Origin of the sequence: Blautia sp. 1001283B150304_161114_C9, from assembly GCF_015668165.1 — a bacterium.
Taxonomy (GTDB): domain Bacteria; phylum Bacillota; class Clostridia; order Lachnospirales; family Lachnospiraceae; genus Blautia_A; species Blautia_A wexlerae.
On sequence record NZ_JADPGO010000032.1, the window covers coordinates 1 to 44,662 of the forward strand.

At 44.9% G+C, this 44,662-nt stretch carries 56 protein-coding genes and 3 pseudogenes; 51 read left to right on the top strand and 8 right to left on the bottom strand.

Annotated features, from left to right (window positions below):
• Positions 1 to 209 precede the first annotated feature (209 nt).
• The 3 genes from I4V44_RS14065 to I4V44_RS14075 all read left to right on the top strand — a co-directional run bounded on the left by I4V44_RS14065 (position 210) and on the right by I4V44_RS14075 (position 2,510).
• Complete coding sequence (locus I4V44_RS14065) at positions 210 to 431, top strand: hypothetical protein (RefSeq protein WP_119244991.1); 222 nt, start codon at positions 210 to 212, stop codon at positions 429 to 431.
• A gap of 288 nt (positions 432 to 719) precedes the next feature.
• A complete protein-coding gene (locus tag I4V44_RS14070; protein ID WP_119244990.1) occupies positions 720 to 1,760 on the top strand; it encodes a 5'-3' exonuclease in 1,041 nt (346 codons plus the stop codon).
• A gap of 567 nt (positions 1,761 to 2,327) precedes the next feature.
• Positions 2,328 to 2,510 carry a hypothetical protein gene (locus I4V44_RS14075; RefSeq protein WP_119244989.1) on the top strand — a complete coding sequence of 61 codons (183 nt, stop codon included), beginning with the start codon at positions 2,328 to 2,330 and terminating at the stop codon, positions 2,508 to 2,510.
• Between the two features lie 389 nt (positions 2,511 to 2,899).
• On the opposite strand, the gene I4V44_RS17795 is transcribed toward I4V44_RS14075, so the two are convergent.
• Positions 2,900 to 3,031: a hypothetical protein gene (locus tag I4V44_RS17795; protein ID WP_271724938.1), complete on the bottom strand. Its 132-nt coding sequence runs from the start codon at positions 3,029 to 3,031 to the stop codon at positions 2,900 to 2,902.
• 159 nt (positions 3,032 to 3,190) lie between these two features.
• On the opposite strand from I4V44_RS17795, the pseudogene I4V44_RS14080 reads away from it, so the two are divergent.
• From I4V44_RS14080 to I4V44_RS14155, 16 genes and pseudogenes are all read left to right on the top strand, one after another.
• Positions 3,191 to 3,427, top strand: a pseudogene (locus tag I4V44_RS14080) (EamA family transporter); the annotation flags it as partial.
• A 320-nt stretch (positions 3,428 to 3,747) separates the two neighbouring features.
• Positions 3,748 to 4,929, top strand: a complete 1,182-nt coding sequence (locus I4V44_RS14085; RefSeq protein WP_055200404.1) for an iron-containing alcohol dehydrogenase — start codon at positions 3,748 to 3,750, stop codon at positions 4,927 to 4,929.
• A gap of 177 nt (positions 4,930 to 5,106) precedes the next feature.
• Entirely contained in the window at positions 5,107 to 5,265 is a 159-nt protein-coding gene (locus I4V44_RS14090; protein WP_055200402.1) for a rubredoxin, read from the top strand.
• A gap of 124 nt (positions 5,266 to 5,389) precedes the next feature.
• Complete coding sequence (locus I4V44_RS14095; RefSeq protein WP_119244987.1) at positions 5,390 to 5,635, top strand: ferredoxin-thioredoxin reductase catalytic domain-containing protein; 246 nt, start codon at positions 5,390 to 5,392, stop codon at positions 5,633 to 5,635.
• A gap of 12 nt (positions 5,636 to 5,647) precedes the next feature.
• Positions 5,648 to 5,851 (top strand): 4Fe-4S binding protein, encoded by a 204-nt coding sequence (locus I4V44_RS14100; protein WP_055200398.1) that lies wholly within the window; start codon positions 5,648 to 5,650, stop codon positions 5,849 to 5,851.
• Positions 5,848 to 6,426: a 4Fe-4S binding protein gene (locus I4V44_RS14105; RefSeq protein ID WP_119244986.1), complete on the top strand. Its 579-nt coding sequence runs from the start codon at positions 5,848 to 5,850 to the stop codon at positions 6,424 to 6,426. The genes I4V44_RS14100 and I4V44_RS14105 overlap by 4 nt, the downstream gene beginning before the upstream one ends.
• Before the next feature lie 25 nt (positions 6,427 to 6,451).
• Positions 6,452 to 6,772, top strand: a complete 321-nt coding sequence (gene trxA, locus I4V44_RS14110) for a thioredoxin (RefSeq protein WP_055200394.1) — start codon at positions 6,452 to 6,454, stop codon at positions 6,770 to 6,772.
• A pseudogene (locus I4V44_RS18345) lies at positions 6,769 to 8,450 on the top strand (FAD-dependent oxidoreductase). Before trxA (I4V44_RS14110) ends, I4V44_RS18345 begins: the two are co-directional and overlap by 4 nt.
• Positions 8,447 to 9,112 (top strand): GTP pyrophosphokinase, encoded by a 666-nt coding sequence (locus tag I4V44_RS14120; RefSeq protein ID WP_243280284.1) that lies wholly within the window; start codon positions 8,447 to 8,449, stop codon positions 9,110 to 9,112. The pseudogene I4V44_RS18345 and the gene I4V44_RS14120 overlap by 4 nt, the downstream one beginning before the upstream one ends.
• 361 nt (positions 9,113 to 9,473) lie before the next feature.
• Positions 9,474 to 9,905: an RrF2 family transcriptional regulator gene (locus I4V44_RS14125; RefSeq protein ID WP_119244985.1), complete on the top strand. Its 432-nt coding sequence runs from the start codon at positions 9,474 to 9,476 to the stop codon at positions 9,903 to 9,905.
• Positions 9,906 to 9,927: 22 nt separating this feature from the next.
• A pseudogene (locus I4V44_RS14130) lies at positions 9,928 to 10,432 on the top strand (acyl-CoA dehydrogenase family protein); the annotation flags it as partial.
• A gap of 26 nt (positions 10,433 to 10,458) precedes the next feature.
• Positions 10,459 to 12,975 (top strand): ribonucleoside-diphosphate reductase subunit alpha, encoded by a 2,517-nt coding sequence (locus I4V44_RS14135; protein WP_196002864.1) that lies wholly within the window; start codon positions 10,459 to 10,461, stop codon positions 12,973 to 12,975.
• Between the two features lie 10 nt (positions 12,976 to 12,985).
• Positions 12,986 to 14,029 (top strand): ribonucleotide-diphosphate reductase subunit beta, encoded by a 1,044-nt coding sequence (locus tag I4V44_RS14140; RefSeq protein ID WP_196002865.1) that lies wholly within the window; start codon positions 12,986 to 12,988, stop codon positions 14,027 to 14,029.
• A 27-nt stretch (positions 14,030 to 14,056) separates the two neighbouring features.
• Positions 14,057 to 14,380, top strand: a complete 324-nt coding sequence (trxA, locus tag I4V44_RS14145; RefSeq protein WP_055200381.1) for a thioredoxin — start codon at positions 14,057 to 14,059, stop codon at positions 14,378 to 14,380.
• Positions 14,381 to 14,394: 14 nt separating this feature from the next.
• Complete coding sequence (locus I4V44_RS14150; RefSeq protein WP_196002866.1) at positions 14,395 to 15,012, top strand: hypothetical protein; 618 nt, start codon at positions 14,395 to 14,397, stop codon at positions 15,010 to 15,012.
• Between the two features lie 19 nt (positions 15,013 to 15,031).
• Positions 15,032 to 16,213, top strand: coding sequence for an FprA family A-type flavoprotein (locus tag I4V44_RS14155; protein WP_119244983.1), 1,182 nt, complete (start codon positions 15,032 to 15,034; stop codon positions 16,211 to 16,213).
• Positions 16,214 to 16,661: 448 nt separating this feature from the next.
• Here I4V44_RS14155 and I4V44_RS17665 read toward each other — a convergent pair whose 3' ends face one another.
• From I4V44_RS17665 to I4V44_RS14170, 3 genes are read right to left on the bottom strand one after another with little or no spacing between them, the layout of a single operon-like run.
• Positions 16,662 to 16,796, bottom strand: coding sequence for a thioredoxin family protein (locus I4V44_RS17665; RefSeq protein ID WP_243009406.1), 135 nt, complete (start codon positions 16,794 to 16,796; stop codon positions 16,662 to 16,664).
• A 12-nt stretch (positions 16,797 to 16,808) separates the two neighbouring features.
• Positions 16,809 to 17,225 (bottom strand): Rrf2 family transcriptional regulator, encoded by a 417-nt coding sequence (locus tag I4V44_RS14165; RefSeq protein ID WP_119244994.1) that lies wholly within the window; start codon positions 17,223 to 17,225, stop codon positions 16,809 to 16,811.
• Positions 17,226 to 17,227: 2 nt separating this feature from the next.
• Entirely contained in the window at positions 17,228 to 17,650 is a 423-nt protein-coding gene (locus tag I4V44_RS14170) for a rhodanese-like domain-containing protein (protein WP_196002867.1), read from the bottom strand.
• A 196-nt stretch (positions 17,651 to 17,846) separates the two neighbouring features.
• On the opposite strand from I4V44_RS14170, the gene I4V44_RS14175 reads away from it, so the two are divergent.
• From I4V44_RS14175 to I4V44_RS17670, 21 genes are all read left to right on the top strand, one after another.
• On the top strand, positions 17,847 to 18,032 hold the full coding sequence (locus I4V44_RS14175) for a transcriptional repressor (protein WP_243280285.1): 186 nt from the start codon (positions 17,847 to 17,849) through the stop codon (positions 18,030 to 18,032).
• Positions 18,019 to 18,531: a ferritin gene (locus I4V44_RS14180; protein ID WP_119244993.1), complete on the top strand. Its 513-nt coding sequence runs from the start codon at positions 18,019 to 18,021 to the stop codon at positions 18,529 to 18,531. Before I4V44_RS14175 ends, I4V44_RS14180 begins: the two co-directional genes overlap by 14 nt.
• Positions 18,532 to 19,499: 968 nt before the next feature.
• Positions 19,500 to 19,922, top strand: coding sequence for a type II toxin-antitoxin system PemK/MazF family toxin (locus I4V44_RS14185; RefSeq protein WP_119244981.1), 423 nt, complete (start codon positions 19,500 to 19,502; stop codon positions 19,920 to 19,922).
• Complete coding sequence (locus I4V44_RS14190) at positions 19,915 to 20,145, top strand: DNA-binding protein (RefSeq protein WP_119244980.1); 231 nt, start codon at positions 19,915 to 19,917, stop codon at positions 20,143 to 20,145. The genes I4V44_RS14185 and I4V44_RS14190 overlap by 8 nt, the downstream gene beginning before the upstream one ends.
• Before the next feature lie 71 nt (positions 20,146 to 20,216).
• A complete protein-coding gene (locus tag I4V44_RS14200; RefSeq protein WP_243280286.1) occupies positions 20,217 to 21,671 on the top strand; it encodes an N-terminal phage integrase SAM-like domain-containing protein in 1,455 nt (484 codons plus the stop codon).
• A gap of 80 nt (positions 21,672 to 21,751) precedes the next feature.
• Entirely contained in the window at positions 21,752 to 24,508 is a 2,757-nt protein-coding gene (locus tag I4V44_RS14205) for a YodL domain-containing protein (protein ID WP_196002868.1), read from the top strand.
• 299 nt (positions 24,509 to 24,807) lie between these two features.
• Entirely contained in the window at positions 24,808 to 25,014 is a 207-nt protein-coding gene (locus I4V44_RS14210) for a hypothetical protein (RefSeq protein ID WP_012744284.1), read from the top strand.
• A complete protein-coding gene (locus I4V44_RS14215; RefSeq protein WP_008703824.1) occupies positions 24,992 to 26,182 on the top strand; it encodes a CHAP domain-containing protein in 1,191 nt (396 codons plus the stop codon). The genes I4V44_RS14210 and I4V44_RS14215 overlap by 23 nt, the downstream gene beginning before the upstream one ends.
• 158 nt (positions 26,183 to 26,340) lie before the next feature.
• On the top strand, positions 26,341 to 26,553 hold the full coding sequence (locus tag I4V44_RS14220; RefSeq protein ID WP_008703822.1) for a helix-turn-helix domain-containing protein: 213 nt from the start codon (positions 26,341 to 26,343) through the stop codon (positions 26,551 to 26,553).
• Between the two features lie 5 nt (positions 26,554 to 26,558).
• Entirely contained in the window at positions 26,559 to 27,260 is a 702-nt protein-coding gene (gene vanR, locus I4V44_RS14225; RefSeq protein WP_004853366.1) for a VanR-ABDEGLN family response regulator transcription factor, read from the top strand.
• The gene (locus tag I4V44_RS14230; RefSeq protein WP_008703821.1) at positions 27,247 to 28,332 is read left to right on the top strand and encodes a sensor histidine kinase; all 1,086 of its coding nucleotides are present in this window, start codon (positions 27,247 to 27,249) and stop codon (positions 28,330 to 28,332) included. The genes vanR and I4V44_RS14230 overlap by 14 nt, the downstream gene beginning before the upstream one ends.
• Before the next feature lie 134 nt (positions 28,333 to 28,466).
• Entirely contained in the window at positions 28,467 to 29,324 is an 858-nt protein-coding gene (locus I4V44_RS14235; RefSeq protein WP_117449615.1) for a hypothetical protein, read from the top strand.
• Between the two features lie 4 nt (positions 29,325 to 29,328).
• Positions 29,329 to 30,042 (top strand): ABC transporter ATP-binding protein, encoded by a 714-nt coding sequence (locus I4V44_RS14240; RefSeq protein WP_004853372.1) that lies wholly within the window; start codon positions 29,329 to 29,331, stop codon positions 30,040 to 30,042.
• Positions 30,032 to 31,216, top strand: a complete 1,185-nt coding sequence (locus tag I4V44_RS14245; protein ID WP_012744282.1) for an ABC transporter permease — start codon at positions 30,032 to 30,034, stop codon at positions 31,214 to 31,216. Before I4V44_RS14240 ends, I4V44_RS14245 begins: the two co-directional genes overlap by 11 nt.
• 27 nt (positions 31,217 to 31,243) lie before the next feature.
• The gene (locus I4V44_RS14250; protein WP_015514509.1) at positions 31,244 to 31,747 is read left to right on the top strand and encodes a hypothetical protein; all 504 of its coding nucleotides are present in this window, start codon (positions 31,244 to 31,246) and stop codon (positions 31,745 to 31,747) included.
• Between the two features lie 43 nt (positions 31,748 to 31,790).
• Positions 31,791 to 32,747 (top strand): D-alanyl-D-alanine carboxypeptidase family protein, encoded by a 957-nt coding sequence (locus I4V44_RS14255; protein WP_012744280.1) that lies wholly within the window; start codon positions 31,791 to 31,793, stop codon positions 32,745 to 32,747.
• A gap of 65 nt (positions 32,748 to 32,812) precedes the next feature.
• Positions 32,813 to 33,211 carry a winged helix-turn-helix domain-containing protein gene (locus I4V44_RS14260; protein ID WP_015514508.1) on the top strand — a complete coding sequence of 133 codons (399 nt, stop codon included), beginning with the start codon at positions 32,813 to 32,815 and terminating at the stop codon, positions 33,209 to 33,211.
• A 441-nt stretch (positions 33,212 to 33,652) separates the two neighbouring features.
• Positions 33,653 to 34,255, top strand: a complete 603-nt coding sequence (locus I4V44_RS14265; protein ID WP_012744278.1) for a hypothetical protein — start codon at positions 33,653 to 33,655, stop codon at positions 34,253 to 34,255.
• Positions 34,256 to 34,297: 42 nt separating this feature from the next.
• Complete coding sequence (locus I4V44_RS14270) at positions 34,298 to 34,882, top strand: SOS response-associated peptidase (protein ID WP_012744277.1); 585 nt, start codon at positions 34,298 to 34,300, stop codon at positions 34,880 to 34,882.
• A 23-nt stretch (positions 34,883 to 34,905) separates the two neighbouring features.
• Positions 34,906 to 35,364 (top strand): YaiI/YqxD family protein, encoded by a 459-nt coding sequence (locus I4V44_RS14275; RefSeq protein WP_015514506.1) that lies wholly within the window; start codon positions 34,906 to 34,908, stop codon positions 35,362 to 35,364.
• 10 nt (positions 35,365 to 35,374) lie between these two features.
• Positions 35,375 to 35,893 (top strand): hypothetical protein, encoded by a 519-nt coding sequence (locus I4V44_RS17670; protein ID WP_012744275.1) that lies wholly within the window; start codon positions 35,375 to 35,377, stop codon positions 35,891 to 35,893.
• A gap of 15 nt (positions 35,894 to 35,908) precedes the next feature.
• Here the strand turns inward: I4V44_RS17670 and I4V44_RS14285 are convergent, their stop codons facing one another.
• Positions 35,909 to 37,288: a relaxase/mobilization nuclease domain-containing protein gene (locus tag I4V44_RS14285; RefSeq protein ID WP_012744274.1), complete on the bottom strand. Its 1,380-nt coding sequence runs from the start codon at positions 37,286 to 37,288 to the stop codon at positions 35,909 to 35,911.
• Positions 37,255 to 37,578 (bottom strand): MobC family plasmid mobilization relaxosome protein, encoded by a 324-nt coding sequence (locus tag I4V44_RS14290; protein WP_012744273.1) that lies wholly within the window; start codon positions 37,576 to 37,578, stop codon positions 37,255 to 37,257. The genes I4V44_RS14285 and I4V44_RS14290 overlap by 34 nt, the downstream gene beginning before the upstream one ends.
• Before the next feature lie 249 nt (positions 37,579 to 37,827).
• On the opposite strand from I4V44_RS14290, the gene I4V44_RS14295 reads away from it, so the two are divergent.
• Positions 37,828 to 38,217, top strand: coding sequence for an MmcQ/YjbR family DNA-binding protein (locus tag I4V44_RS14295; protein ID WP_012744272.1), 390 nt, complete (start codon positions 37,828 to 37,830; stop codon positions 38,215 to 38,217).
• A gap of 57 nt (positions 38,218 to 38,274) precedes the next feature.
• On the opposite strand, the gene I4V44_RS14300 is transcribed toward I4V44_RS14295, so the two are convergent.
• The gene (locus I4V44_RS14300; RefSeq protein ID WP_005344265.1) at positions 38,275 to 38,475 is read right to left on the bottom strand and encodes a helix-turn-helix transcriptional regulator; all 201 of its coding nucleotides are present in this window, start codon (positions 38,473 to 38,475) and stop codon (positions 38,275 to 38,277) included.
• A 56-nt stretch (positions 38,476 to 38,531) separates the two neighbouring features.
• Positions 38,532 to 39,263 carry a helix-turn-helix domain-containing protein gene (locus I4V44_RS14305; RefSeq protein WP_008688138.1) on the bottom strand — a complete coding sequence of 244 codons (732 nt, stop codon included), beginning with the start codon at positions 39,261 to 39,263 and terminating at the stop codon, positions 38,532 to 38,534.
• Between the two features lie 194 nt (positions 39,264 to 39,457).
• Between I4V44_RS14305 and dinB the strand changes: the two genes are divergently transcribed.
• The 10 genes from dinB (at position 39,458) to I4V44_RS14355 (ending at position 44,600) form a co-directional block, all read left to right on the top strand.
• Complete coding sequence (dinB, locus tag I4V44_RS14310) at positions 39,458 to 40,705, top strand: DNA polymerase IV (RefSeq protein ID WP_196002869.1); 1,248 nt, start codon at positions 39,458 to 39,460, stop codon at positions 40,703 to 40,705.
• A gap of 14 nt (positions 40,706 to 40,719) precedes the next feature.
• Positions 40,720 to 40,932, top strand: coding sequence for a hypothetical protein (locus tag I4V44_RS14315; protein ID WP_023922630.1), 213 nt, complete (start codon positions 40,720 to 40,722; stop codon positions 40,930 to 40,932).
• 12 nt (positions 40,933 to 40,944) lie between these two features.
• Complete coding sequence (locus I4V44_RS14320; RefSeq protein ID WP_005344271.1) at positions 40,945 to 41,184, top strand: hypothetical protein; 240 nt, start codon at positions 40,945 to 40,947, stop codon at positions 41,182 to 41,184.
• 250 nt (positions 41,185 to 41,434) lie between these two features.
• Entirely contained in the window at positions 41,435 to 42,007 is a 573-nt protein-coding gene (locus I4V44_RS14325) for a hypothetical protein (RefSeq protein ID WP_012744267.1), read from the top strand.
• Between the two features lie 9 nt (positions 42,008 to 42,016).
• Positions 42,017 to 42,388, top strand: a complete 372-nt coding sequence (locus I4V44_RS14330) for a hypothetical protein (RefSeq protein WP_196002870.1) — start codon at positions 42,017 to 42,019, stop codon at positions 42,386 to 42,388.
• 274 nt (positions 42,389 to 42,662) lie between these two features.
• Positions 42,663 to 42,827: a rubredoxin gene (gene rd, locus I4V44_RS14335; protein ID WP_020993356.1), complete on the top strand. Its 165-nt coding sequence runs from the start codon at positions 42,663 to 42,665 to the stop codon at positions 42,825 to 42,827.
• A gap of 76 nt (positions 42,828 to 42,903) precedes the next feature.
• Complete coding sequence (locus tag I4V44_RS14340) at positions 42,904 to 43,338, top strand: bacteriohemerythrin (RefSeq protein ID WP_019161195.1); 435 nt, start codon at positions 42,904 to 42,906, stop codon at positions 43,336 to 43,338.
• A gap of 261 nt (positions 43,339 to 43,599) precedes the next feature.
• Positions 43,600 to 43,749, top strand: coding sequence for a hypothetical protein (locus I4V44_RS14345; protein ID WP_182437916.1), 150 nt, complete (start codon positions 43,600 to 43,602; stop codon positions 43,747 to 43,749).
• A gap of 179 nt (positions 43,750 to 43,928) precedes the next feature.
• Positions 43,929 to 44,141 carry a DUF6219 family protein gene (locus tag I4V44_RS14350; protein WP_005421604.1) on the top strand — a complete coding sequence of 71 codons (213 nt, stop codon included), beginning with the start codon at positions 43,929 to 43,931 and terminating at the stop codon, positions 44,139 to 44,141.
• 3 nt (positions 44,142 to 44,144) lie between these two features.
• Positions 44,145 to 44,600: a peroxiredoxin gene (locus I4V44_RS14355; protein ID WP_118585714.1), complete on the top strand. Its 456-nt coding sequence runs from the start codon at positions 44,145 to 44,147 to the stop codon at positions 44,598 to 44,600.
• Positions 44,601 to 44,662: the final 62 nt, after the last annotated feature.

The following is a 44,662-nucleotide window of genomic DNA, read 5'->3' on the forward strand; positions in this document are numbered from 1 at the left end:
TGACTTTCTGTATATGGTGAGTTTGATGGAAAACAGATCAATGATACTGGAGCAGGGCTTCCGCGGATATTGAGAAACCTGTTCGGATGTGGTATCTTTTGGATGTAAGGAGGATGTGTCATGGTTATTTACTTTTTCAGGAACAGGAAACAGCAAGTATATAGCAGAGAGGATTGCCGGCAGCCTGCAGGAAAAACTGATTTGTATGAATGAAAGGGATCAAATCGGGCGATACCGGGTCTGTTAAGACAGGAGAGAATCTGGTAGTGGTGGTACCGACTTATGCATGGAGAATCCCGCATGTGGTTTCTGACTGGATCGGACAGACAGAATTTGTCGGGGCGAAGAATGTCTGTTATGTGATGAGCTGCGGAAGCGGTATTGGTGGCGCAGATATATACGATCGAAAACTGAGTGAGAAAAAGGATTAAAGCATATGGGGAGATCATTATGCCGGAGAATTACATTGCCATTAATGATGTGAGAAAATATCCCACTTGCAGCAACATGGCTTTGTGTGATATAAAATAGAAGATTGTTTAGTGCTTTTTCTGAAAAGTGCAGGAGCAGTCAGATTCCGGAAGCACATTAGGTCATGATTCTCGAAGTGTTTTGGAATAAAAAGTCAAAGAATAATATCGAAGATTATTGCAGAAAGCATATATGTTCTGAAACAAGAAATCTATATGCATTCCGCGGAAAGAAAAGAGGACAAACAAATGCCCAAATTACTGATCATAGACGGCTCATCAATGCTGTCTACGTCTTATTACGGGAATCTTCCCAAAAGTATACTTTTTGCAAAAACTGAAGAAGAGAAGGAGAAACATTACGGACAGATCCTGCATACTTCTGATGGGAAATACACAAATGCCATGTTTACCATGCTGCGGACATTACTTGGGATATATAAGAAGGTAAAACCGGAATATGTAGCTTTTGTGTTTGATAAGACCAGGGATACGTTCAGAAGGACGGAGCTTGGAGCGGACTTCTATAAGGCAAACCGAAAAGAGACCGCGAAACCATTAAAAGAGCAGTTTATCCAGATGGAGGAATTTCTTCAGGAGATCGGTTGTGCCGTGTTCATGAGTGACGACTATGAGGCAGATGACTATGCAGCCTCACTGGTGGAGAAGTTTGAGGGACCGGATCTTCAGACCTATGTACTTACCAAGGATCATGACTATTTCCAGGTTGTAAGTGAATACACCCGTATGTGGCGTGTGGTAAATAAGGATAAGCTGGAACAGCTCAAGGAAACTTATGGGCTTTTTGGAAACGATGTATATGAATCCCTTCCGGCAAATGTGTTTGAGTATACTCCGGAAATCGTATATGCAGAAGAAGGTGTGTATCCGCAGCAGATCCCGGTACTTTTGGCAATCACCGGAGATCCTGGAGACGGGATACCGGGATGCAAAGGTGTTTCTTCCGCGGCGGCCTCTTTGGTGGATGAGTATAAATCCCTGGATGAGATCTATGCAGCCATCGATGACTGTGAGGGAGTTGCAAAAAAGGAAAAAGAGCTGAATGGTTTCTGGAAAGAATACCTGGGGATTGGCAGAAGTCCTTTAAAAGCATTAAAGACAAACCGGGAGATGGTATACTTAAGTGAGAAGCTGGCAACCATGAAGCGGGATATTGACATCAGCTGCGGAATTGAGGATTTAAAACTTTGTGTGGACATTGACAAGCTAAAAGAAGAACTGGGACGGTATGAGATGTCCAGCCTGATCAAGGAAGTCGAGAATCTGTAATCAGGGAAGGAGAGTGGTAAAGCTTTCTTAGCATTTTTTTCGTACCAGTTTGTTCGGCTTGCAGTATCTGCTACAATACAAATATGGACAGCAAGAAAAGCCGTCCATCATTATTCCTTTCGTTTTGGGACACTCACAGGGTTCGGAATTAACTGTGGGTGTCTTTTTTTGTTGTTGCTTGGCGATAGCGAACTTCTTTCATGACCAAAATGAACTAATTACTTGATACATGGATCTTCTATTATAATACAACAGAAATCTGTTTGCATGTGTTGTTGCAAGTCTTAACAGCTTATTGTGGTCTTTCATATTTGAACTTAAAAAACCTCTTTCAAAAGAATAGAAAGAGGTTTTTTTATTATAATAAATTTCGATATTCCCGCCTGCCATCTGAATAATCCGGTGCCCGCACAAGAATATTCAGCCATCCACAACAGCGTAAATGGTTTACGCTCTGCTGAGATTCGTTGACCTTGTAGAATACAAGATGCCGTTCCACAATCAGAACTCTGTAACCCTGTCGGCGTAAGGCATGTAAAAGATGCTCCTGAATGGTTTCAGAATGATATGAAAGAACAAATTATAATGACAGCTACCTCAGATGGATTTTTCTCTGTTTGGATGACAGTTTTTTCAGATGAGCCACAGATTTTATTGGCTTTGATTGACAAGTTTCCAGGAACTAGGAAAGGGTGTTATGATAAACAGGGAGAAATTAAAAAGGATTTGTTTTCCGAAAAGTTAGGATAATTGTCAGAGGTCTGCCTTTTGCACAGACAGAATGTTGCAAATGGCAGACCTCAATATGATTACCCACTTACAATGTATCAGAAACCAGTAAGCCTGAATACCATTAATTCACTTGCGGATTCATCTTCTCGCTTCTGTGTCATAAGAAGCATTACAGAACCATCGTCTGCGACTTTCATATCTTCAAGCCAGGGGTATCTGATTCCGAAAATATCACTGCATTGTATTTTACCGAGAAGAGTTCCGTCTTTTGACCAGAAGTAGAGTATTCTGGCATTTCCATCTGTTGCAATATATCCGTTTGCTGTCTCTGCTACTACGGTGATGTAGCCAAAAGAAGCAGAATCATCGGATGGATCACGACCAAGAAGCAGCTGCTGGTTTTCATCCTAATCATATACTGCTATTTTATAGGGGGCATCATCTCCGACAAGAAATCCATATACCATAATATGTTCATTTCCAATCTTAATCAGACTGACTTGTTTAAAAATACCGGTTCGTGTTTTGTCATCATCCATTGAGGTTAAGATCCAGGGTTCTTTGAGTATGTTGCCATCCTGGAATGTTATTTTCTCCGTATCATTGCTATAGGAATAGGCCAGTCCCCACTCTCCGGACGGATGCATGGTCAGGTTGCCGCTTATGTCAGGTAATACTCGGGGTCAGACTCCATGAAACTGCTGGCTTTTATTTTTCTCAGGGAAGAAATAACGTGGCTGAAATTTGTTTCAATGATTCTTATCGGTATCGGTACTTATTTGATGATACAGAAAAAGGAAACAAAGGAGAAGGCAGAAGATAAGAAGTGGCAGCTTTATGCAGTCGGTTCCGCTGTTTTTGCCAGTCTTACCTCTATTTTGGGAAAGATTGGAATTCAGGATGTCAATTCAAATCTTGGAACTGCAATCAGGACTGCTGCTTATAGTTGCAGGAACATTAGCTTTGCTGATATAAAGGGGTATCTGCCTCAATTGCGAATATTTACATGATACAAAAGTTAAAAATATAACAATTTATATAAGGAGAATAGTACTAAGGTAATAGCATATAATAAAAAAACAGTAAATATATGATGATAATATAGGAAAAACGATAAAAAATATCAAAAATGAAAATGATTCAAAAAATTATTGCGTTATAAAATTAACAATGATATAATGCAAGCGAACAGAAGAAGTGAATGCCTTCTGCAGTAACATGTAAACAGACATAATTTTTTAAGGAGATAACAGCAATGGCAAGATTTACATTACCAAGAGACATTTACCATGGAAAAGGATGTCTCGAAGAATTAAAGAATTTAAAAGGAAAGAAAGCAGTTCTTGTTGTAGGCGGCGGCTCAATGAAACGTCAGGGATTCCTGGACAAAGCAGTTAATTATTTAAAAGAAGGCGGAATGGAAGTTCAGCTGATCGAAGGTGTTGAACCGGATCCGTCAGTAGAAACTGTTATGAAAGGTGCAAAGATAATGCAGGAATTCCAGCCGGACTGGATCGTAGCGATGGGCGGCGGATCCCCAATCGATGCAGCGAAGGCAATGTGGACATTCTATGAATATCCGGATACAAAATTTGAAAATCTTATCACACCATTTGGTTTCCCTGAATTAAGGCAGAAAGCAAAATTTGCAGCAATTCCATCTACATCAGGAACTGCTACAGAAGTTACTGCTTTTTCCGTAATCACAGACTATCATACAGGGATTAAATATCCTCTGGCAGATTTCAACATCACACCGGATGTAGCAATTGTTGATCCGGAACTGGTTGAGGGACTTCCTGTAAAACAGGTAGCATATACAGGTATGGATGCATTAACACATGCAATTGAAGCATATGTTTCTACGCTTCACTGTCCGTATACAGACCCGCTTGCACTGCAGGCAATCGAGATGGTTCTGGCATATCTGCCGGCATCTTATAATAAGAATATGGAAGCACGTGAGCAGATGCATTATGCACAGTGTCTGGCAGGAATGGCATTCTCCAATGCACTGCTTGGTATTGTACATTCCATGGCTCATAAGACAGGTGCAGCATTCTCTACAGGACATATTCCGCACGGATGCGCAAACGCAATTTATCTTCCATATGTAATCAAATACAATGCAAAAGATCCTGTAGCAGCAGAACGTTATGCTGAGATTGCAAGAAGAATGGGACTGGAAGGAACATGCCAGCAGGCACTGATCAACAGCCTCTGCGAGAAGATTGACGAGTTTAATGTAAGATTGAACATTCCAAAGACATTAAAAGACTTCGGAATCCAGGAAGAAGAATTTAAAGAAAAAGTTGCCAAAATCGCAGAGCTTGCAGTTGGTGATGCATGTACAGGCTCCAACCCGAGAGCAATCGATCCTGCAAATATGGAGAAACTTCTTACATGCACATATTATGGTACAGAGGTTGACTTTTAATTAGTCAAGCGGATAAAATCAACCGCTTCACTAATTGCTTGATTTGATTAAATAAAGAGGGCACATTGGCAGATGAGACATATCGCCGATGTGTCCCTTTTGGCATCTGAAGTAATTTCTTGACGAAATGTGATTTGTTCAATATACTTGAAACAAGTTAGATATAACAAACTCATTATGAAATATGTATGTGATGTGTGTGGTTGGGAATACGATGAAGAAAAGGGCTATCCGGAAGGCGGCATTGCACCGGGTACAAAATGGGAAGATATTCCGGATGATTTTGAATGCCCCTTATGTTCAGTTGGCAAAGACCAGTTTTCTGTGGCTGAGTAAGGAAGCACAACAAAACCTATAAACAAAGAGCCGTGAAGCAGTATGTAAGATACCGCTTCACGGCTCTTTTGGGTTTGTACAAAAATTTCCGTAATGTGACCTCGTCACAGAAAAATGCTTTGCCATGCGGTATGATAAAGCCACGATAAAGAAAGAGGTGGCGAACATGAAAATCAAACTCAATCCAGATCAAGAGGTCGTTCAGACCATCAGGGAGGGACTCAAGCGCACCGGCGGATACTGTCCCTGCCGCATAGAGCGCACAGAGGCAACCAAATGTATATGTCAGGAGTTCAAGGAGCAGATCGCAGACCCAGACTTCGAGGGGTTTTGCCACTGTATGCTTTACTATAAGTCCTTGCAGGAGTAAAGGAGGAGCATCATGCTGTCAAAGAAACTGGCTGTCATAGATAAGCTGCGATGCGTTGCCTGCGGTGTGTGCGAAAATACCTGCCCGCTGGAAGCTGTTCAGGTGCATTGCGGCTGTTATGCGGTAGTACAGAAAGAACGCTGCGTAGGTTGCGGGAAGTGCGCAAAGCTCTGTCCCGTCGGCTGCATTGAGGTGAAAGTGAGGGCTGACGCATGAAAGCAAAGCATTGGTACGATTACCTGTGGGTATATGCCATCATCTATTTTGCACTGGGCTTTTTCAATATCCTGTTCGCGTGGCTGGGCATGATCGATTTTCTCTTGCCGCTGTTCTTAGCCATCTTCGGCGGGAACAAATTCTTTTGCAACCACCTCTGCGGACGGGGTCAACTGTTCAGCAAGCTGGGGACAGACCTTAAATGCTCCCGCTGCAAGCCAACGCCCCGCTGGATGTCCTCTAAGTGGTTCCGTTATGGCTTTTTGCTCTTTTTCCTGACGATGTTCGGCAACATGGTGTTCCAGACATATCTGGTCGCTGCGGGTGCTGCGTCCCTGCGGGAGGCCGTTAAGCTGTTCTGGACATTCCGTGTGCCGTGGAGCTGGACTTATACAGCCGGTACAGTCTCTGATTGGGTGGCGCAGTTCAGCTTTGGCTTATATGGCCTCATGCTGACCTCTCTGCTGCTGGGTCTGATCGTTATGGTTCTCTACAAGCCCCGGACATGGTGTGCGTTTTGCCCGATGGGAACCATGACGCAGGGTATTTGCAAGCTGAAAAACAAAGAATCATAAAAGATCAACGAAAGGAGTCATTCTCATGACTGAACTGAAAATTACTGCTGCGAATTTTGAAAACGAGGTACTGCATTCCGACAAACCCGTTTTGCTGGATTTCTACGCGGACTGGTGCGGACCGTGCAAAATGCTCTCTCCTATACTGCATGAGCTTGCCGAAGAAAAAAGCGGTGCCCTCAAGGTGGGCAAGATCAATGTAGACGAGCAGATGGAGCTGGCAATGCGTTTTCAGGTATCCAGCATTCCGATGCTGGTCGTTTTCAAGGACGGAAAAGCCGTCGCCAAGTCGGTGGGCTATCGGCCTAAGTCGGAGATCGCCGCAATGGTGGAGAGCGCAAGATGAAAGTTGTGATCGTAGGCGGTGTGGCGGGTGGTGCTTCGGCCGCTGCCCGCATCCGCCGTTTGGATGAACACGCGCAGATCATCATGATCGAGCGCAGCGGCTATGTGTCCTATGCCAACTGCGACCTGCCGTATTATGTGGGCGGTGTGATCAAAGAGCAAGCAGAACTGACGCTGCAAACTCCGGAGAGCTTTTGGGATCGCTTTCGCATTGATGTACGAGTACGGCAGGAAGTAACTGAGATCATTCCCGCAGAGAAAACCGTCACCGTCCGTGCACTGGACAGTGGGAAGGTCTACACGGAAACCTATGACAAGCTGCTTCTTGCCCCCGGCGCAAAGCCAACGGTTCCCGCGCTTTCCGGTGTCAGCAGTGAGCGTGTTTTCACGCTGCGCACCGTGGAGGATACCCTCCGCATCAGGCGCTTTGTTGAGGATCAGAAGCTTTTGGCTGGCGGCGGCTTTATCGGTCTGGAAATGGCGGAAAACCTTGCAGAAATGGGTGTTTTCGTCACCATCGTCCAGCGTCCCAAGCAGCTTTTAGCGCCGCTGGATGCGGATATGGCGAGTTTTGTCCATGCGGAAATGCGCAGACACGGCGTGGCTCTGCGGTTGGGTGAAACCGTCACCGGATTCCGACAGGACGGAGATTCCGTGCTGACACTGTTGGAAGAAAGTGAACCACTGCATTCGGATATGGTGCTGCTGGCCATCGGTGTTACCCCGGATACGCATTTGGCAAAAGAAGCCGGACTCAGGCTTGGTATTCGTGGCAGTATCGCTGTCAACGAGCGGATGGAAACCTCCGTGCCGTACATCTATGCTGTGGGCGATGCCGTAGAGGTTACCCATTTCGTGACCGGACAGAAAGTGCTGATTTCGCTGGCGGACCCGCCAACAAGCAGGGACGCATTGCTGCTGACAATATCTGCGGCGGAAACAGCCGCTATCACGGCTCTCAAGGCTCGTCTGTTCTGAAACTGTTTGGCTTGACAGCGGCCTTTACGGGGATCAATGAAAAGACAGCGCGGGTAGCAGGGATTGCTTACGACAAAGTCGTATTGTTCCCGGCATCCCACGCGGCCTATTATCCCGGTGCACAGTCTATGGTAATGAAGGTGCTGTATGAAAAAGAAAGCCTGCGGCTGCTCGGTGCGCAGATCGTTGGCGGCGACGGTGTGGACAAGCGCATTGATGTACTGGCAACGGCCATTCGCGCAAAAATGACAGCTCTGGAACTGACGGAGCTTGACCTTTCCTATGCACCGCCCTATTCTTCTGCCAAAGACCCGGTCAATATGTCCGGTTTTATGATCGAGGATTTAGAGAGCGGGAAGGTACGGCAGTTCCATTGGAATGATGTTGAGGACTTGCCTTGCGATGGCAGTGCGACGCTGCTGGACGTCCGCACGGCGTGGGAGTATCAGCGGGGTCATCTGGACGGCTTTCGGAACATTCCCTTGGACGATCTGCGGGAGCATTTAGACGAGTTAGACCGGGGTAAGCCTGTTTATGTGAATTGCCAGACAGGGCTTCGCAGTTATCTGGCCTGCCGACTTTTGACGCAGTACGGTTTCACCTGTTCCCATCTCTCCGGCGGATACATTTTTTATCAAGTCGTAACACAAGAGCGGCAGACAGCGCGGAGCGCCTATCCCTGCGGAATGGAGAAGCTATGAGTGAGAATTTATTTGGCTTGACGGTTGCGGCAGATAAAGGCTTAGATGATTTGCAGTGCCAGCGCCTTTTAAGCGAAAATCGCAGGTATCAGGAAGTCATGCTGCAATACCGATGTGCGCTGAAAGCACTGGAAAGCAGGTTGGAAATTCTAAACGAAGAGTTTTCATTGCAGCATGATCGCAATCCGATAGAAAGTATAAAAAGCCGCTTGAAGTCGCCGTCCAGCATTATGAATAAAATGCAGAAGCGCGGACTTTCTCTGGATTTTCCGACCATGCAGGCAAATATCATGGATATTGCCGGTGTGCGGGTGATCTGCTCTTTCGAGGAGGATGTGTTCTTTTTGGCAAAGTGCTTAAAAAAACAGTCCGACATTGAAATCATCACGGAGAAAGATTATATTTCACACCCTAAGCCAAATGGCTATCGCAGTCTGCACTTGACGATCCGGCTGCCGGTATTCTTTGCGGAAAAAGAGATCCATGTGTCGGTGGAGATACAACTCCGTACAATCGCTATGGACTTCTGGGCAAGCCTTGAGCATACCATCCGCTATAAGAAAAACTTGCCGATAAATGCTGAAGTCGAAACTGAACTGAAAGAGTGCGCCGATTCCAGCAGAGAATGGGCAGCAAAATGGAGCATCTACTGCACATCTTAACATAATGCGTCGAATATAAAATGAAAAGTACGCACTTTATTGCTTGTTTCGGTTGGACGGCTTAGGCTTGTCAGGGATCGTCTCATCCGCCCTGGGCGGGCGACCCCTGCGAGCCCCAACCAATTTCTCCGCTTTCGGGTTTTCAGTCATAGTCTTTTCTGCTTTCGGCGGACTGCCACGGCACAGCTTTTTCGGCTTCTATAATTGTAAGGAACATGGCTTTTCGCTGAATGGAAAGCGAAGCTGACCCGGGCTGGGGCGGTCTGTGTTAAAGCGCTAATTTTTTTTGAAATTATCTTGACAAAATTTATCAAGATTGATATGATGGCACTAACAAGCAAGCGAAAAGAGGATGCGGAGCATGATCATTACCAAAGAGACGGACTACGCGATGCGCATTTTGCGGGTGCTGCTGGACGGGGAGAAGCATTCGGTGGCTGAGATTTCGAAAACGGAATTGATCCCCACTCAGTTTGCCTACCAGATCCTGCGCAAGCTCTCCGCCGGCAATTTGGTGCGGGTGAGCCGCGGCGCCCTCGGCGGCTGCGCGCTGTCCTGTGACCCGGACGCGACCTCCCTCTACGATCTCATGGGGGTCATGGGGGAGCGGGGCGTCCTGCGTGCCTGCATGGAGCCGGGATATGAGTGCCGCTGGCAGAACGAGCACGGGCGGTGCGCCATCCACTATCAGCTGGCGGCCTTGCAGCGAAAGCAGGACGAGGCGTTCCGCGCCGTGAGCCTGCGCAGGCTGCTGACCGGAGGATACGATCTCCAAGATACAAGCGAACTGTAAAATTTTAAGAGGAGGTACCCGTATGCTGTTTCAAACCACGGCGGTGCACGAAGATCCGGAGTTTTGCGGAGGAGGAGATCAATCCCCTCGCATTTTTAATGGATCAGAACAATGAGTTTCCCAAGAAGACTGTCAAGAAGCTGGGGAAGCTGGGCTGGATGGGCATTCCCTACCCCAAGGAGTACGGCGGTGCCGGTCTTGATGCCCTGAGCTACGCCATCGCGGTCGAGGAGCTGGCCCGTGTGGACGGCGGCACGGAGACCACGGCGCTGGATAAGGGGGACTACTACCTCCTCAACGGCGGCAAGATTTTCATTACCAACGCCCCTAAGGCGGACACCTATGTGGTTTTCGCCATCATCACGCCGGACATCGGCACCCGGGGCATCTCCGCTTTCATCGTGGAGAAGGGCTGGAAGGGCTTTGAGTTCGGCGACAACTATGACAAGATGGGCATTCGCTCCTCCTCTACGGCGGAGCTGATCTTCAACGACGTGAAGGTCCCCATGGAAAACCTATTAGGCAAGTGACCGGAGAAGAGGAGAGAATCGAAATGGAGATAAGAAAACGAAACGGGGAGTCTGTTCCCTTTCAACAGGAGAAAATTTTCAACGCCATGAAAAAGGCGTTTGACGAACAGGGCAAGGAGATCGGGAGCAGAGAGCTGGATGAGATCCTCGCCACCGTTCTCGACAATCTCTCCGTCACAGTGCCGCTCACCGTGGAACGTGTGCAGGACGAGGTGGAGCGAACGCTCATGGAGCGCGGACACTATGAGGTGGCCAAGGCGTACATCCTCTACCGAGAAAAGCGGTCTGCGCTGCGCCGTGTCCGGCATACCATCGCGCGGACGGTTGGGGATGACTCGCTTGACGAGGTGCTGCGCCGCATCCAGATGGATTTTACCGAGGAAGTCTACTCCCTCGCGGCGCTTCAAATGAAGTTTGAGAGTTTCTGTCGCCCGGGCATGACGGAGGATGAGCGGGCTGAGGCACTGACCAAGGCGGCGGTAGAGCTGACTACGGCAGAGGCACCCAAGTGGGAGTTCATCGCGGCGCGGATTCTGAACCACTCCTTTCGCTGTCGCAACGCACAGGAATGGGAGGGGCGCGGCGTCGGCGACCTCTATGGCAAGCTTCGCTATCTGACGGATAAGGGACTCTACGGTGACTATATCCTTGCCCACTATACCCACGAGGAGATTGCCATGGCGGAGGACTTTCTCTGCCCGGAACGGGACGAGCTGTTCACCTACTCCGGCCTTGACCTGCTGCTCAAACGCTATGTGATCCAGTCACGCAGCCGCGTGCCGCTGGAAACACCGCAGGAGATGTTTTTGGGTATCGCGCTGCATCTTGCTATGAACGAAGGCTCTGACCGCATGGGGTGGGTAAAGCGCTTTTACGATATGCTCAGCCGTATGGAGGTCACGATGGCGACACCTACCATGTCTAACGCGCGAAAGCCCTACCATCAGCTTTCAAGCTGCTTTGTGGACACTGTGCCGGACAGTCTGGACGGCATCTACCGCTCGCTGGACAACTTCGCAAAGGTCTCTAAATTCGGCGGTGGAATGGGGATGTACTTCGGTAAGGTGCGCGCTGCAGGCAGCACCATCCGCGGCTTTCAAGGGGCGGCGGGCGGTGTTATCCGCTGGATCCGGCTGGTCAACGACACCGCCGTGGCGGTGGATCAGTTGGGGATGCGGCAGGGCGCTGTGGCGGTTTACTTAGACGCATGGCACCGGGATCTGCCGGAATTCCTTCAACTGCGCACTAACAACGGCGACGACCGCATGAAGGCGCATGATGTGTTTCCCGCCGTGTGCTATCCGGATCTCTTCTGGCGACTGGCGGAGGAGAACATAGACGCGCCGTGGCATCTCATGTGTCCGCATGAGATCCTCACGGTCAAGGGCTACGCACTGGAGGATTACTGGGGTACGGAATGGGAGAAGCGGTATCTGGACTGCGTCAATGACCCGCGCATCGAAAAGCGTAGCGTCACCGTCAAGGACATCGTGCGGCTGGTGCTTCGCTCGGCAGTTGAGACCGGCACGCCCTTCGCCTTCAACCGCGACAGCGTAAATCGTATGAACCCAAACGGCCACACGGGAATGATCTATTGCTCCAATCTCTGCACGGAGATCGCGCAGAACATGGCGCCCATCGAGCATATCAGCACTGAGGTGCACACGGAGAGCGGCAACACAGTGGTGGTGACGGCCACACGCCCAGGTGAGTTTGTGGTCTGCAACCTGGCGAGTCTGTCTCTCGGTAATCTGCCGGTGGAGGACGAGGCCTATATGGAACGCACGGTGGAAACGGCCATCCGCGCACTGGATAATGTAATCGACCTCAACTTCTACCCGTTGGAATACGCGCGGCTTACCAATCAGAAGTACCGCAGCATCGGCCTGGGCGTCAGCGGCTACCACCACATGCTGGCAAAGCGCGGCATCCGTTGGGAGAGCGAGGAGCACCTTGCCTTCACCGACGCGGTGTTCGAGCACATCAACTACGCCGCCGTCAAGGCGGACGCAGCACTGGCACGGGAAAAGGGTCGTTACGCACTCTTTGAGGGCAGCGACTGGCAGACGGGCGCGTATTTTGAAAAGCGGGGTTATACCTCCGAAAAGTGGCAGGCGCTTGCGGAAAAGGTGGCGGTGCAGGGAATGCGCAACGCCTATTTGCTGGCGGTCGCACCGACCTCCAGCACATCTATCCTCTCCGGCACGTCAGCAGGCATCGATCCAATTATGAAGAAATTCTTCTTAGAGGAGAAAAAGGGCAGCATGCTGCCCCGCGTTGCCCCGGAGCTTTCTATGGATACATGGTGGTACTATAAGGCGGCGCATCTGATCGACCAAAGCTGGTCGGTGCGCGCCGCGGGCCTTCGCCAGAGACATATTGACCAGGCGCAGAGCATGAATCTCTATATCACCAATGACTATTCCATGCGTCAGGTGCTCAGACTGTATTTAGAGGCGTGGAGGGTCGGCGCCAAGACCATTTACTATGTCCGCAGCAAGGCCCTTGAGGTCGAGGACTGCGAAAGCTGCTCGTCATAAGGAGGATAGCATGACGGAACTGAAGAAAAAGTCCCTTTTTAACCCGGAGGGCGACCTTGATGTGCGCCTGCGGCGCATGATCGGCGGCAATACCACCAACCTCAACGACTTCAACAATATGAAGTACGTTTGGGTCAGCGACTGGTACCGGCAGGCCATGAACAACTTTTGGATCCCTGAGGAGATCAATCTCTCGCAGGATGTGAAGGACTATCCCCGCCTGTTGTCAGCCGAGCGCAGCGCCTACGATAAAATTTTGAGTTTTCTTGTCTTTTTGGATTCCATTCAGACAGCGAACCTGCCTAATATCGGCGCCTACATTACCGCCAACGAGGTCAATCTCTGCCTGTCCATTCAGGCGTTTCAGGAGTGTGTCCACTCACAGAGCTACAGCTATATGCTCGACACCATCTGTTCCCCCGTGGAGCGCAATGACATCCTCTACCAATGGAAAACGGACGAGCATCTGCTACGCCGCAACACCTTCATTGGGGACTGCTACAACGAGTTTCAGGAGCGGAAGGACGCTCCTTCGCTGCTGCGCGTGATGATGGCGAACTATATTTTGGAGGGCATCTATTTTTACAGCGGCTTTATGTTCTTCTACAATCTCTCCCGAAACGGGAAGATGCCCGGCTCGGCGCAGGAGATTCGCTACATCAACCGCGATGAGAACACGCACTTGTGGCTGTTCCGCAATATCATCACAGAGCTGCAAAAGGAGCAGCCGGAGTTGTTCACCGCTGAGAGCGTACAAGCGCTGCGCGAGATGATGCATGAGGGCGTGGAGCAGGAGATCGCATGGGGGCATTATGTGATCGGCGACGACATCCCGGGGTTGAACCGGCAGATGATCAGCGATTACATCCGCTATCTCGGCAATCTTCGCTGGACGAGCCTTGGCTATCCGGCATTGTATCCGGGCTTTGAGAGCGAACCGGAGAGCATGGAATGGGTCAGCCAGTACGCCGACGCCAACATGGTCAAGACCGATTTCTTTGAGGCACGCAGTACCGCTTACGCCAAGAGTACCGCACTAATAGACGATTTATAAGAAAACAAAGGAAAGGAGCTGGCAGATATGGCAGCTATGAACATGAATCAGGAGCAGTTTAAGCAGTTGATCCGGGAGGAAAAGCCTGTTTTGGTGGATTTCTGGGCGCCCTGGTGCAGCTATTGCCGGAGGATCGGCCCTGCGTATGAGAAGATTGGAGAGGAATACGCGGACAGCCTTGCCGTCGGCAAGATCAATATTGACGAGGAGCCGCAGTTGGCGGGGGCCGAGGGGATCAAGGTCATCCCGACTCTGGTGCTGTTCCGGAACGGAAAGGCCGTGGGTTCCATCACCGCGCCCGGCTCAAAGGCGGAGATCGACCGTTTCATTCAGGAAGCCTTGGCGAAATAACGGAGGGTTCAGATATGAACAACAATCATGTTTATGATATGATTGTGGTGGGCGAAGGATTACACATCATCCAGACCTTTGAGCCGCATTCACTGTACGCTGTCATGGAGGGCTTGGGCTACGAGCACCACACCGAGCAGCGGAGTGAGGCGGAGTTCCATGTCTGGTTCTGCCGTGTGGAGAAGAATGCAGGCGACAGCTCCGCTCCCTTCAAGCCGCTGGATCTTTTGAACTATCCCATGATTGATGAAAAGCTGGGGCAGATCGCCGTGGATTTTTGGGAGACCACATGGCAGAGCGAGAAGCGCGTACTGCCCTACGAAACGCTGCTGCTGCTGCTGTCCCTGACCAACGCTGTCGGTGCGGGCCGGATGAGGCAGGCGGCGCGGGAGCTGGTAAAGGCATATATCCACGGTGTGGAGAGCGCCGCGTTGGACGACGTGTTCGAGCTGCTGGCATGGAATCAGGGCATCGGTTTTTTCAGCAGCGAGATCGGCCCCTCTGCGCTGTTTCAGGCGTACAAGCTCATTAAAAACGGTGAGAAGCAGGGCAAGTCCCGGGAGGATATCTGCAGTGCGCTGCGCGAGAAATTCGGGGAGAAGAACCCGGAGATGCAGGTCTTGAACAGATGATAAGGAGTTGTTTTGTATTATGACCATTCAAACGGTAACAGATGCCATCCGCTATGTAGGGGTGGATGATAACACATTGGCACTCTTTGAAAACCAGTACCCCGTCCAGCCTATGGGAGTGAGCTACAACTCCTATGTCATTCTGGATGAGAAGATTGCCGTGATGGACAGCGTGGACGCACGGGCGGCGGAAGAATGGCTTTCCAATGTGGCGCGGGTGTTGGAGGGGCGCAGCCCCGACTATCTTGTGGTCACACACATGGAGCCGGACCATTCCGGCAGCCTCATGCGGCTGGCACAAAAGTACCCGGAGATGAAGATCGTGGGAAACGCGAAAACATTTACCCTGATCAAGCAGTTCTTCGGCACAGGTGCATTGCCGGAAGACCGTATGCTGGAGGTTGGCGAAAGAGATACGCTTTCCTTGGGTTTGCACCGACTGAGCTTTCTGCTGGCGCCGATGGTACACTGGCCGGAGGTGATGGCAGCGTATGAAGAGGAGGAAAAGATCCTGTTCTCGGCGGATGCCTTCGGCCGCTTCGGTTCACTGGAACGGACTGCCCGTGCCCCCTGGGCGCCGCAGGCCCGGCGGTATTATTACAACATCGTCGGAAAGTATGGCGCACAGGTGCAGGCGCTGCTGAAAAAAATCTCCGCGTTGGAGATCAAAACGATCTGCCCGCTCCATGGCCCCATGCTCACAGAAGACTTGGGGGAGTATCTGCGGCTCTATGATCTCTGGTCACAATGGAAACCGGAAAAACCGGAGGGCATCCTGATCGCTCACGCATCCATCCATGGAAATACCGCATATGCATCGGAGGCCCTCAAGAGCAAGCTGGAGGGTAAAGGTGCGCAAGTCACCATGTGCGATCTGACGGCAACAGAACTTTCCTATGCCGTGACCAGCGCATTCTACTGTGGGAAACTGGTGTTGGCCTGCTCCACTTATGACGGAGGACTGTTCCCGCCCATGAAGGCCTTTTTGGATCATTTACAGACAAAGGGATTCCGAAACCGCCGGATCGGCCTCATGGAAAACGGCTCATGGGCCCCTGCTGCCGCGCGGCTGATGCGCGCCGAGTTGGAAAAGATGAAGGAACTCCGACTGTGTGAAACAGATGTATCGCTGCGCGGCGCACTGAACCAAACCAGCGAAGCGCAGATGGACGCTCTGGTGGCGGAGCTCTGCGCGGAGTAGGCGGCGAGTCTGACTTCGTCTGTCCGCCCGATGCCTCAAAAGCAAAATATCGTCGCTGATTTATTTAGACAACAATATAGCGTTGAGTGATGCCGAAGCTTTGAAAATGGATCGAAGTGCAGCCGCAGATGTTCTCTGCGGCTGCGCTTTTTGCATTTTGACCATGGAGCAAACGGATGGCTTTGACCGTTGCCCTCGGTTTCTAAGGAGACACGAAGTGCTACATGGAAGCGTATCATAGATCTGCTCCATAGCCACGCCCTCACTGCGCCAGCGTTTCCCGGATAAATGTCTCAATGGCGGCTTTGGAGCCGGGCGCAACCGCAGAGCCGATCACCTAGCCGCTCTTAAAGAGCATCAGCGTGGGGATGGTGTCGATGCCGAAACGCTCGATGAGCTGCGGCTCCTCGTCGTAGTTGATTTTGCCAGCGATGAGCGTGTCGGCGTACTACTCCCCCACTTTGTCGAAGGCCGGGGCAATACGGCGGCAGTAGGGGCACCACTGGGCCCAGAAATCCACCAGCTCGGGCTTGTCCGCGTGCAGGACGTCATTCTCAAAGCTGTTGGTCGTAATGGTAAGCATCGTAAAATCCTCCTATTTCTGTGTGAAAAGCTGTTTTTCAATATCCGTGATCGTAATGTGCGAGAGATAGGCGGCGCATTCCTCATTCATGCTCCGGTAAAGCGCATCTATCACGCCCGCCATGCCGGAGCAGATGGCGCAGTCCCGGTCAATGTCGCCGCTGTGCCACGCGCAGTCCACAAAGCGGGTATTCACCGCCTCCGCTACCTGCCGGAGAGAAAGGGTTGCGGGGTCTGCCGTCAGGCGGTAGCCGCCGTCCAAGCTCTCCCGGGTCTCCACCATTCCCGCTTTTTTCAGCCCCGTCAGCACCCGGCGGACGCGGGTGGGATTGGTGCAGACGTTCTCCGCTTGCGCTTCGCTGCTGAGGGAGCGTCCACTGTGGCTCAGGCAGACCAGCGCATGGACGGCCAGATTAAAAGAACTGTCCACAATCATCCCTCCTTCACAAGCTCGTAGGGCCAGTCGATGACGCCGCCGAAGTCGTAGACGCTCTGATACCCCAGCGCCAGCAGCTTTTGTGCAGCATCCTTGCTGCGGCGGCCGCTGCGGCAGTAGATCAGCAGCGTCACCTCCTTATCGGGCATCGTCTCGGGCATTTTGCTCCCGATGCTCTCGTTGGGCACAAGGACGGCGTTTTCAATATGCCCGCCATCGTATTCCTCCCGGGTGCGGACATCCACCACCACGACCTCCTGCGAGACCATCATCTCATAGGCTTCCTCGGCGCTGATCTTATGATACGCCGCCTTGCCTGGAGCGTCCTCCGCCGTGTCCGCTTTTGTCTTGGACAGCGTGCAGCCGCTCAGCAGCGCAAGCGAGGTGGCAAGTGCCGCACAAAGTAATATCTGACGCATAATCAACCTCCAACGCAACTGTATTTGCTACTGATATAGGTTATACTGAAATATAAAAGATACAGTTAAAACTGTCAAGGTACTTCGAGGCAGCTTTTGGAGCACAAGCCCTTTGTGGTTGTTGACAGAGAAAAAAATATAGGTATAATAAAAGCATAAGAATAAGACTCATTCTTGCATTTGGAGGATTGGCGGTATGCCAAAATACGCAGAGGAGATATTGGCCGCCGTAACGGAGCTGCAACAGCATCCTACGGCGGAGCAGGTGTTCCTGGAGATGAAAAGGGAGCATCCCAGCATCGCTCTGGGTACGGTATATCTGCCCCCCTGCCGGGAGCAGGAAAAAGACAATCTTATGGAGGAGAAGTATCATGAACGCTAACGTATCTAAGCTGCTCAACGAGCAGATCAATAAGGAGTTCTACTCCGCCTATCTGTATCTGGACTTTGCCAACTACTACGCCGCCGTCGGACTGGACGGCTTTGAGAACTGGTATCGGGTACAGGCGCAGGAGGAACGGGATCACGCCATGCTGTTTTATCAGTATTTGCAGAATAACGGCGAGGGCGTCACCTTTGAGGCTATCGCAAAGCCGGAGTGGGAACGAGGCGACAACATGACCCCGCTGAAAAAGGCACTGGAGCACGAGAAGCTGGTCACCGCCAGCATCGATGCCATCTACGCCGCCGCATACGAGGTCAGGGACTTCCGCACCATGCAGATGCTGGACTGGTTCATCAGGGAACAGGGCGAGGAGGAGAAGAACGCCGCTGACCTCATTACCAAGATGGAGCTGTTCGGCGGTGACAGCAAGGGGTTGTATATGCTAAACAGCGAGCTGAAGGCACGGGTCTACACCGCGCCCTCGCTGGTGCTGTAAGCCCCGCGTGTCTGCGGACTTTAGCATCAGGCAAAAGGCAGACTGCATACAGGTGGTCTGCCTTTTCTTCCACCAGACGGTTAGTTAATACTAACTATGTATAAAACAGAAAGGACTTCAGAACTTGAACAAGGAAAAGGAGATCGAAACCGTTACCCTCATGGTGCGCCGGTATTGTTGTGGCGTGCATGGGACAAGGGGCGAGGCGCTTTGTCCGGTGTGCAATCACTGCTGGAATACGCCAGAGAGCGGCGGGACAGATGCCTGCACGGGAAAATTTAGTGGCACTTTGAATCCTTTGTCTGATTTGCTGAGATGAGCGTTGCTTTTTTGATACATTAGCCGTGACTCAAATGGTCACCAGGAGATAAACGGGTACCAGTTTACAGAAAACAGAATAGAATCGTCTTCGATGCCTCGTTGGGAAACCAACGAGGTATTTTTTTGCCCCAATCCGACAGCATAGGACACTGAAAAAATCAAAACGAACCGTATGTAGTCCTGCAAGGACAACCAAAGTGCGCCTACGAGGCCAACGCGAAACCGGAGGATTCTTGTTAAACTTACTTTGTAAGGACGAAAGTCCGGATGTCCCTTGAAAACTGAATACTCATTCTTCAGGTACATTCCTATTTGGTCGAGCCTTCGACTGCACGCCATGAAGCCCATCGGGGCGATAGCGGTTTCGCAGAAGCAAATGCCGGATTGCAACCGGCGGCGGTGTTAAAGCCAGACAGGGACAATGATACTTCCGTAATTCGCGGTCCGGCTATAAGGAAGGCGGGATGGTTAAATTCCAATGGAGCAGTGAAGCACACTGCCGCCTGTGAGAAATCCTACATCTCTGGGGTGATAAGAAAAAAGTACAGAGAAACCATATTTTCAGAAAGCACTGCTGGGTGCTGTATCAGCATAATACCTGGCAGGCTTTATCCATATCAGTGTATGGAGATTGGAGACAACAGCAAATGAAAGAAAACTGGGTTTATCGGCGAGGTGATTTATATCTTGCCAATCTCGGTGTTCCGGTCGGATCAAAGCAGGGCGGTGTTCGTCCTGTTGTGGTTCTTCAGAATGATGTCGGCAATTATTATGCGCCGACGATCACGATTGCTCCGCTGACATCGAAAATTGAGAAGAAGCGAAAGCAGCCAACGCATTTCTTTCTCCGTAAAGCAAAGGGACTGGCAAAACCGTCTATGGTATTGGCAGAACAGCTCGACACCTGCGACAAGATATGCGTGATTCGCTATATTGGGTGGGTAAGTAAGGGGCAGATGCGTGGGATTGACGAAGCTGTAAGGATTCAGCTTGGTTATTACATTCCGGAACAGGCAGAGAAAAAAAGACAGGGCAAATGCCGAAAGGCAGGCGAAGAAGGCGATGGATAAACTGATTACAAGGAAGGAAGCAGCCAGTATACTGGGAATCAGCGTAAAAACACTGGATGCTGCAAGAACAGACGGTTTGATCTCCTATGTTCAGTATGTGGAAAACGGCTGCGTTTATTTCACGGAAGTGAGGATTCAGGAGTATATTGCAAAATGTACGCACCGTGCAAAACCGATGGAACGTGCTGCGACATATCGCAAACCTCGAAGCTTTCGGCGGTGAAAATCGACATCGTTGAGTATGGACGATGAATCCGCAATAATGAAAGCAACAACAGGATTGGAGGTAATGATATGGCGGCAAGAAGAATGATGCTTCCCGATTATGGTACGGTGAGTATGAAGGGAACGCAGTATTATCGCACCCGTGTAACAGATCAGCAGAGGTGGCGGGTTTCTTTATATGCAAGAACGAGAGAGGAACTGTACCAGAAGGAACAGGAAGCGATCCAGCAGATTGAGAACAAGACGTATCGCCGCAGTACACCTACAGTGGAGGAGTATTGCGAGAAATGGCTGCTGATGCAGTCGGCACAGATCAGGATGACAACGCTGATTGACTATACATCGAAAGTGAAGAACTACATCATTAAGCCATTGGGCGATATGCATATGGGAGATGTAACAGCAGATGACATTCGCCTGGCACTGCTGGTGGCATCAAAAAAGTCGGCATCCGTGTACAAATCGGTGAACGTTATATATAAGTGTATTTTTACGGCAGCAATGGAGAGCAAGATCATTGATGATAAGAAAATGGAAGAATTAGCGGAAAGTATTACACAATATATCTTACGGTATGTAACAGAATCCACATTCGACAGTTATATGTGGCAGTTGATCGAGAATAAGCAGAAATTCATCTCCCAGATCATGACCAGCAAAGCACCTGTCCGAAGCTGCGAAGATGTGGATGAAGCTGCACTTTCCTATGCGGAGGTCAAAGCACTTGCAACCGGAAATCCGGCAGTAAAAGAGAAGATGGCATTGGATGTGGACGTAGCAAAGTTGAAACTTTTAAAAGCGAACCATATGAATAACCAGTACCGACTGGAAGATGATATTGCAAGGAATTTTCCGCAACAGATCGCAAAACTGACAGAGATCATTGACAGATACAAGGCAGACATCGCACACTTTTCTGAGCATAAAATCACAGATCCAGAGCAGTTTTCTATGGAAATCAGTGGAAAAGTGTTCACAGAAAAAAAAGAGACAGGTGCGGCACTTCTGGCGGTCTGCAAAGACATTAAGTCTGTAGATGCAGCTATGGACATTGGAAGCTATCAGGGATTCAACATGAGAATCCAATTCGACAGCTGGAGCAAAGAGTTTATCCTGTCTGTAAAGCATGAATCGGTAGCTAAAGTTCGGTTGGGGGCAGATGCCCTGGGAAATATCACTCGTATCAATAATCTTTTGGAAAGCTATCCGGAGAGACTGGCAGAAGCAGAACAACGGCTGGAAACGGTACAGGAGCAGCTGGCAAATGCGAAAGCGGAAGTTGGAAAGCCATTCCCAAAAGAAGAGGAACTGAACCAGAAACTGGAGCGGTTGTCAGAGTTAAATGCGCTTCTCAATATGGATGAAAGGGAAGATACAGAAGCAGAGCAGCCAGAATCAAAAGAGAAAGAAGAAAGACCGGCACATGGTTCTATCCATGAGAAATTGCAGATTTATAAAGAAAAAAGCCAGCGGGAAAGTGAAACTGGCAGGGAAACCAGAAAACGGGACTTCGGTCTGGAATAAATAAACAGGAAAGATGGCATAATTTGGTAGAAGAAGGTTCTGCCGGTTATGCCATTTTTTAGAACACAGGAGGAATTTGAATGGCGAGAAATATGATAACAGGAAAAGAAACGCAGAAAATGCAGGAATATACGCAGGAACAGATAGATCGTGCAGAACACATGGGAATAGAGATTCCATCGGATGTAAAGGAACAGATTTTTGAATATGCAAATCTGATTGGCGGGGAAGAGAAAGTAAGGACGTTGGTAAGAAATCTGACAGATGCAATCAATCAGGCAGATGAAGATAAAGTAGAGGAACTTCTGGATGATGCAAAAATGGATATTCAGGACCTACCAGATCCAACCATAGGTAAGCTGGAATTACGTGATTATGGATATACAGCAGAAGACATGGTGCCGCTTAGAAAAGAAGCAGCTTTGGATTATCACAGAATGGGTTCTAAAATTTATTGCCTGGGCAGCGATGGCGACAAGGGAGAGTATGCAAGTAAAGAAATGATACAGGCGCATGAAGGTCTGTTTGGCATGGAATTACAGATGTGGGAACGGATAAGGGATCAGGATCTGGATTATACCGATGAAGATTTTGGAGCATTTCAGGAGCCTATGAGTGTCATTGAGCAGGAAGAAGCACTGAAATTATACGATGCCGGAGCAGATATTTATCTGATTACTAATTTTTCGTCACCAATCTATGTCACGGAACGCATGGAAATCGAACGAGGACCGGAGCATTATCAGATGTCCATGGCAGAACGGGAGCGTTTCCGTAACCTGGAATGGGAAATGCAGAAATATCCACAGATTCAGTCTTTGAAAGAGGCAAACTTGTTGTTAGGAACAAGGCGAACCTTTGGTATTTATCAGATCAAGGACGATTCACCGGGCGAAAACTATGCATTTATGAATATGAGTTTTATTGAAAGTCATGGTATGCAGATAAAAAAAGAAGATTATAAGCTGGTCTATGTTGGCGAATTACTGGGAAATATGTCACTGGATGATATTTTTGAAAGATTCAACATTGACAGACCGAAAGACTTTCGAGGACATTCACTGTCTGTCAGTGATATCGTAGTTCTGAATGACGGAGAAAAAGTAACCGCTCATTTTGTAGACAGTATCAGTTTTGAACAGCTGGATTCTTTTCTGAATCTGGAAGAACAGGTTCTTGACGAATTGGCATATGAGGTAGGAGAACGTTATTTTGCTATTCAGAGGACAGAAGAAGGATACGATTATTCCTTTTACGATGAAGATTTCCGTCTGATGGATGGTGGCGTCTATGAAAATGATGAAATTTCTATTGAAGAAGCGGTAGAGGAACTTCTGGAAGACGAAGGCTGGACTGGGGAACGCATTCGTGGGGATTATGATCAGTTGATGGAAAAGGTAGAAGAAATGGATGAGGTTGTCATGGCAGAGATTCAGAAAAGCCAGGGCGAATATAAGCCTTTGGCAAAGGTGGAGGAACTGGAAGAGGCGAATTACAACATGATTGATAATGTCCTCAACAATATGCCACCGAAGAAAGAACCTTATCTGGAATATTTTGCCACAGAATGTGATGAGTTCCATGATATGGGAGCTTATGAAAAAAGTACCGATGTTAATCAGATAGCTGCAGTCTATGAAAAATATAGGGAGAATCCCAAAACTGCGTATCTGGGATGTACCATGGGAATTATTTATCGTGATCCGGAAGACAGTTACTATGATGAAGCCGAATTTGCGATCGTTAAAGGGAATACCGTATTCGGAAATCTGATGGATGATGTTCGATTTTATGGAGAACTTGCACTGGTACGGGAAGGGATCGAGAAAATTCATGAAGCATTGCCGGACTACAAGTATGTACCGATGAGGGATGTTCGAGAAGCAATGTATCCTGAGAAAATGACCACAGAACAGCTGGCAGAGGCACTGGATGAGATTGCAGAAGCTTTTGATCCGTATGAGTATCGAGATAATGTGGAGAGGGGAGAAAATACGGTGCAGGAAGTAATGCTGGATTTGAGAAGTGGAAATATTCATTCCTATATTTCATATCTGAAGGATATTGTAGACGAAGAATGCGATCTGTCTGTTCGTGCAGGAGTATTGATTGAAAGACTGAAAGCCTATGAACCTGAACTTCCAAAGGATATGGAACCAATGGTGTATGTAAACTATTGTGAAGAAAGTGATCTCATGAATCCAAGATGTCAGAAGCTGTCTGAGCTGGATGCAAAAACAGCAGAAATGGATAAAGAATGGTATGCAAAACGTGATCCGAAGACAGAGGAACCTACAAAAATTGCAAAGATATATGTGACTGTATATTATGCGGAAAAAGGTGAACAGATGCTGCATCATTTTAAGAAGTCAATGGATATTGGAAATGGACATGGCGGTATTGTGAGTCAGTTGAAGTATGATAATGAAATGAAGCTTACAGATGAGTATTGGATCAATTACCAGAAAGGCAAAGGAAGTGAAGAGTTCCAAAAGTATATGGAAGATCTGACAGACATGCAGAATCATGTGCTTCCGTATCTGCAGAGTTTTTGCAATCTGGAGGAAAAAGGTGTGAAGGAGAGACGAGAACAGCAGATAGCAGAAAGATATGAAGGAAGAGCAGATGAGAGGGTAACAAGTACCGAAGCGAATGAAGTTGTTAAGGATGTAGGAAAAACAGATAGAAAACCGGCACAGCAGAAGCAGGCGGTAGATGGAAAAGATAAGAAATTATCCATTCATGAACGGCTTGAGATCAATAAGAGGATTATTCAAGAAAAGCAGGGAAAAGATAAAACGGAGAGAGGAGTTGATTTGGGTGTAAGGACAGTGTAGAATAAGCAGAACGAGTCGGAGGTCATGGATGATAACGTGGCTTCCGGCTTTATTGCGTATTGTCGGAAGAATTATAAATGGTATAATGAATGTAAATGCGATAAAAGAATGTCGCCTGTTATGCGACTTCCAAATGAGAAAAGTGTGTTATTCTGAGATCAAACAAGAGGCTAATAGAGTCAGGAGGGTGACATTATGAGTAAAAAAGGATATAGCAGACCAGGATTCTTTGGATCCATAAACCATTATGATGCAAACGGAAAAAAGTAGGCGAGAGCAGACCAGGATTCTTTGGTGGTATGAACGACTATGATGCAAATGGAAAGAAAATCGGACATAGTTCGCCTTCCTTTTTTGGTGGTATGAATCATTATGACAATAACGGGCATAAAGTAGGTGAGAGTCGACCAGGATTCTTTGGCGGTTTAAACCATTATGATGACAAGGGGCATAAGCGGGGGCATAGCAATCCAGGATTTTTAGGTGGATTCAATCATTACGGTTAAAACTGCACAGAGAGCAGCACAAGCGGCAAGGGCTGCGGCAAAAGCCGCCGTGGTTACGGTAAAGGCGATTGCCAAAGCGACCGCACTTGCCATTAAAGCGATTATTGCCGGAACGAAAGCCTTGATTGCCGCTATCGCCGCAGGCGGCTGGGTGGCGGTTTTGGTTATTATCGTGATTTGCCTGATTGGTATGATCCTCGGCTCAGTATTTGGCATTTTCTTCTCAGACGAAGATTCCGGCACTGGAATGAGTATGCAGACCGTTGTGCAGGAAATCAATACCGAATACGATACCAAGCTGCAAGAGGAAAAGAACTCGGTATCCTATGATGTTCTTGAAATGAGTGGCAGCAGAGCCGTTTGGAAAGAGGTGCTTGCCGTTTACTCTGTAAAAACGAATACGGATCAAGATAACCCCCAAGAGGTTGCCACAATGGACGATGGCAAAAAGCAACTCTTAAAAGACATCTTTTGGGAGATGAATCAAATATCTTCCCGAACAGAGAGCAAGACCGAAACAGTTATTACCGAAACCGATGACGGACACGGTAATATCGTGGAAACTGAAAGCACGGTCACACAAACCTATCTGTATATTACCGTCAGCCACAAGACTGCCGAGGAAATGGCGGCGCAATATGGTTTTAACGAAGAACAGAAAGGCTACCTCGCTGAACTGCTTGCAGATGAAAACAATTACCTTTGGTCACAGGTGCTTTACGGCATTACAGGCGGCGACGGACAGATCGTGACCGTTGCACTCTCTCTGGTTGGCAATGTGGGCGGTCAGCCGTATTGGTCGTGGTACGGTTTTAACTCCCGTGTAGAATGGTGTGCTTGCTTTGTATCTTGGTGTGCCAACGAGTGCGGCTATATCGACGCTGGAGTTATCCCAAAATATGCAGGCTGTGTCAACGGAGTACAATGGTTTAAGGATCGTGGACAATGGCTGGATGGCAGCGCCGAGCCTGCCCCCGGAATGATTATTTTCTTCGATTGGGCAGACGAAAGTGGTCAGGATGGATTATCCGACCATACGGGTATTGTTCAAAAGGTCGAAAACGGCAAGGTTTATACGGTCGAGGGCAACTCCGGCGACAGTTGCCGAGTCAATGAGTATTCTATCGGTTATTACGAGATTCTTGGCTACGGCGCACCTGCCTATTAAAATACACAAGCCGCCTGCATTTTGCAGGCGGTTGGATTACATATCAGAAAGATATTGTGCCGGTTTGAAAACTAAAAGTCTCAAAATACAGACTTAATAATTGCGATTTCACTCTCAAAGTGCTATAATACAAACTATATTTGGGTGGAGGTGCGGAAATGAAAGTACGGTACAACAAACTTTGGAAACTTCTGATTGACAAGGGAATGAAAAAGAGTCAATTACGAGAAGCGGTCGGGGCAAGCAAAAGTACATTTGCGAAACTCGGAAAAAATGAAAATGTTACCCTTCCCGTGCTGTTGAATATATGCGAATACTTAGAGTGTGATTTTGGCGACATAATGGAAGCCGTACCCGAAAATGAGGTGTAGGATCAATGAACAAGAAGATTTTAATTGTGGATGACGAAAAAGAAATCGTTGATCTGCTTGAAGTGTATTTGAGTAACGATGGTTATTCAGTATATAAATGTTATAATGGGTTAGAGGCGATGAAATGTATCAAACAGTCGCAGATTGATTTAGCGATACTTGATATTATGCTGCCGGATATTGATGGTTTTCGACTTTGCCAAAAAATTCGGGAAAAGTTTTACTTCCCTATTATTATGCTTACCGCCAAAATTGAGGATAGCGACAAGATTATGGGGCTTACGATTGGTGCGGATGATTATATAACGAAACCGTTTAATCCTTTAGAGGTTGTGGCAAGAGTAAAGACGCAATTAAGGCGTTATCAGAGCTATAACAGTCCTAATTTGAGCCAATCCGAAGAAAAAGACGAGTATGACATCAGAGGTCTACTGATAAACAGAGTCAGCCACAAGTGCTACTTGTATGGCAAAGAAATAGCCTTGACTCCGTTGGAGTTTTCTATTCTGTGGTATCTGTGCGAACATCAGGGTAAAGTTGTCGCCTCGGAGGAATTATTTGAAGCCGTGTGGAAAGAAAAGTATCTTCGCAACAGTAACAATACGGTAATGGCGCACATTGGGCGGCTTCGGGAAAAATTGAATGAACCTTCAAAAAATCCGAAGTTCATTAAAACTGTTTGGGGGGTAGGGTATGAAATTGAATAAAAAAGAAAAAAACTATCTGCTCTCTACCTTGTTCAAAGGGTATGTAATTCAATGTGCGATTTGCTCTGTGCTTATTTTTGGCGGTACTTTTCTTTTAGGAATTATGGCAGAGGAAATTCTCCGCAAGTATGTTTTGTATTATTACTTGTATTACAGAACAGTATATCTTTATATAGTGGCTGTAATCGTGTGGGGTGGCTGTATTATATACATGACATACCTACTTTTGAAAAAAGTAGTCGCCTATGTGTACGAGGTACAGGCTGCGACAGGAAAAATGTTCGATCAGAATGTCAGTTACATTGAAATGTCCCCGGAGTTGAGTGAAATCGCCGCTAACATCAATCAGTTAAAACAAGAGGCTGAAAGTAATGCAAGGCTTGCAAAAGAAAATGAGCAGCGAAAAAATGACCTGATTATGTATCTTGCACACGATTTGAAAACACCGCTTTCTTCTGTAATCGGGTATCTTACTTTACTGCGTGATGAGTCGCAAATCTCAAAGGAACTTCGAGAAAAGTACCTTTCAATCACTCTTGGTAAGGCAGAACGGTTAGAGGATCTGATTAACGAGTTTTTCGAGATAACACGATTCAATATATACGATATTACATTACAATACACGAAAATCAATTTAACTCGCCTGCTGGAGCAACTTGTATATGAATTTAAGCCTATGCTCAAATCAAAGAATTTGCAATGTAATCTTTGTGTTGATGATGATATAATGCTTCGATGTGACGCAGACAAAATTCAGCGTGTTTTTGATAACCTTTTGAGAAATGCGGTTATCTACAGTTTTGAAAATACGGATATCACGATCAGCGCACAATGTCAGGAAGATACGGTCAGCATTATTTTTTGTAACCACGGCGATACTCTGCCGGAAGAAAAGTTAAACAGGATTTTCGAGCAGTTTTATCGGCTTGACGCAGCGAGAAGTACAAGCAGTGGAGGAGCTGGATTAGGTTTGGCGATTGCAAAGCAGATTGTTGAACTACACAATGGTACAATCGTTGCAGAGAGCCAAGAGGATCAAAACAAGTTTTCAATTACTTTGCCGTTGGCGTAGGAAAATTGTAAGAATTTGCATAGAAAAAAAGAGGAATATCTTACGAGCAATCAAGAAAATACGGGCTTCTGTTTTGGTACAATAAAAGTATCAAGATAGAGGCTCGTATTTTTTGTGATACAGCATAAGGAGGAATGATGAAGTTGCTAAGAAAACAAATGCTGCTATGTTCTATTTTGTTTCTTGTATTTACGCTATCTGCCTGCTCTGCAATTGGGCAGACAGACGAAAACAATCTTACAGATAGCGCAACATCCGCAGAAAAAACGGTATCAGTTGTACGAGGGACAATTACTCCAACCGTTTCAACGCAAACGACTATTGTTCCGGCAGTACCGTTTATTATTTTCTCACCCGAAAATGGCATATTTAATACAGCGGTAGAATTAGAAGAAAAAATCACTGCCGGGCAAATTATTGGAACTGTGAACGGCAAAGAATTGAAATCTCCGGTGGATGGTACAATTACCTCTATTGCCCCATCCAATGAAAGCGTACCGAGTAATTATCCCGTAGCGATAGTGCATTATACAGGATTTGCCCTCAATGTAGAGGCAGATAATTTTTTGAGTACCTTACCGGAGTATGCAGAGTTGAAAGCAAAATTTCAAGTATATGATGGTGTAGGACCAACCGATATGATTGCCGTGGTGTCGCCTGCCGCAGATGAAAATGCGTTTACGGGAATCGTGCCGCAAGAGGGCATTCTGCAATGCTTGATCAGTCAAACAGTCGATGTGAAATCGGGGCAAAGTGCAACGGTAGTCATAACGGCGACAACGAGAAATGATGTCCTTATATTGCCGCTGTCGGTAATAGCGGGTAGACAAGGGACGGGATTGGTTACTGTAATTACTCCGAATGGAGAAAGAGTGGAAACAAAAGTGACATTGGGTGTGACAGACGGAGCCAATATAGAAATACTGTCCGGCTTAGAGGAGGGCGATGTAGTTTCTGCTACTCCGCCAAACCTTGATCCGAGGGGGATTTGATAAAATGAAAGGAATTTCCGAAAAGACTTTAATCAAAATAAAGGATTTGAAAGCAAGCGTCAAATTGAATAATGGCGATATGCTGACAACAGTAACCAACGCTAATATGGAATTGCAACGAGGGCGCAGTTATGCCATTGTCGGAAAGTCCGGCTCAGGCAAAACAAGCCTTATATCCATTATTGGCTTGTTAAATCGGGAATATGAGGGCGAGTACCTTTATGATGGTATATCTATTTCTGCTTTGAAAGACCGTGATCTGTCTATACTGCGAGCCAATAATATCGGATTTGTATTTCAGAACTACTCTCTGATTAAGCACTTGCGGGTATGGGAAAATATCGAATTACCCCTACTCTATGCCAAAAAGTCGTTTACCGCCAAACAGCGTCACGAGATAATTACAGGCTTGCTAAAAAGTGTCGGCTTAGAAAGCAAGGAAAATGATTACCCAATCAATTTGTCCGGCGGTGAACAACAAAGAGTTGCAATCGCAAGGGCGCTTGCAGTATCTCCGGAAGCCATTTTATGTGATGAGCCTACGGGAGCGTTGGATAAAAAGACGGGAACGCAGATTATGGAACTGTTGCACAGCGTCGTAAAAGAAAATGGAATTATGCTGCTGTTGGTTACGCACGATCCTGATATTGCAGATACCTGTGATACGATTTTTGAAATGGATGGAGGGAGGATAACTTGTGCTAAAAATGATACTTAAAGACCTTCGTCTGTCTCCACTTAGAAGTATTCTGACAAGTGTTTCAATGCTTGTAGGCATTATCGCAATGCTTGGATCGGTATTAGTTGGTACGCTTGGACGGGAGTATTTGATTTCCGTAAACGCACAGGTATATGGCTGGTCACCTACTTACTCATTCGTGATAACGGAATCCGATTTTCACGATAGAAATAAAATGGAACAATTATTCCAGAGATTTGAAGCCATTGATGATGTAGCCGCTGTTACTTTTTCTATGGGAGAAGATATTCGATTTGCACCAATGAAAGATTTAACGCCAATACCGCCGAATGATGTTTACCAAAACCTGATGGCTTTTGATTTAGTTTGCACCACGGAGGCATATAGTCAAGTCTATAATCTTCCAATGACATCCGGTAGATGGTTAGAGCCTTCGAGTGAGGGCGGCTCGCTTGAAGTGGTCATAAACAAAGAAGCTAAAAACTATTTTAATGATTCGCCCTATGCTGCAGGAAATGTAAAAAGCACACTTTCGTTAACCCCATTCAATATTGTCGGAGTAGTAAACGATGGCAGGGATTTTCCGACTATCTATGCGGATTCTGCGGCGATCCTCAATTTCGCACCAGCAATGTGGCAAGTACAAAATGCAAATGTGTATTGGCATCCCACAACAGGACTGACAATCGAACAGATACATTCTGCCCTTGGCGACATTTTGACTGATACCATTGGCGGTTACTGGGAAAGTGCTGGGCGGAGTGATATTGGAGATACCTATGATTCGGTATTGTCCATACTGCAATTAGGGCTTTTGGTTACTTCGCTTTTGTTGCTGTTTGTTTCCGTATTAGGGCAGATCAATATCGGACTATCTTCATTGGAACAGCGCACACATGAGTTGCTGATCCGCAGAGCGATAGGTGCTTCACGAACAAATATTGTGGCATTGGTTTTAGGCTCACAGTTGATTTTATCAATATTCGTTTGCCTTGCAGCTATTTTGATTTCGCTGATTTTGGTGCATTGTATTGGAGCGTTGCTCCCTGTGGATTCCCCGGTGGGAACACCGAGTTATCCAATCAGCGTTGCTGTTGTTGCAGTTGCTGTGTCTGTGCTTACAGCATTATTGGGCGGATTATTACCAGCATTGAAAGCAGCAAAATTAGAGCCTGCATTGGCTCTTAGATAATAAAACTCAATTCAAGGAGGAAACAAAATGAAACGAACAATCTCAAAATCCGAAAGACCGTACAGACTGTTATTGTGTGTTATGATTTCTTTGCTGGTGATTATGCTGGCAGGCTGCTCCACTTCTTCGGACTCCGACACAAACACAAGAGGTTTCACGGACTTTGCTACCATTGAAGAAGAATACCTAACGACCATTGAGAGTTTGAATTGGCCGGAGGGCTTTACGCCGCCTGATGCTTTGGAAGGCGAAGATACGGGAGCGTCTTTTCAGATAGGATATGGCGATACAAGAGCATCTAACCTTTGGGAATATTCTTGGATGCAGGAATGGCTTGATACTTACAATACGGATTCGGAAAGGGCGGCAAAAGCCTTAGCTGAACTCGAAAAAGCCTTTGATATGCCTTATATGGGAACAGATCGCTGTGATGACGCCACACGCAAATATCTTCGTGATAATATTGATAAAGCTAAGTTGGGAGATCCGTCTGGATTTACAGAGTGTATTCAGGCAAATTATGCCGATTAAAAATGGCACATAGGAGTTTTGGTGTTGGGAGGTGAGCACATATATGCAGAGAAAACGCCGTAAGAAAAAACGATTTGGAGTATTTTTGTTTTTGCTTGTAGTTTGTATCGGCATAGGTATAATGTTTGTGCCGTGGGCAATGCAGCCGGAAAATTTCAGAGAGGTAAAGAATAAAATAAATGGTTTTCTCTACAAAGAAGATTTTCCTGACTCTTATAATGCAAAATCGCTGATTTTGGTGGATTGTTCTGATGATGAAATATTTGTTTCAAAAAACGAGAACGAGCCACAAATTCCTGCAAGTTTAGCCAAGCTGTTTGTTATTGAGTATGCGTCAACTTTAGCAGACCTTGATAGTATCGTTGTTGCAGACTATGGTGCTATTTCACTCACGAAACCTGGCTCGTCTGTTGCTCAAATCAAGGAAAAAGAATACTTTTTACACAATCTATTTGCGGCAATGTTAGTACCGTCAGGGAATGACGCAGCTTATGTGGTTGCTGATTATTGTGGAGGATTACTTTCGCCGCAAGCAGAAAGCTGTCAAGAGCGTGTGAGGATTTTCATGGAGAACTTAAACCTGCATTTGCAACAGCAGGGGTACTTAGACACAGTTTTATATGATCCGAGTGGTTTTGATATGGAGGCACTTACCACCACTTTAGATTTGAAAGAAGTAGTATATCGGTTGTTGGAATACTCGTGGTTTAGAGAAATTGTATCTCAAAACACTTATACGGCAACACTGCCTGATGGCAGTACACAAATATGGCAGAATACAAACGCCTTCCTTGATCCGACATCCGAATATTACAACGAAAATGTATGCGGAATTAAGACTGGCTCTCTGTCTGACGACTATAACTTGATTGTGCTTTATCAGCAGCACGGAAAAGAGTTTTTGATATGCAGTTTAGGCTCTCAGTCCGATTCCTCTCGTTATGACGATGTGAATTTTATTCTGAAAACGATTGATGAATCGTATTATCTCACGCAATAAATCTTATGTTGTCCAAGACAAAAAAACTAACCAAGGGGGGTGATAATATCGGACGAATCGTAATAATGGAGTTCAAAGCACAAGACTCAACAGCCTTTGACGATATGCTGGCTTTTGTAAAACAGCACCCTGATTTTGAAAAATTAGAGATTTCATATGAGCCGACATTATCCCTTTCCGGCTTAGAAATCAATTTGAGCCGGCGCAGAGTTATCAATAACGGTCAGGAAATTGAACTGACCGTCAAAGAGTACGATATACTCTGCTTGCTCGCAGCCAATAAAGGTCGTGTTCTTACATACGAGCAGATTTATGATAAGGTGTGGGGCGAAATATCAGCAGGCAATGAAAAGGATACCGTAGGCTTTCACATTCGGAATCTTCGTAAAAAACTTTGTGATACAAACTCTCACTTTTCCATAGATAGTGTTCGTGAGATCGGCTACCGCTTTAACAGTCAGTAAGCAGTCCCTCGTAGTTCATAATGAATTGCGAGGGATTATTCATTTTCTAAGACGGTATGTCGGAATTTGATAAATCCCTGCAAATGTTGATTTTATACGACTGTTAAGAGCAATATCGTGTCTAAACTTGCGACTGGACTTTGCATTTTCTACGAGTTATCTTCGTAATATCTCGGCATTATACTACTGGAATGTTTATCATAAACAGGGCATGATTTATGGCAGAATGGGCAGTCGTTCTCGTGCCATTTATTAGGTCTTGCTTGGATACGAATATGTTTAACTCCATTCTTATCAGAGTAAAGATTACAATTTTTTATAACTGTGTTCTTGACATTAAGGACACTTTTGCATAATGTATTAACTGAAGCCACTTGTGAATACTCCTTTTGTGTTTTTCTTCGCAGTTAATACATTAAAGGACACAAGTGTTTTTTCAATATGGTGTTGTTAATTTATGGTGTTAGGCTTCCACCATTATGCCAGAAGCCTCATATAAATTTATTGGGAAGAGTTACCGATCAAGTTTTCTCAGAATCCGAAGAATGGGATATTGATACGGTGTCAGAAACTATTGCATCGGAATATGAAAGAGCAACGAATCTTTCGATAAATAAAGAGAAGCAGAATTTGCCAATAGAAGAAAAACGAACGATAGATGTTAAAGAAATACGAGAATGGCTGAACTTTATTATTACGATTATATCAGTTGTTTTGGGAGTTACGAATTCTTCAGCAACAACGATAAATAATTACAATTATACACAACAAGTCAATAATTATTACATCGTTGGAATGGGATATGATGCGAAGGAGCTAAATACGACTAAATATAGAATCGTTAATAGAGAATCTATTGTACGACTGAAGCATGACTGCCATTCGATTGTAATTGAAAAGCTTGAGGAAGGGAAAGTTGTTAGAATTATAGATAAATATAAAAAGTGGCGACAGATAATTTGGGAGAATGAAGATGGTGAAGAATGTATGGGGTGGATTCAAAATTATAAATTAACTGAGTTTAAAGTGCCTAGAAATAAATGATGTATATTTGATGAAATAGAATCTATAAGTGAAGGAAGTATTATGTGTGGTAGATATTATATTGATTCTGATATGGCAGATGAAATCGAAAAAGTAGTGCATGATATAGACCAACGGATCCGGCAGGAACATTTTGCAGGAGATATCTTTCCAACCAATGTAGCACCGATCATTGAAAAATCAGAACATGGATTGAAACTGGATGTTTGCAAGTGGGGATATCCATTGTCACAAGGAAAGAATCTGGTTATAAATGCAAGAGCAGAATCTGTTATGGATAAACCTTCTTTTCGAAATGGAATCCTCTATCACCGCATTTTGATACCGGCAAGTGGGTTCTATGAATGGAATCGGTTAAAAGAGAAAAATACATTTTCCAGATATGATGCACCAGTATTGTATATGGCTGGCTTCTGTGATTGGTTTGAGAATGAACGACGATTTGTGATTATGACTACAGCAGCCAATGAATCTATGATAAAAGTACATGATCGTATGCCGCTGATATTGGAAAAAGGACAGCTGAAAGATTGGTTCGATGACAGGAAAATGGAGCAAATTCTGCATCAGGTACCGGTTCAGCTAAAACGAGAGGCAGAATACGAACAGCAGAGCTTATTCTTATAATGGTTCAGAGGAGAAATAGAAAGATGCAAATATTTGTTGATGCAGATGCCTGCCCAGTGGTTGCGATCATTGAAAAGATTGCAAAAGATAATAGTGTTCCGGTAATGTTGTTGTGTGATACAAACCATGTTCTGTCATCGACTTATAGTAAAGTTGTTGTTGTCGGTGCAGGAGCAGATGCAGTAGATTATAAACTGATTAGTATCTGCCATAAAGGAGATATTGTCGTATCACAGGACTATGGTGTGGCTGCAATGGCATTGGGAAAAGGTGCTTATGCTATTCATCAATCAGGTAAATGGTACACGGATGATAATATTGATCAGATGCTAATGGAACGTCACCTGAGTAAAAAAGCCAGAAGAAGTTCCCGTAAATGTCATGTCAAGGGACCGAAGAAGCGGACGGAGGAAGATGATGAAAGATTCGCTCAGTCTTTTGAAAAAATGCTTTTGATGGCACGGGAGAAAGAAGGCAGATGAGGAATTGTAGATGCAGAGGAACGACAGAAGCTATAAAGACTTAAAACAAAAACAGAAGAGTGCAATAGCAGATAAAACATACAAAATGCACTTGAAGTTTTATCTTGAGAATCAGCGAATGCCGGATGCTACTGAAATGAATGATATATGCAAAAGTTTGTTTACGGCAGTTCAATCGCTTGCTCCTAAAACGGAATATGAAGAATTTTATAAAATTGTTGAAAAGCGTGAAAAGAGTTATGAAGAACGTATCCTGAGAGACATTCAGAATGGAATTATAATAGAAACACTTATGGCAAAAAAACATAAGAAAACGCCGGAAGAAAAAGCAGCTGTTGCGAAACAAAAGAAGCAGCAGAGGCGAGCAAGACGGAAACAAGAAACAAGAGATAATCTGGCTAAAGAAGAAATCTTGCAAGATGACAGATTTTTCGTTATTGCCGGTTATACCTCCGGAGGTGCACCGTATGGTGTCACCTGGGAGGAAATGGGTCTGAAACCTTGGGAAGATTTGGAAGAGAATAATTGAGTTGTCAGTGCAATCTTATTTATCTCTTGTGACAGAAACAGGTTCCCGTTTTGCCGGAAGTAAGTCTGAATTGATTTCAGGAGCATCGAGCAGCACAGAGAAATTTTGCTGAATGATATCCAGTGTTTTCTGCTTTTTCTGTAATTTCTGTTTTTCCCGGACGGTAGCAGCTTGTTCAGATTCAAGATTTTCAATCCGCTTCTGGATTTTTTCAGAGCTAGGGATTTTGGTAACACCGAGATCCTGAAGCTCTTTTTTTAGTGAATCGTGGAGTTGGTATTCTGCCAGATGCTTGGAACGGTATTCTTTTGGATTTTTTGCAGATTTGCAATCTTCTATCACTTTACGGCAGAGCCGGTAAGAATCACAGTGTTTCTGAATGACTTTCTGCGTGCTTAGCTCACTGGTGATGTGTGCTATTCTCTGATCAGCCGCTTTAACAGAAGCATCAACATCAGAAACATGCTGCCTGAAATCCTCATAATTCAGTAGGTTATTTTCTGAAAGATAGTTGAAGGTGCGGGCTGCCTCTTTTAGATTATTGAGTTTTGCCCAATGTTCAAATCCTTCTCGATTGCCAGTCGTTACATACGTGGAGATATTGATATACAGGCGAGCTTCTCTGGACAGATGTTTTGGAGTTTTCACTTTGCTACGATTTTTAGCTAAGTGGATGCGGACGTTTTCTTCCGTATAATAACTTCCCAGAGATTTCATATAAGTGAAATTTTTTTGTTCCGGTGCACGGAAAGAAAGATGCTTTCCCTGCCGGACTTCATATCCAGCTAACTGCATTTTTTGTAGAAATTCCTCATAGTTGATGGAAGTCCAGATTGCTTTATCAACTGCAACACGTAGCTTGGCTTTCCAACTGGTGCCACGATGATATTCCATGTTCTCTTTATAGCTTTTTCCTTTTTCTCCGGTTGGCATACTGGTGGCAAGTCCATTTTCCAGGCAGATACGATTACTGATTCTGCAGAGTTTATGGTAGCTCCGCTTATTGGAAACATACTTGTGATGATCAACAAAGCTTGCAGCGTTGAAGATGATATGGTTATGAATGTGCTTTTTATCAACATGGGTACTGATCACGTATTCATATTTTCCTTTCAGTACTTCGGCTGCAAATTGCTGTCCTAAGCGATGGGCAGTTTCGGCATCAACTTCTCCAGGTTTAAATGACTGGATCAGATGAAATGCCAGGTTATTACCTTTGTCCATTCCATTCTTTTTTGCCATTTCTCTAGTCATGGAAAATTCGAGATCAGCAGTTTCCGGGGAACAGCCAAAACTGGAAACCAGCAGTTTTTCATCAGTCTTGTCTGGATTCGTGATATAGTCCAGAGCTTTCTTGTCTGTTACTTTAATGGGGAAGATCTTAATATATGCCATAGTTCTTTCACCATCTCTTTCAATTCTTGCATTTCTTCCGGATATAGATCTCCGGTGGTATTTACCTTTTTTGCAATCTGGTTGATATTTATGCCAATCTTGTGCATTTCCTCATACTGTTTCTTCAGAGGAGTTGTATCTGTGTTGACGATGTAGCCGTCGATTGCCATCTTACGCAGATAAGCTCCCATGTTCTTGGTTTTTGATTCTATCATCTTCCTGCGGATTAGCTTTCGTTCTTCTTCTGTGACATAAAAATGAATTTCTTTGTTTCTTTTTCTTTCAGCCATTAGCAGTTTCTCCTTTCTGAGAGGGCAGTAGTATCGTTGCTTTCAGCGTTTTTCAATTCAGGGCAGGGTACCCTAAATTGGGATTTTCCGGAAGTGTATCCTCACTTCCTGTCCTTGCTGTTTTACCCCTCTATTAGTTAAAGTCAGGAGAACCGGGAAAATGCAAAAGAATTTGGCAGGTAGTACGGGAACTGAAAATATGGTATGATTATGGGCAGGATATCAGAAGAATCAGGAGTTGAATAAACTGTGAAGAAAGAAGAAATTTTTGAATATGTGAAGAAACAGTATGGTACGGTGCCGGAGTATTTATGGGCACAATCACCAGATAATGCTGTGCTACGACATAAGAATGGAAAATGGTATGCTGTGGTCATGACGGTTGAAAAATCGAAACTGGGATTAGAAGGAAAAGATCCGGTTGATATCATGGACGTAAAGTGTGATCCGGACATGACGAATATGATTATTCAGACTTATGGATTTTTACCTGGATACCATATGAATAAGCAGCACTGGATCACGATTTTACTGGATGGTTCTGTCAGTGAGGCTAAGACACTGGACTTTTTGGATATGAGCTATGACCTGATTGACGGAGCAGGCAGAAAAGAAGAAAATGTAAGTGGATTACAGTGATTTTTGAGCAAAAGGAAAACCGGGGATTTTACTCCTCGGTTTTCTGGCTGTTGTGCTTCAGTCTTCAACTTGAAAAATATCTTCTACAGGCACTTTCAGGTAATGTGCCAGCCGGATTGCAATCTCAAGAGAGGGATTACGTTCTCCACGTTCGATGCGGCCTATAGTCTGGCTGCAGGAACCTATGGCTTCAGCCAAATCTGCTTGAATGAGATTCCGTTCTTCACGAATATCTTTTAGTGTATTATTGATTGCCATTCAATCACTTCCTTTGCTTATTGTTATCAGCAGGATCATGAACCTGCTGTTGAAATCTAATGAAATCCCGGAATTTCTGCACCTTTGCATTTCCCGATTACTTTTCCAAATATCTTAAAAGAGTCAGATTCCAAAACCTGGATAGGACGATATTTTTGATTTAAAGAGATCAGATAAACACCATCTGGCTCATCGTGTAATTCCTTGATGTAAGTATTGCCGTTGAGATAGAAGATTCCAATTTCACCATTAGCAAGAGAATCTTTTTTTTGAATCCATGCAACATCACCTGTATGATAAAGTGGCTCCATACTGTCACCGGAAATCCGTACACCAAAGTCAGTCTGCTCAGGAGCAAGGTGTCCTACGTCATAGGTTTCTTTTACAGAATCCTCCAGGTAATTTCCAGTACCAGCAGAAACTGGTTCCCAGGTAATTTCTACAGGATGATGGAATGGGATAATCTTTGCAGACAGTGGAGAAAACTTTTTAGAAGCTTTCAAAATATCAGCAAATTCAATCAATTTATTTCTGCCTTCTTCATTCAATCCACTCATAATGTTATATGGGTTTTCTCCAAAGAAGGATTCATATATATCTTCGATATCAAGTAACTGGCAAAGTGTCAGGAAAACATGTAAAGCTGGTTCTCGTGCATTGGTCTCCCATTTGGAGATTGCTTTTGTAGTGACCTGAATACCTTCCTGAGAAAGCAGGTCTACCAGATCTGATTGAGAGTATCCTTTCTTTTTTCTATTTTCTGCTAATATTTCCCCGAAATCACGCATTTGTTCGCCTCATTTCTATTTGAATTTTCTATATGCATTATACCGTATGTTAGAAATAAAATCAACAATAATCTCCAAAATGGAGAAAATACAACCAAGATGTCACTTGACTATCTCCGAAATGTCGATATATACTAAACATACAGAGATTGATAAGACATTATGTTGAAGGAAACAGCTGGGAGGTGAAAAGTTTGAGTGAGCGTGTGATCCTGCATAGTGATATGAACTGTTTTTATGCCAGTGTGGAAATGCTGCATCATCCGGAATTTACCGGAATGCCGCTGGCAGTCGGTGGCGATCCGGAAGCCAGACATGGGATTGTGCTGACAGCAAATTATATTGCAAAGCAAAAAGGTGTAAAGACCGGAATGGCATTATGGCAGGCAAAACAGATTTGTCCGGAAATCATATTTGTACCACCACGGATGGATTTGTATTTGAGATTTTCACAGATGGCAAGAGAAATTTATTCGGAGTATACGGACAAGATCGAGCCATATGGAATTGATGAAGCCTGGCTGGATGTATCGGACAGCAGAAATCTGAAAGGAAGCGGAATGACGATTGCAAGAGAAATCAGCCATCGGATTAAATACGAACTGGGTGTAACGGTAAGTATTGGAATTTCCTGGAATAAGATTTATGCGAAACTTGGTTCAGATTATAAAAAGCCGGATGCAATCACAGAGTTTAATCGAGAAAATTATAAAGACAGGATATGGCAGCTTCCAGCGTCAGATTTGCTTTATGTCGGAAGACAGACAAATAAGAAATTGCAAAAACTTGGAATCCGGACAATCGGGCAACTTGCGGAATCAGACGAAAAGTTGTTAGAGAGTCATTTTGGAAAAATAGGAAATGTATTATGGGCTTTCGCAAATGGCTGGGATGAAGATCCGGTTTGCAAGGAAGGGTATGAAGCTCCAGTAAAGTCGATAGGTAATAGCACCACAACACCGAGAGATCTGGAAAATGATCTGGATGTTTGGATCATTCAAATAGCATTGGCAGAAAGTGTAGCTGCACGATTGCGGAAACATGGATTTAAATGCAAAACAGTAGAAATTACAGTTCGAGATAATGGATTGTATAGTTTTTCCAGACAGATACATTTACGACAGCCAACGAATATTACAAATGAGATTGTAACTGCAGCATTTCAGCTATTTAAAGATAATTACAAATGGGAACATCCCATTAGAAGCCTGGGAATCCGAGCTGCGGATCTTGTGTTAGATGATATTCCCGTGCAGTTGGATTTATTTGGAAATCAGGAGAAAAAAGAAAAGTTAGAGAAGCTGGATCGTACTGTAGATGAGATAAGACGACGGTTTGGATATTTCAGTATACAGCGAGCGGCAATGTACCAGGATAAAGTCTTATCCCACTTAGACGCTGGTACGCACACGGTCCATCCACACAGTTATTTTCATGGGTAATTGGAGGGATAGATTTGAAAAAAGCATTAACCAGAAAACAGGAAGAAAGTTATCAGTGTATTTTGAATTATACGAAGGAGCATGGATATCCGCCGACAGTTCGGGAATTTGGAGAGTTGATCGGGGTGAAATCAACATCATCTGCTTTTTCCAGAATCAAGCAGTTGGAGCAAAACGGATATATCCGAAGGATTCCGGCATCGCCAAGAGCAATCGAGATTTTATAGTGAGGTGTCGGCATGAACAAAGTATATGTAGATGTAGTGGCAGAGTTTCGGAAAGACGGACAGCTGGTTCCCATATTTTTTACATGGGAGGATGGAAGAAAGTATAGCATTGACAGAATTTTGAAAATCGAGCGATGCGCCAGCAGAAAGGCAGGCGGTGTAGGAATGATGTACACCTGTATGATACAGGGACAGGAAAGCCATTTGTTTTACGAAGTGGATAAATGGTTTATGGAGAGAAAAACAGCATAAGGAGAGATAGGTATAGACGATATTATTTGGATTATTAACCGGCAGGGATAGTCACTTTCCCTTTATATTCCTGCAGGTTTTACATAAGAAGATGGATTCCGGTCAGCAAAGGCAACTCCCACAATGCCTTTTGGATATCCGCTTCTGCAAATTGTAGTAAGTAATTGCTTCCCATCAAAATCATGGGGAAAGCGAACTGGTCTGAAAGACCGCCAGTTAGTGTGATGATGATAAGGAGATTTTGAAACTGATGACAGACAGAGATTATGCAATTAAATCAATGAAAGAGATTACCTTCCAGATGGCAAGCCATGCACAGGATTATCTGGAAGTTACAATCGAAAGACATTATACTGATATTAAAGAACTGATGACAAGTTACCAGAAGCTGATTTTGGAAAATCAGGTCGTATTGGAAGAACTGGATATGGAGTGCCAGGAGAAGATCAATGAAGATATGGCATATGCGTTAAGCTACCTGAGCATTTATAATCATCAGCTGAACGTGCCAAAGATGCACCGGGAGATGAATAACCTGATGATTATTTATGGACTGTCGGACATGATCTATCGGGGAATGACACTGGTGAAATTTTATGCTCCCAATGGTGTGACACTCAGTGAAATTCTTCATTCCTGCTTTTGCAGTCATTACAATAAGACAGATGTGGAAGTGCAGCAGGAACTGGGAATAGGCAGGACTTCTTTTTATAAGATGAAGAAGCAGGCCCTTGGATATTTAGGATTTTATTTTTATGAGATCGTGGTACCGCAGGCAAAGGATAAAAGATTTAAACCGTCACTGGGCGTAGAGGAAGAGTAGGTGAGTAATATGAGATACGAAGATTCGATGAAAGGTGTAGCTGCTCAGATAATCAAAGAACAGCAGCGAGCCAGTAAAATAAAAAACAATCCAGAAGAGTTCCATTGGCATGACGAATATGCAACGTTGAATTTCTTTCGGTTTATCTGCAAAAATATCGGTAACTTGGGAAATGGAGAAATTGAGAAAATGGTCACACGCTTGAAAAGCATAGATCAGAAAGCAGTGGAAAACCATGTGAATGGTGCTGTTTGGGCATTTGATTATGATAAGATGTTCTGTGTACTGATGGAAAATGAAATTTGCCGAAAGGTGTGTGAAAAGAATAAATATAATAGTTGGATGAAGTTGATTGGACAGTATTGTGTTTCAAGGACTTAAAGACGAAGAAAGTTGTTGGAGAGAAATAATTTCCAGCAACTCTGTCTTTAATGAATAGAGTTCATTTTTTTATTCAACTATTCCCATGATATATACAATATGTAAATTTGCAATTCAAATATCAGTTTATGCTAAGTGTAATAATAATAATTACTATTATTGACAAGAGAATAATTATCATGTAAAATACAGATATACAAGAAACAAAGTGTTAGAAAAAATTGCTATGAACTTGGTAAAAAAAATAAATCGACATTGAAAAGGGAAAATGACTATGATAAAATATGAATGTGAACCATGTGGATATATTTATGATCCGGCAGTAGGAGATCCAGACGCTGGTATCGATCCAGAAACTGCATTTGAGGATATTCCAGATGACTGGACATGCCCAATCTGCGGATTAGGAAAAGATGTTTTCGTTCCTGTAGAAGACTAAGAAGAAAATGCAGGTACGAAACTGCCAGACATTAAAAGAGTCTAAGAGAACATATAAAAGAAATGGAGGTCAAATTATGACTTACGATTTAAACATTACCTTTGATGACAATTTAGTAACAGGAAATAAAACAATCGATACACAGCACAAAGAATTGATTGACCGTATTCAGAACTTTGTAATTGCCTGTCAAAATGGCGACAGCAAGGTAAAGGCGATCAAACTTCTGGATTATCTTAACGAGTATACTGACTTTCATTTTAAAGAAGAAGAAGCACTTCAGGAAAAAGCCGGTTATCCAGAGCGTGAAAAACATTATGAAAAACATGAAGAGTTTAAAAAGACAATTCAGGAACTGTATGAATACCTTCAGGAGTATGAAGGACCAACAGATCGGTTCAGTGAACTTGTACAGAAAAATGTAATCGACTGGCTGTTTGGACACATTAAAACATACGACCGCTCTGTGGCAAAATTTATCTTTATGAAACAAAATCCAGACCGATGCTAAAATAAACCAGGGAACGAGTTCACTCAGAATGTAGACAACGTGATGAAGTAAACTAGGGGCTGTCACAATGCAGTCCCTTTCCTGTTATAGCGATATTCTAGGTAATATATTGCGCTGGCATGACATATTATTTTACTACTACTATATGGGAAGAGCAAGCAGCTCTTCTTTTTTTGTCCTTTTTATCCAATTTTAAATTGTAAAGTCTCTTTTCATTCGACAAAATTCTCCACAGACAGAGGATATGCGACGAGCATTGATATGAACATCTATTTATGGAAAGAGGATATTGAAGACGGGGAATCGGTAATGACAGCCGAATATAGATCTGTAGAATACGGAAAGGACTATGATGTTGTCAATAATCCTGATAAATTTCAACTATATATAGATGGAAAAGAGATTAAATAGTAATCTCCTGAAAGCAAGCTTTTTGTCAATTATTTCAAAGAAAAATTAAAGGATAACAATACATAGTTATGACAATGATATTTTGAAAAATTTTATAGGAATGCTCTATTATCAAATTGACATAGGAATATGGTAGCGTATAATTAGAATTGAATACACTGAAAAAATGGAGGAATTACATGAAAGCACATAAATATTGGTCAGTAGGAGCATTGATCACAATGCTTGGGACTTTTTACACTGGATATAAAAAGCAAAAATCAAGTCACAAATACTTTGCTTTAAGTTCTATGTTATGTATGGTAATGGCGATATATACAGGTCATAAAATGATTACCGGGAATAGGAAGAAAAAGGCAAATAAAGAGAAAGATACAGAAAGGGAGGGATAAATAATGTTGGAAGTAGGGGTTAAGGCACCGGATTTTGAGTTGCCAGATCAAAATGGGAAAATACATAGATTATCGGATTATACAGGAAAAAAAGTGATTTTATATTTCTATCCCAAGGATAATACAGCGGGATGCACGAAACAGGCATGTGGATTTTCTGAGCGATACCCTCAGTTTACCGAAAAAGGAGCAGTTATTCTTGGAGTCAGTAAGGATTCTGTATCCTCTCATAAGAGATTTGAGGAAAAATATGGACTGGCATTTGCACTTTTAGCAGATCCAGAGCGGAAAGTTATTGAAGCATATGATGTATGGAAAGAAAAGAAAAATTATGGCAAAGTCTCTATGGGAGTAGTAAGAACCACATATTTTATTGATGAACAGGGGATTATTATAAAGGCAAATGATAAAGTCAAGGCTGCAGATGATCCTGAAAATATGCTCAAGGAATTAGATTAATGAAGATAATATTATCCCCTGCTAAAAAGATGATTACAGATACTGACAGCATAGCGCCGGAT

Coding starts and splice junctions, on each gene's coding strand:
- I4V44_RS14100 (WP_055200398.1), top strand. CDS start 5,648: ATGCTGTCAAAGAAACTGGCTGTCATAGATAAGCTGCGATGCGTTGCC.
- I4V44_RS14090 (WP_055200402.1), top strand. CDS start 5,107: ATGAAATATGTATGTGATGTGTGTGGTTGGGAATACGATGAAGAAAAG.
- I4V44_RS14125 (WP_119244985.1), top strand. CDS start 9,474: ATGATCATTACCAAAGAGACGGACTACGCGATGCGCATTTTGCGGGTG.
- I4V44_RS14190 (WP_119244980.1), top strand. CDS start 19,915: ATGGATAAACTGATTACAAGGAAGGAAGCAGCCAGTATACTGGGAATC.
- I4V44_RS14275 (WP_015514506.1), top strand. CDS start 34,906: ATGCAAATATTTGTTGATGCAGATGCCTGCCCAGTGGTTGCGATCATT.
- I4V44_RS14065 (WP_119244991.1), top strand. CDS start 210: ATGAAAGGGATCAAATCGGGCGATACCGGGTCTGTTAAGACAGGAGAG.
- I4V44_RS14085 (WP_055200404.1), top strand. CDS start 3,748: ATGGCAAGATTTACATTACCAAGAGACATTTACCATGGAAAAGGATGT.
- I4V44_RS14200 (WP_243280286.1), top strand. CDS start 20,217: ATGGCGGCAAGAAGAATGATGCTTCCCGATTATGGTACGGTGAGTATG.
- I4V44_RS14300 (WP_005344265.1), bottom strand. CDS start 38,475: ATGGCAATCAATAATACACTAAAAGATATTCGTGAAGAACGGAATCTC.
- rd (WP_020993356.1), top strand. CDS start 42,663: ATGATAAAATATGAATGTGAACCATGTGGATATATTTATGATCCGGCA.
- I4V44_RS14205 (WP_196002868.1), top strand. CDS start 21,752: ATGGCGAGAAATATGATAACAGGAAAAGAAACGCAGAAAATGCAGGAA.
- I4V44_RS14230 (WP_008703821.1), top strand. CDS start 27,247: ATGAAATTGAATAAAAAAGAAAAAAACTATCTGCTCTCTACCTTGTTC.
- I4V44_RS14170 (WP_196002867.1), bottom strand. CDS start 17,650: ATGCGTCAGATATTACTTTGTGCGGCACTTGCCACCTCGCTTGCGCTG.
- I4V44_RS14305 (WP_008688138.1), bottom strand. CDS start 39,263: ATGCGTGATTTCGGGGAAATATTAGCAGAAAATAGAAAAAAGAAAGGA.
- I4V44_RS14210 (WP_012744284.1), top strand. CDS start 24,808: ATGAACGACTATGATGCAAATGGAAAGAAAATCGGACATAGTTCGCCT.
- I4V44_RS17665 (WP_243009406.1), bottom strand. CDS start 16,796: ATGCTTACCATTACGACCAACAGCTTTGAGAATGACGTCCTGCACGCG.
- I4V44_RS14250 (WP_015514509.1), top strand. CDS start 31,244: ATGAAACGAACAATCTCAAAATCCGAAAGACCGTACAGACTGTTATTG.
- I4V44_RS14330 (WP_196002870.1), top strand. CDS start 42,017: ATGAGATACGAAGATTCGATGAAAGGTGTAGCTGCTCAGATAATCAAA.
- I4V44_RS14270 (WP_012744277.1), top strand. CDS start 34,298: ATGTGTGGTAGATATTATATTGATTCTGATATGGCAGATGAAATCGAA.
- I4V44_RS14325 (WP_012744267.1), top strand. CDS start 41,435: ATGACAGACAGAGATTATGCAATTAAATCAATGAAAGAGATTACCTTC.
- I4V44_RS14175 (WP_243280285.1), top strand. CDS start 17,847: ATGCCAAAATACGCAGAGGAGATATTGGCCGCCGTAACGGAGCTGCAA.
- I4V44_RS14070 (WP_119244990.1), top strand. CDS start 720: ATGCCCAAATTACTGATCATAGACGGCTCATCAATGCTGTCTACGTCT.
- I4V44_RS14220 (WP_008703822.1), top strand. CDS start 26,341: ATGAAAGTACGGTACAACAAACTTTGGAAACTTCTGATTGACAAGGGA.
- I4V44_RS14355 (WP_118585714.1), top strand. CDS start 44,145: ATGTTGGAAGTAGGGGTTAAGGCACCGGATTTTGAGTTGCCAGATCAA.
- I4V44_RS14255 (WP_012744280.1), top strand. CDS start 31,791: ATGCAGAGAAAACGCCGTAAGAAAAAACGATTTGGAGTATTTTTGTTT.
- I4V44_RS14095 (WP_119244987.1), top strand. CDS start 5,390: ATGCGGTATGATAAAGCCACGATAAAGAAAGAGGTGGCGAACATGAAA.
- I4V44_RS14235 (WP_117449615.1), top strand. CDS start 28,467: ATGATGAAGTTGCTAAGAAAACAAATGCTGCTATGTTCTATTTTGTTT.
- I4V44_RS14345 (WP_182437916.1), top strand. CDS start 43,600: ATGAACATCTATTTATGGAAAGAGGATATTGAAGACGGGGAATCGGTA.
- trxA (WP_055200381.1), top strand. CDS start 14,057: ATGGCAGCTATGAACATGAATCAGGAGCAGTTTAAGCAGTTGATCCGG.
- I4V44_RS14135 (WP_196002864.1), top strand. CDS start 10,459: ATGGAGATAAGAAAACGAAACGGGGAGTCTGTTCCCTTTCAACAGGAG.
- I4V44_RS14075 (WP_119244989.1), top strand. CDS start 2,328: ATGAAAGAACAAATTATAATGACAGCTACCTCAGATGGATTTTTCTCT.
- trxA (WP_055200394.1), top strand. CDS start 6,452: ATGACTGAACTGAAAATTACTGCTGCGAATTTTGAAAACGAGGTACTG.
- I4V44_RS14260 (WP_015514508.1), top strand. CDS start 32,813: ATGGAGTTCAAAGCACAAGACTCAACAGCCTTTGACGATATGCTGGCT.
- vanR (WP_004853366.1), top strand. CDS start 26,559: ATGAACAAGAAGATTTTAATTGTGGATGACGAAAAAGAAATCGTTGAT.
- I4V44_RS14265 (WP_012744278.1), top strand. CDS start 33,653: ATGGTGTTGTTAATTTATGGTGTTAGGCTTCCACCATTATGCCAGAAG.
- I4V44_RS14320 (WP_005344271.1), top strand. CDS start 40,945: ATGAACAAAGTATATGTAGATGTAGTGGCAGAGTTTCGGAAAGACGGA.
- I4V44_RS14340 (WP_019161195.1), top strand. CDS start 42,904: ATGACTTACGATTTAAACATTACCTTTGATGACAATTTAGTAACAGGA.
- I4V44_RS14285 (WP_012744274.1), bottom strand. CDS start 37,288: ATGGCATATATTAAGATCTTCCCCATTAAAGTAACAGACAAGAAAGCT.
- I4V44_RS14120 (WP_243280284.1), top strand. CDS start 8,447: ATGAGTGAGAATTTATTTGGCTTGACGGTTGCGGCAGATAAAGGCTTA.
- I4V44_RS14155 (WP_119244983.1), top strand. CDS start 15,032: ATGACCATTCAAACGGTAACAGATGCCATCCGCTATGTAGGGGTGGAT.
- I4V44_RS14350 (WP_005421604.1), top strand. CDS start 43,929: ATGAAAGCACATAAATATTGGTCAGTAGGAGCATTGATCACAATGCTT.
- I4V44_RS14290 (WP_012744273.1), bottom strand. CDS start 37,578: ATGGCTGAAAGAAAAAGAAACAAAGAAATTCATTTTTATGTCACAGAA.
- I4V44_RS14140 (WP_196002865.1), top strand. CDS start 12,986: ATGACGGAACTGAAGAAAAAGTCCCTTTTTAACCCGGAGGGCGACCTT.
- I4V44_RS14240 (WP_004853372.1), top strand. CDS start 29,329: ATGAAAGGAATTTCCGAAAAGACTTTAATCAAAATAAAGGATTTGAAA.
- I4V44_RS17795 (WP_271724938.1), bottom strand. CDS start 3,031: ATGGATGATGACAAAACACGAACCGGTATTTTTAAACAAGTCAGTCTG.
- I4V44_RS14150 (WP_196002866.1), top strand. CDS start 14,395: ATGAACAACAATCATGTTTATGATATGATTGTGGTGGGCGAAGGATTA.
- I4V44_RS14185 (WP_119244981.1), top strand. CDS start 19,500: ATGAAAGAAAACTGGGTTTATCGGCGAGGTGATTTATATCTTGCCAAT.
- I4V44_RS14105 (WP_119244986.1), top strand. CDS start 5,848: ATGAAAGCAAAGCATTGGTACGATTACCTGTGGGTATATGCCATCATC.
- I4V44_RS14245 (WP_012744282.1), top strand. CDS start 30,032: ATGATACTTAAAGACCTTCGTCTGTCTCCACTTAGAAGTATTCTGACA.
- I4V44_RS17670 (WP_012744275.1), top strand. CDS start 35,375: ATGCAGAGGAACGACAGAAGCTATAAAGACTTAAAACAAAAACAGAAG.